The 56,891-nt window shown below is 68.2% G+C and carries 52 protein-coding genes (2 of these 52 running past the window's edge); 21 read left to right on the plus strand and 31 right to left on the minus strand.

The window, feature by feature from the left end; translation table 11 throughout:
• Positions 1-81: the 5' portion of an SLC13 family permease gene (locus tag ACFQQD_RS00560; RefSeq protein WP_378085116.1), read on the minus strand. Its footprint begins 1,476 nt before the window's first position; the window shows 81 of its 1,557 coding nt (coding positions 1-81); the start codon lies at positions 79-81; its stop codon lies beyond the left edge, outside the window.
• A gap of 198 nt (positions 82-279) precedes the next feature.
• Here ACFQQD_RS00560 and ACFQQD_RS00565 point away from each other — a divergent pair, with 198 nt between their 5' ends.
• On the plus strand, positions 280-1,608 hold the full coding sequence (locus ACFQQD_RS00565) for a DNA recombination protein RmuC (protein WP_378085118.1): 1,329 nt from the start codon (positions 280-282) through the stop codon (positions 1,606-1,608).
• Positions 1,609-1,781: 173 nt separating this feature from the next.
• Positions 1,782-3,497, plus strand: coding sequence for a DEAD/DEAH box helicase (locus ACFQQD_RS00570; RefSeq protein WP_378086062.1), 1,716 nt, complete (start codon positions 1,782-1,784; stop codon positions 3,495-3,497).
• A gap of 83 nt (positions 3,498-3,580) precedes the next feature.
• Here ACFQQD_RS00570 and ACFQQD_RS00575 read toward each other — a convergent pair whose 3' ends face one another.
• Both ACFQQD_RS00575 and ACFQQD_RS00580 read right to left on the minus strand, forming a co-directional pair.
• Complete coding sequence (locus ACFQQD_RS00575; RefSeq protein ID WP_378085120.1) at positions 3,581-4,678, minus strand: 4-hydroxy-3-methylbut-2-enyl diphosphate reductase; 1,098 nt, start codon at positions 4,676-4,678, stop codon at positions 3,581-3,583.
• A 122-nt stretch (positions 4,679-4,800) separates the two neighbouring features.
• Positions 4,801-5,829, minus strand: a complete 1,029-nt coding sequence (locus ACFQQD_RS00580) for a hypothetical protein (RefSeq protein ID WP_378085122.1) — start codon at positions 5,827-5,829, stop codon at positions 4,801-4,803.
• A gap of 150 nt (positions 5,830-5,979) precedes the next feature.
• Between ACFQQD_RS00580 and xseA the strand changes: the two genes are divergently transcribed.
• Both xseA and ACFQQD_RS00590 read left to right on the plus strand, forming a co-directional pair.
• On the plus strand, positions 5,980-7,278 hold the full coding sequence (gene xseA, locus ACFQQD_RS00585) for an exodeoxyribonuclease VII large subunit (protein WP_378085124.1): 1,299 nt from the start codon (positions 5,980-5,982) through the stop codon (positions 7,276-7,278).
• Positions 7,275-7,658 carry an exodeoxyribonuclease VII small subunit gene (locus ACFQQD_RS00590; RefSeq protein WP_378085127.1) on the plus strand — a complete coding sequence of 128 codons (384 nt, stop codon included), beginning with the start codon at positions 7,275-7,277 and terminating at the stop codon, positions 7,656-7,658. Before xseA ends, ACFQQD_RS00590 begins: the two co-directional genes overlap by 4 nt.
• Positions 7,659-7,715: 57 nt before the next feature.
• Here ACFQQD_RS00590 and ACFQQD_RS00595 read toward each other — a convergent pair whose 3' ends face one another.
• A complete protein-coding gene (locus tag ACFQQD_RS00595) occupies positions 7,716-8,285 on the minus strand; it encodes a type 1 glutamine amidotransferase domain-containing protein (RefSeq protein WP_378085129.1) in 570 nt (189 codons plus the stop codon).
• 251 nt (positions 8,286-8,536) lie between these two features.
• Here ACFQQD_RS00595 and ACFQQD_RS00600 point away from each other — a divergent pair, with 251 nt between their 5' ends.
• Both ACFQQD_RS00600 and ACFQQD_RS00605 read left to right on the plus strand, forming a co-directional pair.
• Positions 8,537-9,898 (plus strand): OFA family MFS transporter, encoded by a 1,362-nt coding sequence (locus ACFQQD_RS00600; RefSeq protein WP_378085131.1) that lies wholly within the window; start codon positions 8,537-8,539, stop codon positions 9,896-9,898.
• On the plus strand, positions 9,895-10,092 hold the full coding sequence (locus ACFQQD_RS00605; protein WP_378085133.1) for a hypothetical protein: 198 nt from the start codon (positions 9,895-9,897) through the stop codon (positions 10,090-10,092). Before ACFQQD_RS00600 ends, ACFQQD_RS00605 begins: the two co-directional genes overlap by 4 nt.
• 21 nt (positions 10,093-10,113) lie before the next feature.
• On the opposite strand, the gene ACFQQD_RS00610 is transcribed toward ACFQQD_RS00605, so the two are convergent.
• Genes ACFQQD_RS00610 through ACFQQD_RS00620 form a run of 3 tightly spaced genes read right to left on the minus strand, consistent with a single transcriptional unit; the run spans position 10,114 to position 13,447 of the window.
• The gene (locus ACFQQD_RS00610; protein ID WP_378086064.1) at positions 10,114-10,971 is read right to left on the minus strand and encodes a PPK2 family polyphosphate kinase; all 858 of its coding nucleotides are present in this window, start codon (positions 10,969-10,971) and stop codon (positions 10,114-10,116) included.
• A 10-nt stretch (positions 10,972-10,981) separates the two neighbouring features.
• Positions 10,982-12,214 (minus strand): pyridoxal phosphate-dependent aminotransferase, encoded by a 1,233-nt coding sequence (locus ACFQQD_RS00615; RefSeq protein WP_378085135.1) that lies wholly within the window; start codon positions 12,212-12,214, stop codon positions 10,982-10,984.
• 24 nt (positions 12,215-12,238) lie between these two features.
• A complete protein-coding gene (locus tag ACFQQD_RS00620) occupies positions 12,239-13,447 on the minus strand; it encodes a hypothetical protein (protein ID WP_378085137.1) in 1,209 nt (402 codons plus the stop codon).
• Between the two features lie 117 nt (positions 13,448-13,564).
• On the opposite strand from ACFQQD_RS00620, the gene ACFQQD_RS00625 reads away from it, so the two are divergent.
• The 4 genes from ACFQQD_RS00625 to ACFQQD_RS00640 all read left to right on the plus strand — a co-directional run bounded on the left by ACFQQD_RS00625 (position 13,565) and on the right by ACFQQD_RS00640 (position 18,474).
• Positions 13,565-15,496, plus strand: a complete 1,932-nt coding sequence (locus ACFQQD_RS00625; RefSeq protein WP_378085139.1) for a hypothetical protein — start codon at positions 13,565-13,567, stop codon at positions 15,494-15,496.
• 75 nt (positions 15,497-15,571) lie between these two features.
• Positions 15,572-16,159, plus strand: coding sequence for a hypothetical protein (locus ACFQQD_RS00630; RefSeq protein WP_378085140.1), 588 nt, complete (start codon positions 15,572-15,574; stop codon positions 16,157-16,159).
• A 27-nt stretch (positions 16,160-16,186) separates the two neighbouring features.
• Positions 16,187-17,782, plus strand: coding sequence for an ATP-binding protein (locus ACFQQD_RS00635; RefSeq protein ID WP_378085142.1), 1,596 nt, complete (start codon positions 16,187-16,189; stop codon positions 17,780-17,782).
• Positions 17,779-18,474, plus strand: coding sequence for a response regulator transcription factor (locus tag ACFQQD_RS00640; protein WP_378085144.1), 696 nt, complete (start codon positions 17,779-17,781; stop codon positions 18,472-18,474). Before ACFQQD_RS00635 ends, ACFQQD_RS00640 begins: the two co-directional genes overlap by 4 nt.
• Here the strand turns inward: ACFQQD_RS00640 and ACFQQD_RS00645 are convergent.
• The 3 genes from ACFQQD_RS00645 to ACFQQD_RS00655 all read right to left on the minus strand — a co-directional run bounded on the left by ACFQQD_RS00645 (position 18,453) and on the right by ACFQQD_RS00655 (position 21,442).
• Entirely contained in the window at positions 18,453-19,730 is a 1,278-nt protein-coding gene (locus tag ACFQQD_RS00645) for a phosphotransferase (RefSeq protein WP_378085146.1), read from the minus strand. The two genes, ACFQQD_RS00640 and ACFQQD_RS00645, sit on opposite strands and share 22 nt — an antisense overlap.
• A 17-nt stretch (positions 19,731-19,747) precedes the next feature.
• Complete coding sequence (locus ACFQQD_RS00650) at positions 19,748-20,584, minus strand: hypothetical protein (RefSeq protein ID WP_378085148.1); 837 nt, start codon at positions 20,582-20,584, stop codon at positions 19,748-19,750.
• A 213-nt stretch (positions 20,585-20,797) separates the two neighbouring features.
• Positions 20,798-21,442 carry a GNAT family N-acetyltransferase gene (locus ACFQQD_RS00655; RefSeq protein ID WP_378085150.1) on the minus strand — a complete coding sequence of 215 codons (645 nt, stop codon included), beginning with the start codon at positions 21,440-21,442 and terminating at the stop codon, positions 20,798-20,800.
• 103 nt (positions 21,443-21,545) lie between these two features.
• On the opposite strand from ACFQQD_RS00655, the gene ACFQQD_RS00660 reads away from it, so the two are divergent.
• The 3 genes from ACFQQD_RS00660 to ACFQQD_RS00670 all read left to right on the plus strand — a co-directional run bounded on the left by ACFQQD_RS00660 (position 21,546) and on the right by ACFQQD_RS00670 (position 23,500).
• Entirely contained in the window at positions 21,546-22,253 is a 708-nt protein-coding gene (locus ACFQQD_RS00660; RefSeq protein ID WP_378085152.1) for a 5-formyltetrahydrofolate cyclo-ligase, read from the plus strand.
• A gap of 91 nt (positions 22,254-22,344) precedes the next feature.
• Positions 22,345-22,731 (plus strand): FmdB family zinc ribbon protein, encoded by a 387-nt coding sequence (locus tag ACFQQD_RS00665; protein ID WP_378085154.1) that lies wholly within the window; start codon positions 22,345-22,347, stop codon positions 22,729-22,731.
• 94 nt (positions 22,732-22,825) lie between these two features.
• Positions 22,826-23,500 (plus strand): hypothetical protein, encoded by a 675-nt coding sequence (locus tag ACFQQD_RS00670; RefSeq protein ID WP_378085156.1) that lies wholly within the window; start codon positions 22,826-22,828, stop codon positions 23,498-23,500.
• A gap of 4 nt (positions 23,501-23,504) precedes the next feature.
• Here the strand turns inward: ACFQQD_RS00670 and ACFQQD_RS00675 are convergent, their stop codons facing one another.
• The 8 genes from ACFQQD_RS00675 to ACFQQD_RS00710 form a co-directional block, all read right to left on the minus strand.
• Positions 23,505-23,843 (minus strand): hypothetical protein, encoded by a 339-nt coding sequence (locus ACFQQD_RS00675; protein ID WP_378085158.1) that lies wholly within the window; start codon positions 23,841-23,843, stop codon positions 23,505-23,507.
• Positions 23,827-27,654, minus strand: a complete 3,828-nt coding sequence (locus ACFQQD_RS00680; protein WP_378085160.1) for an AAA family ATPase — start codon at positions 27,652-27,654, stop codon at positions 23,827-23,829. The genes ACFQQD_RS00675 and ACFQQD_RS00680 overlap by 17 nt, the downstream gene beginning before the upstream one ends.
• A 163-nt stretch (positions 27,655-27,817) precedes the next feature.
• A complete protein-coding gene (guaA, locus tag ACFQQD_RS00685; RefSeq protein ID WP_378085162.1) occupies positions 27,818-29,428 on the minus strand; it encodes a glutamine-hydrolyzing GMP synthase in 1,611 nt (536 codons plus the stop codon).
• A 30-nt stretch (positions 29,429-29,458) separates the two neighbouring features.
• Complete coding sequence (locus ACFQQD_RS00690) at positions 29,459-30,400, minus strand: AEC family transporter (RefSeq protein WP_378085164.1); 942 nt, start codon at positions 30,398-30,400, stop codon at positions 29,459-29,461.
• A gap of 11 nt (positions 30,401-30,411) precedes the next feature.
• A complete protein-coding gene (locus ACFQQD_RS00695) occupies positions 30,412-31,740 on the minus strand; it encodes an enolase C-terminal domain-like protein (RefSeq protein WP_378085166.1) in 1,329 nt (442 codons plus the stop codon).
• Complete coding sequence (locus ACFQQD_RS00700; protein ID WP_378085168.1) at positions 31,737-33,380, minus strand: aldehyde dehydrogenase (NADP(+)); 1,644 nt, start codon at positions 33,378-33,380, stop codon at positions 31,737-31,739. Before ACFQQD_RS00700 ends, ACFQQD_RS00695 begins: the two co-directional genes overlap by 4 nt.
• A 37-nt stretch (positions 33,381-33,417) precedes the next feature.
• On the minus strand, positions 33,418-34,371 hold the full coding sequence (locus tag ACFQQD_RS00705; protein ID WP_378085170.1) for a 5-dehydro-4-deoxyglucarate dehydratase: 954 nt from the start codon (positions 34,369-34,371) through the stop codon (positions 33,418-33,420).
• A 140-nt stretch (positions 34,372-34,511) separates the two neighbouring features.
• Positions 34,512-35,396, minus strand: coding sequence for a LysR family transcriptional regulator (locus ACFQQD_RS00710; RefSeq protein ID WP_378085172.1), 885 nt, complete (start codon positions 35,394-35,396; stop codon positions 34,512-34,514).
• A gap of 174 nt (positions 35,397-35,570) precedes the next feature.
• Here ACFQQD_RS00710 and ACFQQD_RS00715 point away from each other — a divergent pair, with 174 nt between their 5' ends.
• The 4 genes from ACFQQD_RS00715 to ACFQQD_RS00730 are packed head-to-tail and all read left to right on the plus strand — an operon-like array spanning position 35,571 to position 39,167.
• Positions 35,571-36,572, plus strand: coding sequence for a Bug family tripartite tricarboxylate transporter substrate binding protein (locus ACFQQD_RS00715; RefSeq protein WP_378085175.1), 1,002 nt, complete (start codon positions 35,571-35,573; stop codon positions 36,570-36,572).
• Between the two features lie 46 nt (positions 36,573-36,618).
• The gene (locus ACFQQD_RS00720; protein ID WP_378085177.1) at positions 36,619-37,167 is read left to right on the plus strand and encodes a tripartite tricarboxylate transporter TctB family protein; all 549 of its coding nucleotides are present in this window, start codon (positions 36,619-36,621) and stop codon (positions 37,165-37,167) included.
• Positions 37,168-37,191: 24 nt separating this feature from the next.
• On the plus strand, positions 37,192-38,775 hold the full coding sequence (locus ACFQQD_RS00725; RefSeq protein ID WP_378085179.1) for a tripartite tricarboxylate transporter permease: 1,584 nt from the start codon (positions 37,192-37,194) through the stop codon (positions 38,773-38,775).
• Positions 38,772-39,167: a universal stress protein gene (locus ACFQQD_RS00730; RefSeq protein WP_378085181.1), complete on the plus strand. Its 396-nt coding sequence runs from the start codon at positions 38,772-38,774 to the stop codon at positions 39,165-39,167. Before ACFQQD_RS00725 ends, ACFQQD_RS00730 begins: the two co-directional genes overlap by 4 nt.
• Before the next feature lie 24 nt (positions 39,168-39,191).
• Here the strand turns inward: ACFQQD_RS00730 and ACFQQD_RS00735 are convergent, their stop codons facing one another.
• Entirely contained in the window at positions 39,192-39,893 is a 702-nt protein-coding gene (locus tag ACFQQD_RS00735; RefSeq protein WP_378085183.1) for a GntR family transcriptional regulator, read from the minus strand.
• Between the two features lie 238 nt (positions 39,894-40,131).
• On the opposite strand from ACFQQD_RS00735, the gene ACFQQD_RS00740 reads away from it, so the two are divergent.
• A complete protein-coding gene (locus ACFQQD_RS00740) occupies positions 40,132-41,697 on the plus strand; it encodes an ABC transporter substrate-binding protein (RefSeq protein ID WP_378085185.1) in 1,566 nt (521 codons plus the stop codon).
• A gap of 59 nt (positions 41,698-41,756) precedes the next feature.
• On the plus strand, positions 41,757-42,674 hold the full coding sequence (locus tag ACFQQD_RS00745) for a dihydrodipicolinate synthase family protein (protein ID WP_378085187.1): 918 nt from the start codon (positions 41,757-41,759) through the stop codon (positions 42,672-42,674).
• Between the two features lie 7 nt (positions 42,675-42,681).
• Here the strand turns inward: ACFQQD_RS00745 and ACFQQD_RS00750 are convergent, their stop codons facing one another.
• From ACFQQD_RS00750 to ACFQQD_RS00780, 7 genes are all read right to left on the minus strand, one after another.
• Positions 42,682-43,455, minus strand: coding sequence for a FadR/GntR family transcriptional regulator (locus ACFQQD_RS00750; RefSeq protein ID WP_378085189.1), 774 nt, complete (start codon positions 43,453-43,455; stop codon positions 42,682-42,684).
• A gap of 33 nt (positions 43,456-43,488) precedes the next feature.
• The gene (locus ACFQQD_RS00755; protein WP_378085191.1) at positions 43,489-44,631 is read right to left on the minus strand and encodes a mandelate racemase/muconate lactonizing enzyme family protein; all 1,143 of its coding nucleotides are present in this window, start codon (positions 44,629-44,631) and stop codon (positions 43,489-43,491) included.
• 65 nt (positions 44,632-44,696) lie between these two features.
• Positions 44,697-45,245 (minus strand): DUF3817 domain-containing protein, encoded by a 549-nt coding sequence (locus tag ACFQQD_RS00760; RefSeq protein ID WP_378085193.1) that lies wholly within the window; start codon positions 45,243-45,245, stop codon positions 44,697-44,699.
• Positions 45,242-46,198 (minus strand): SURF1 family protein, encoded by a 957-nt coding sequence (locus tag ACFQQD_RS00765; protein WP_378085195.1) that lies wholly within the window; start codon positions 46,196-46,198, stop codon positions 45,242-45,244. The genes ACFQQD_RS00760 and ACFQQD_RS00765 overlap by 4 nt, the downstream gene beginning before the upstream one ends.
• Before the next feature lie 22 nt (positions 46,199-46,220).
• Positions 46,221-48,179 (minus strand): glycerol-3-phosphate dehydrogenase/oxidase, encoded by a 1,959-nt coding sequence (locus ACFQQD_RS00770; RefSeq protein WP_378085196.1) that lies wholly within the window; start codon positions 48,177-48,179, stop codon positions 46,221-46,223.
• Between the two features lie 4 nt (positions 48,180-48,183).
• Positions 48,184-49,320: a GuaB3 family IMP dehydrogenase-related protein gene (locus tag ACFQQD_RS00775; RefSeq protein WP_378085198.1), complete on the minus strand. Its 1,137-nt coding sequence runs from the start codon at positions 49,318-49,320 to the stop codon at positions 48,184-48,186.
• Positions 49,321-49,330: 10 nt separating this feature from the next.
• On the minus strand, positions 49,331-50,296 hold the full coding sequence (locus ACFQQD_RS00780; RefSeq protein ID WP_378085200.1) for a LysR family transcriptional regulator: 966 nt from the start codon (positions 50,294-50,296) through the stop codon (positions 49,331-49,333).
• Between the two features lie 74 nt (positions 50,297-50,370).
• Between ACFQQD_RS00780 and ACFQQD_RS00785 the strand changes: the two genes are divergently transcribed.
• Together ACFQQD_RS00785 and ACFQQD_RS00790 are read left to right on the plus strand one after the other, a co-directional pair.
• A complete protein-coding gene (locus tag ACFQQD_RS00785) occupies positions 50,371-51,708 on the plus strand; it encodes a glucarate dehydratase family protein (protein WP_378085202.1) in 1,338 nt (445 codons plus the stop codon).
• 2 nt (positions 51,709-51,710) lie between these two features.
• Positions 51,711-52,733 (plus strand): NAD(P)-dependent oxidoreductase, encoded by a 1,023-nt coding sequence (locus ACFQQD_RS00790; RefSeq protein ID WP_378085204.1) that lies wholly within the window; start codon positions 51,711-51,713, stop codon positions 52,731-52,733.
• On the opposite strand, the gene ACFQQD_RS00795 is transcribed toward ACFQQD_RS00790, so the two are convergent.
• The 5 genes in view from ACFQQD_RS00795 to ACFQQD_RS00815 are tightly spaced (at most 9 nt apart) and all read right to left on the minus strand, a layout consistent with a single transcriptional unit that may run on beyond the window.
• On the minus strand, positions 52,730-53,452 hold the full coding sequence (locus tag ACFQQD_RS00795; RefSeq protein WP_378085206.1) for a sulfite exporter TauE/SafE family protein: 723 nt from the start codon (positions 53,450-53,452) through the stop codon (positions 52,730-52,732). The two genes, ACFQQD_RS00790 and ACFQQD_RS00795, sit on opposite strands and share 4 nt — an antisense overlap.
• Positions 53,453-54,568, minus strand: a complete 1,116-nt coding sequence (locus ACFQQD_RS00800) for an ABC transporter ATP-binding protein (protein WP_378085208.1) — start codon at positions 54,566-54,568, stop codon at positions 53,453-53,455.
• Positions 54,565-55,668: an ABC transporter ATP-binding protein gene (locus tag ACFQQD_RS00805; RefSeq protein WP_378085210.1), complete on the minus strand. Its 1,104-nt coding sequence runs from the start codon at positions 55,666-55,668 to the stop codon at positions 54,565-54,567. Before ACFQQD_RS00805 ends, ACFQQD_RS00800 begins: the two co-directional genes overlap by 4 nt.
• On the minus strand, positions 55,665-56,714 hold the full coding sequence (locus ACFQQD_RS00810) for an ABC transporter permease (RefSeq protein WP_378085212.1): 1,050 nt from the start codon (positions 56,712-56,714) through the stop codon (positions 55,665-55,667). Before ACFQQD_RS00810 ends, ACFQQD_RS00805 begins: the two co-directional genes overlap by 4 nt.
• A gap of 9 nt (positions 56,715-56,723) precedes the next feature.
• Positions 56,724-56,891 carry the end of an ABC transporter permease gene (locus ACFQQD_RS00815; protein WP_378085214.1) on the minus strand. Its footprint extends 864 nt past the window's final position, so only the last 168 of its 1,032 coding nucleotides appear in the window; its start codon lies beyond the right edge, outside the window — the gene reads right to left on this strand; it ends in the stop codon at positions 56,724-56,726.

The following is a 56,891-nucleotide window of genomic DNA, read 5'->3' on the forward strand; positions in this document are numbered from 1 at the left end:
CTGGCTCTGGTCCTCGGCCTCGGCGCGTTCTCCGGGCGACCGGTGATCGACCTGTCCCGCTCGGGCTGCTGTGTCCGGCATCGTGTCCCGTCCTTCCGCCAGCTGTAGCCAGCTTCTCGTGACTTCCCCTGCTTCCCCCGGCCGGTGGACCGGCGAGTATGGCAAGTATCACGTTAAGCGTTCTGACCTCGGAAAATCGACGGTTGGCCAGCGAGTCGGCGTGCCCTGGATTCGAGCGAGGTCCGTTAACGTGTCCGCCAGCTCTGGGAAGCTGGTGCCATGGAGACATCTGCAGTGCTGTTGACCGGTGTGGCGTGCGTGCTCGCGGGACTGGTGGTGGGGGCCGCCCTCGGCGCCTGGCTGGTGTTCGCGCGTCTTCGGGCCACATGGCAGGAGTCGGCCGAGCGGGCCCGGGAGGAGGCACAGTCGGCGCGGAGCGAGTTGGCCGAGGTGCAGGCCGCGCTGGCTGCGGCAGAGGCTGAGAGCCGCGTACTGACGGCGGAGCGCTCGGCTGACCGGGACCGTACCGAAGCTGAGTCGAAGGTGCTGACGGCGTTGGCGCCGGTGGATCAGCGGCTGCAGACCCTGCAACGTCAGGTCGGCATGCTCGAACGGGACCGGGTGGAGCAGTACGGGCAGTTGTCCGAACAGCTCAAGACCGCCGCCGCCACGGATTCAGCGCTCTTGGTCAACACCCGCTCCCTCGTGGCCACGCTGAAGTCCACGTCCGCCCGCGGCCACTGGGGTGAGGTCCAGTTGCGCCGAGTCGTGGAGGCGGCCGGCATGTTGCCCCACACCGACTTCGACGAGCAACAGGTCCTGCGCGGTGATGAGGAGCAGATCCTCCGCCCCGACCTGGTGGTGCGGCTCCCCGGCGGCAAGTCGCTCGCGGTGGACGCCAAGGCTCCCCTGGCCGCCGTTCTGGAGGCCGAGGAGCTGGCCGGTGACGTCAGCGCCGAGGCAGCGAGCCGGCGTCGTGAGTTGCAGGCGGCCCATGCCAAGGCCGTCCGGGCGCATGTGGATGCACTCTCCGCCAAGGAGTACTGGCAGGGACTGCCGGACTCGCCCGAGATGGTGCTCTGCTTCCTGCCCGCCGAGTCCTTCCTGGCCTCCGCTCTGGAGGCCGATCCCGGACTGCTGGATCATGCGTTCTCGCGGAACGTGGCCCTGGTGGCGCCGGTGTCCCTGCTGGCAGCCCTGAAGTCGGTCGCCTACGCGTGGCGCCAGGAGACACTGACGGACAATGCCCGTGAACTCTTCGAGGCCTCCCGGCAGCTCTACCAGCGGCTCGGGACTCTGGGCGGTCACGTCAGCAAACTTGGCGGCTCCCTGAGGTCCGCGGTGGAGAAGTACAACTCGCTGGTCGGCACCCTGGAGTCACGGGTGCTGCCCTCGGCGCGGCGGATCGGCGATCTGGATCCCTCGAACGGCTCCGAGCTGGAGCCGCTCAAACCCGTGGAATCCAATCCCCGGGTCCTGTCTGCAGCAGAACTGCTGGACGAAGACTGGGCGGCCGGCGTCGAGACTGACGGGGCGGCTGACGGAGTGGCTGACGGTGGGACGAAAAGGAGCGCTGGTCTGGGACGTCAGGGCCATGCCGTAGACTGAGGGACAGCCAGCCGGGTAGGACCCTTCCTCTCCGGTGCCGGCCAGCACCGCGTTGAGTGGCTTTTGTCATGCCGCAGCCGCCCGTGCTAGGGCCGGGTCTTTCTTCCACCCGGACGGATTCCTTCTTCGTGACTTCTCTTCAGCATGCCGCCACTACTGGCGGCTCCACCACCCTGCCCTCCTCCGCGGAGACCTCCGGCCAGGCCGGGGACTTCGCCGAACTGGGTGTCGCCGCCGGCCTGGCCGCAGCGTTGGCACCGCAGGGTATCTCCACCCCGACTCCCATCCAGAAGGCCACCCTTCCGGATTCCCTGACCGGTCGTGACGTCCTCGGCCGTGGCCGGACCGGATCCGGCAAAACCTACGCCTTCCTCTTGCCGCTGGCCTCTCGTCTTCAGGGCGGGCGTCACGCCACGGCGCGCCGTCCGCGGTCGCTGATCCTGGCGCCGACGCGTGAACTGGCCCTACAGATCGAAGAGTCGTTCGCCCCGCTGTCCGCGGCCACCGGGCTGTCCTCGCAGACGGTGTTCGGCGGTGTCGGTCAGAACCCGCAGGTGAAGGCCCTGGCGCGCGGTGTCGATGTGCTCGTCGCGTGCCCCGGTCGCCTGCTCGACCTCATGGGCCAGGGCCACGTCGACCTGTCCGCCGTGGAAGTGCTCGTCATCGACGAGGCCGACCACATGGCCGACATGGGGTTCCTGCCCATGGTCCGCCGCATCCTGGACAAGGTGTCGACGACGGCGCAGAAGATGCTCTTCTCCGCGACCCTGGACGAGGGCGTCGGCGTCCTCGTCCAGAAGTACCTCAAGAACCCGGTGGTGCACGAAGCCGATTCGGCCGTCTCCCCCGTGTCCAAGATGGACCACCATGTGGTCTCCGTGGATGGCGAGGACAAACTGGTCACCCTGGCGAACCTGTGCGCGGCTCCGGGCCGGACCATCGTGTTCACCCGCACCAAGTACGGCGCCAAGAAGGCGGCCAAGCAGTTGCGCCAGCGTGGTGTCTCGGCGCTCGAGCTGCACGGCAACCTATCCCAGAACGCCCGCACGCGGAACTTGGACGCCTTCCACAACGGCACGGCGGGAACCCTCGTCGCCACGGACATCGCCGCTCGCGGCATCCACGTGGACGATGTCTCCCTGGTGATCCACTCGGATCCGCCGACCGAGCACAAGGCCTATCTGCACCGCTCCGGCCGTACCGCTCGCGCGGGTCAGGCCGGCACCGTGGTGACCTTGGCGAGTCGGGATCAGCGCAATGAGGTCCGCACCCTGATGCGCGCCGCCAAGATCAGTCCGACCGTCCACGCCGATGGCGCGGACAACGCTCTGCTGGAGACGCTGGCCCCCGGCGAACGCACCTTCCTGGAGACAGCCGAGCTCGAGAAGCTGCTCGCCGTGTCCACCCCGAGTGCTCAGAGCAACCAGGGCGGACAGGGCAACCAGGGCGGCCGTAACGGCCGTCAGGGCCAGCAGCGCGGTCAGCAACGTGGTCAGCAACAAAGCCGCCAGCGCGGACAGGGCGGAGGCCAGGCAAGCCAGGGTGGTGGCCAGCGTGGTCAGCACCGTGGCCAGTCAGGTCAGGGTGAGCAGGGCGGCGCCACCAATGGCGGTGCCCATGGCAACCGCGGTGCCGGTTCCGGTGGCAACGGTGCGGGTCGCAGTGGTGCCGGCCGTCCCGGGAACCGGCGCGCGGGCTCGTCAGCCGGCGCGCCGACGTCGGGAGGACGGGTCTACACCTCCGAGACCGGTCAGCGCCCGAGTGACAACCAGTCCGGCCGTGACGACGTCAGCGCTTCGCGCGGCGGCGAGTCCGGTCGCGCGGGCGGCTCCGGCCGTTCCCGTGGCGGACGTGGACGCCGTCAGCCTTCGCGCTCAACCCGCAGCTGACGCCACTGCCGCTTCCGGCGGTTCCATCGCTCCTGCCGCTCAGACCGGCACAATGGCAGCCACGCGTCTGACGACTCCGGTCGTCAGCGCTGGTGGCCGCCGAGGGAGCGGTCGACGTCGCCGGCCTTCTTCATCTCGGCCCGCAGTTCCTTGGGCAGGGAGAAGATGATGTCCTCCTCGGCCGTGACGACCTCGTTCACGGACGCGTAGCCGTAGTCGGCCAGCAGTTCCAGCACCTCTTGGACGAGGACCTCCGGAACAGACGCGCCCGAGGACAGTCCGACCGTGGCCACTCCTTCGAACCAGGACTCGTCGACTTGATTGGCGAAGTCCACTCGCTCGGCCTGCCGCGCGCCGTACTCCAGCGCGACTTCCTTGAGGCGCACGGAGTTCGAAGAGTTGGCCGAGCCGACGATGATGACCAGATCGCAGTCCGGTGAGATCTTCTTGATCGCCGCCTGGCGATTCGAGGTGGCATAGCAGATGTCATCCGAGGGCGGGTCCTGCAAGTGCGGGAACCTTTCGCGCAGAATGGCCACGATCTCCAGCGTCTCGTCCACGCTCAGGGTGGTCTGAGACAGCCAGATCAGGTCGTCAGTCTCCTCGACCTGTACCGTCCGGGCCTCATCAGGATTGTTGATGATGGTGGTGTTCTCGGGAGCCTCACCGTAGGTGCCCTCGACCTCTTCGTGACCTTCGTGGCCGATCAGCAAGATGCGGCGGTTCTGCTTGGCGAAGCGCACGGCCTCGCGGTGAACCTTGGTCACTAGCGGGCAGGTCGCGTCAATCGTCCGCAGATTCCGCTCGGCGGCCTCGTTGACCACAGCCGGAGACACACCATGCGCCGAGAACACGGTCAGCGAGCCCTCGGGGACCTCGCTGAGCTCGTTCACGAACCTCACGCCCTGCGACTCCAGCGTGTCCACGACGTGCCGGTTGTGCACGATCTCCTTGCGCACATAGACGGGCGCCCCGTGGTGCTCCAGGGCCTTCTCCACGGCGACGACGGCCCGGTCCACGCCGGCGCAGTACCCGCGCGGCGCAGCCAGCAGAACCTTCTTCTCCCCGTTCACGACGGCGGCGGCCTCCACCTCCTCACGAGTGCGGCGGACGCGGGGCACCTGGGGCATCCCGACGGCGATCGGCGAGCCGGAGGCAGGGGCGACAGTGGGGGTGGACATATGTTCCATTCTACCGGCCACCCGGTCCCTGGCCACCCGTGGCGATGACCACTCATCAGTTGTCGGATCCCACCCCAGTGGTGGAGGTCAACACTGGGGCCACCTCCGACAACTGATGCGGGCTAGCTGATGGCGCGGCGGCGACGATGGGAGACCATGGTGGTCACCGCCCCCATGGCTAAGGCCAGGCCACCGCATCCGAGGAGGATCGCCGTGTCCGGCATCCAGTAGTCCCGGATCCCGTCCAACAACGACGCCGACGCGGCCCGGGCGATCCCGTCCACCCCCGCGGCCGGCGCCATCTCCTCCAGCCCCCATCGGCACACCACTCCCACGGCGAGGATCGTCATCCCGAGTACGACCAGCGGGACACCCCTGCGCCGACGAGGTGCCACCAGCAGGGCGACCAGCGCCAGGACTGCCGACGCACCGGCCAGCCACGGCCATCGGTGCAGGTTGTCCACGGTCATCACCATGGCGTCTCGGGGAACGGCATCCGGATCGGGCACGGACAGATCCACGGACGTCAGCGAGTCCTCCGAGGCGTCGGCAAGCCCGTTCTCCAAGGTCTCGGCGATCGATTCACCGCCGGGCACTCCGGACACCGCATCCGCGAGTCGGTCGACCCCGAGGTCCATCAGCGGGGCGATCTGCAGGTGCACGGTCGCCGCGTCGTCGGCCGGGGAGGATTCTGACGGGGAGGATTCTGACGGGGAGGCGGCATCCCAGGAGGCGGCTTCCCGGGCGGCGTCGGCCGGCGTCGGGAGGTCCTCAGCGAGGCGATCGATCCGCGCCACCCAATCGGTCCGGGTCTGCTCGATGACCTCGGACCAGGCGGCCGGGAAGCGCTCATCCGTGACCAGGCCCTCGGCCGAGCGCTGCACCAGTTGGACGAGGCCGGTCTGCAGCAGCCCCGCGAACCCGTCCCACGAGCCGCCGGAGTCTCCCGCGTCCGGCAGCTGCTCCTCGACCAGGCGGCCCAGCTCCTCGGGCACCGCTTCCCGCAGTCGCTGGTCCTGTGACATCGACCCGGCGATCTGCTGCAGGGGCTCCGGGGTGTGGACGAGGTCATCGGCCCGCGCGGCCACGAAGGACAGGGCCGCGAGCAGACCGGCCAGCGCGGCCAGCAGGATCGACAGCGGCGTGCGCATGGTGGCTCCCTTCGTGCTGGCCTCGTGCTGGCTTCGTGCTGGCCAGGCGGGGTTCGAGCGGATTTCGCGCGGGTCAGTTCACGGCACCGCGAGATCCCCGCCTAGCCTATGGGGAGAACAGTCGAACACCTCGAGAGGACTCACCCGCGCATGGACGACCAGCAGGCATCGGGACCTCCGGCGACCGCCGCCGGCACCGGCCCGGACGCTCCCTGGCCCTTGCGAGTGCTCTCGGAGAACCTCAAACAGTACTTCGAACGGGCCCCCGCGGCCTGGATCGAGGGCCAGCTCATCGAGTTCAAGGTGATCCGGGGCAACGCCTGGATGACCCTGCGCGACCTCGACGGGGACTACTCCCTGCCCGTGACCGCCTGGCGTGCCGTGGCCTCCACACTGGAGGGAACGGTCGAGCCGGGTTCTCGGGTGGTGGCCCGCGTGAAGCCGAGTTTCTACACCAAGACGGGCCGGCTCACCATGGTCGCCTCGGCGATGCGGCCGGTGGGCCTCGGCGATCTGCTGGCACGAGTGGAGAACCTCCGCCGCACCCTGGAGGCCGAGGGCCTGACGTCCCCGGCGCTCAAGAAGTCCCTGCCCGTCCTGCCGAACCTGATCGGTTTGGTCACCGGCAAGAACTCTGACGCCATGAAGGACGTTATTCGCAACACCCACTTGCGGTGGCCCCAGGCGCGGTTCGAGGTGAGAGAGGTGGCGGTCCAGGGAGCCTCCGCACCGCGCGAGGTGATGACCGCGCTGGCCGAACTGGACGCTCATCCGGAGGTGGACGTCATCGTCGTCGCTCGTGGCGGCGGTGCGTTGGAAGAGGTCGTGCTGCCGTTCTCCGACGAAACACTGGTGCGGGCCGTGGCCCAGGTGCAGACTCCCGTGGTCTCGGCCATCGGTCACGAGGCGGACCATCCCGTGCTCGACGACGTCGCCGACCTCCGCGCCTCCACGCCCACCGATGCCGCCAAGCACATCGTCCCCGACGCCGCCGCGGAGCGCGACGCCGTCGCGGGGGCACGATTGCGCCTGGCCGCCGGAGTGGAACGGCTGGTCCAGCACGAGGCCGAACGGCTGGCGAATCTGCGGTCCCGGCCCGTCATGGCCCAGCCGGAGCGGTGGGTCGACGAACGAGCGCAAGACCTCGAGCGAATCCGGGAGCGCGCCCGTACATCCTTGGCCGGCCGGCTGGATCGTGAGCACGACGCCGTCGGACACCTGCGTGCCCGGGTGCGCTCACTTTCCCCCCAAAAGACACTGAACCGCGGTTACGCGGTGGTCCGGCATGCGGACGAGGTGATCCGCAGTGCCGAGCAGGTCGACGTCGGCGACTCACTGGATGTTCTGGTGGCGGCCGGGCGCCTCGGAGCCGCCGTCACGAGCATTCACCCGCTAGCCCCCTCACCCAGCGACAGCCCCAGCGACAGCCCCGAGCAGGAGAACGCATGAACGCCGAAGTCCCTGAAGCCTCCGACCAGACCGCAGCACCGGCGGATGAGTCGTCGGACACGACATCCGGTCGTGGACCGGCACCTCACGAGGCAGTGGCCGTGGACGGCTTCTCCGCCGCCGACACCTCGGACATCGCCACGATGAACTACGAGCAGGCGAGGGCGGAACTCGTCGAGACGGTCACGCGCCTGGAAACGGGCGGAGCCGGGCTCGAGGAATCCCTGGCGTTGTGGGAACGCGGCGAGGCGCTGGCCGATCGGTGCGAATCGTGGCTGGACGGTGCTCGGCTCAAGCTCGAGGAGGTCCGGGCCAAGACGGCACAGTCGATGCAGGCCACAGAGACGGCCCGGGGCGGAGAATCAGCCCCATCGGACTGACCTGAGGCCCGGGGCCGTCGTCGTCGCCGCGCTCCTCGGTGGGCGAGAAGGTGATCGTCAGGCGGTCTGGCCGGAGTGCTTGCCCTCGGCGAACTCCTCGACGAGCTTGGCGTTGAAGGCGTCCAGATCGTTCGGGTTGCGGCTGGTCGTCAGACCCTGATCCACCACGACCTCCTCGTCCACCCAAGTGGCCCCGGCGTTCTTGAGGTCCTCGGACAGCGAGTGATAGCTGGTCAGCTTGCGGCCCTGAATCACTCCCGCGTTGATCAGCGTCCACGGCGCGTGGCAGATGGCCGCAACCGGCTTGTGCTGTTCGAAGAAGCCACGCACGAAGTCCTGCACAGCGCTGTCCACGCGGAGGGTGTCAGCATTCACGGTGCCGCCGGGCATCACCAGGGCGTCGAAGTCGGAGGCGGACACGGTACCGGTCTGGTGGTCGACGGGGAAGGAGTCGCCGTGCTCCCAGTCGCCCTTCATGGCGGTGATGCTCTCCGCCTCCGGTGACACGAGCTTCGGCTCCCCTCCAGCGGCTTTGACGGCGTCCCAGGGAGAAGTGAGTTCGGCCTGTTCCACACCGCGGGTGGCGAGGAAGGCAATGGTCTGTCCTTGAAGCTGCTGTGTAGTCATACTCGGCACCTTAGACACGGCCCCACGAGACTGTGAAGGGCTGTATGACGAACACCACGACCTCGCCGCGCGAGGGACATCAATTCAGGGATCCCATGGTTCCGGAAAGCCTTCATTGACCCCGCGTAAAAGCCCAGTTAGTGTCAGCACCGAATCTCATATTCACTACTGTCACCGCCTGTTGTGATCATCGCTTGCCGACCAGCCTGCACACTCGCTGAACGCCCGAAAGGGCAAAGAAGGACACTGTGATGCCCCACATTCTGGAACGAGAGGCCATCGTCGCTCCTCGAGACTTCAATCGGTGGCTGATACCAGCTGCCGCCCTGGCCATTCATCTGTGTATCGGTCAGGTCTACGCCTTCAGTGTCTTCAAGAATCCGCTCATGGGCCACTTCGGCACCGGAGAGGTCGCCGTCGGGTGGATCTTCTCGGTGGCCATCGCCATGCTGGGGCTGTCCGCGGCCTTCGGCGGGACCTGGGTGGAGAAGTCCGGACCGCGCAAATCGATGGTGGTGGCCGGCTCGTTCTGGGTCGCCGGCTTCCTGGTGGCCACCCTGGGCATCGCGACGGGTCAGCTCTGGCTGGTCTACCTCGGGTACGGCGGGATCGGCGGCATCGGCCTGGGCATCGGCTACATCTCCCCCGTCTCGACCCTGATGAAGTGGTTCCCGGACCGCCCCGGGCTGGCCACCGGCCTGGCGATCATGGGGTTCGGCGGCGGTGCGCTCATCGCCAGCCCGATGTCCAACGGCCTGATGTCCTTCTACGGCGGCGGCACGGAGCCGGAGCAGTTGCAGTCGGGTCTGATGCAGACGTTCCTGACGCTGGGCGTGGTCTACGCCGTCATCATCACGCTGGGCGCCATCGTGATCCGCGTTCCCCATCCCGAGTGGAAGCCCACCGGCTGGGATCCGGAGCAGGTGGAGAACAAGCCGATGCAGACGAAGGGCAACGTCTCCGCCAACTCCGCCATCAAGACCTACCAATTCTGGCTGTTGTGGATCGTGCTGTTCTGCAACGTCACCGCGGGCATCGGCATTCTGGAGAACGCCGCACCCATGATCCGCGACTACTTCGACACGATCACCCCGGCGGCCGCCGCCGGTTTCGTGGGACTGTTGTCGATCGCCAATATGGCCGGGCGGTTCATCTGGTCCACCACCTCGGACTACCTGGGGCGCAAGAACAACTACATGATCTACCTGGGCGTCGGGCTGGCGATGTATCTGCTCATCGCTCTCACCAGCGGCGCGAACCTGGTGCTGTTCATCATCGCCACCATGGTCATCATCTCCTTCTACGGCGGTGGCTTCGCCACGATTCCCGCCTACCTCAAGGACATGTTCGGCGTGTATCAGGTGGGAGCCATCCACGGCCGTCTGCTGACCGCCTGGTCTGCCGCCGGCATCGCCGGACCACTGATCGTCAACAGCGTGCTGGAGGCCCAGGCCGATGCCGGGCTGACCGGCGCGGAGCTCTACACGCTCTCACTGTTCATCATGGTCGGCCTGCTGGCCGTGGGCTTCGTGGCCAACCTGCTGGTGCGGCCGGTCGATGAAAAGCACCACATCTCCGAGACAGAAATCCGGGAACAGGAGCACGCCTCATGAGCAACAGCGCGGGCGAGACCCCGAACACCAGCCCACACGAACAGCAGCCCGACGGCGGCGCCGCGCCTGAGCCTGCCGCCTCCGGCGGCGCGTACCGCATCGTGGCGCTCATCCTCGCCGTGATCGTCGTCGCCGCCCTGGCCTACGGCCTGATCGACACCGGCATCAAGGCCTCGGCGCTGTTCACCCTGTAGGCCAGCGACTCGGGACGTCCGTCAGCTGGCAGCCAGCCGCCGCTTCTCGCGCTCGACGTCGAAATCTGCGGGCGGCCACTCGAGCTCCATCGACTCGAGGGCGGAAATCAGCAGTTCCTGCACGGCGATCCGCGAGTACCACTTGCGATTTGCCGGCACGATGAACCACGGAGCCGCCTCCGTGTCCGTCTCTGCGATCGCGATCCGGTAGGCGTCCATGTAGTCGTCCCAGTACGCGCGCTCGTCCACGTCACCGGGGCTGTACTTCCAGAACTTGTCCGGGCGGTCCAAGCGCTCGGCCAGTCGTTCCCGCTGCTCATCCTTGGACAGGTGCAGCATGACCTTGACGATCCGGGTGCCGTCGTCCACGAGTTCCTGTTCGAAGGCGCGGATCTCGGCATAGCGCTCCTGCACCTCGGGAAGCGGCGTGAGCTCGCGGACGCGGTGAATGAGCACGTCCTCGTAGTGGGACCGGTCCCAGACCCCGACGAACCCGTTGCGGGGCACGTGCGGGCGGACGCGCCAGAGAAAGTGGTGCCGCTTCTCTTCGTCGGTCGGCGCGATGAAGGACGCGGTGCTCACGCCTTGAGGGTCCATCGATCCCACCACGTGACGCATGATCCCGCCCTTGCCGGCGGTGTCCATGGCCTGAACGACCAGCAGCAGGGACGGTCCTTGCCGGGAGCCGTTGGCGTACAGCAGTTCCTGCAGTTCGGACAGTCGCTCGGCGCGGGAGGCGAGCGTCGCCAGCCCCTCGGCTTTGCCACCGAGGTAGCCGGGCTTGGACTCTGGGTCCACGTCAGCGGGCGCCACGAGGGAGCCGCTTCGGTCACCGTGACGGGCACGCAAGAGGTCCCACGGGCTCTCGTGAAACCCCATCACGTGCTTCTTAGCGCTCACGGTAGTTCTCCAGGAAGTCGGCGATGCGGCCGATGGCTTCCTCCAGATCGCGCACGCTGGGCAGGGTGACCAGCCGGAGGTGGTCGGTGTCAGGCCAGTTGAACGCCCGACCGTGCGAGACCAGGATCTTCTGGGCCCGCAGCAGTTCGATCACGAACTTCTCGTCGTCCTCGATCCGGTAGACCTCCGGATCCAGCTTGGGGAACAGGTACAGCGCGCCCTGGGCGGGCTGTACGGTCACCCCGGGGATCTCCGAGAGCAGCCGTTGAGCGACGTTGCGCTGCTCGAGCAGTCGTCCGCCCGGCAGGATCAGATCGTTGACGGACTGATAGCCACCCAGCGCGGTCTGAATGGCATGCTGCGCCGGAACGTTGGCGCACATGCGCATGTTGGCCAGCAGCGTCAGTCCTTCGAGGAAGTCGCTGGCCCGGTGCTTCGGTCCGGAGATCGCCACCCAGCCGGAACGGAAACCGGCCACTCGATAGGCCTTGGACAGTCCGGAGAAGGTCAGCGTCACCACGTCGTCGGACAGTCCGGCCGCGTTGATGTGCCGGGCGCCGTCGTACAGGATCTTCTCGTAGATCTCGTCGCTCATCAGGACGAGGTTGTGCTTCCGCGCGATCTCGACGATGCCGGAGAGCACTTGGCGTGAGTAGACGGCGCCGGTGGGGTTGTTCGGGTTGATGACGACGATGGCCTTGGTCCGGGGGGTCACCTTCGATTCGACGTCCTCCAGGTCCGGCGCCCAGCCTTCCTCCTCCACACAGCGGTAGTGCACGGCGCGGCCGCCGGACAGGGTGGTGGCGCCGGTCCACAGCGGGTAGTCCGGGGACGGGATGAGGACTTCGTCCCCGTTGTCCACCAGCGCCTGCAGCACCATGGAGATCAGCTCGGAGACGCCGTTGCCGATGAACACGTCTTCCACGTCGATGCTCATGATCCCGCGCGACTGGTAGTACTGGCTCACCGCGGTCCGCGCCGAGTAGATGCCCTGCGAATCCGAATAGCCCTGGGCATGCGGCAGGTGGGAGACCATGTCCTTGAGGATGGCGTCCGGGGCCTCGAAACCGAAGGGCGCGGGGTTGCCGATGTTCAGCCGCATGATGCGATGACCGGCCGCTTCCATCTTCTGGGCCTCTTCCAGAATCGGTCCGCGCACGTCATAGCGCACATTGAGAAGCTTGGAAGACTGCTTGATCTGACCGGTCCGTGACGTTGCCATGCGTTACATCCTAGAACCAGCGCGCTAGAACCAGCCCTCAGGTGTCTGTTCGAGTCCGGCCGTCACGAGCCAGAACTGGGCGGCCTCGTCCGCGGGCAGCGCGTCCGGGCCGCTCGCCAGCCGCTGCAGTTCGGAGAGCATCTCGGCGTCCAGCCGCTGAGCGACCTCGTTGAGGGCGTCGGCCGTGCCGCCGGGCAGGTCCCCCGGCTCGGCGAGGACGAGCATCCGTCCCTCGGGCAGCACCCGCCCCGGATCGGCCAGGGGCTCCAGCGCGTTGTCGGCAATGGCGGGGTCCGTCCCGTACAGCAGCCCGACGTCGGCCCGTCCAGTCACCAGGTCCATGGCGGGTCCCTCGTCGCCGGGGTGGGCCCATTCGGCCGGCTCGCATCCGGCCAGCGCGGCGAGCCGGTCGGCGTGCACGGCCCCCGTTGCGGAGGGGGTGAACACCATCCGGTCGCACAGGCCGTTGAGGTCGGTCAGGTCGTCCAGGTCGTACAACCCGGCGAGCGCCGACGTCGTGACCGCCTCGAGCCGCACCGCGCCCCCGGACGAGCCGACGATCTCGGCACCGTCCGGGAAGAACTCCGTGACCAGGGCGGTGGTGGCCTGCGCGTCCGGCGCCGGGCGCCCCTCGGGCAGCGGTGTGGCCGAACCGGTCGCCGTCGGATGTCCGGTGGGAGACACCGGCGCGGGATCCGACGGTGAAGGTGACGGCGCTGAGCCTGACGGCGAGTCGATCGAGGACGCGGAGGGCGACGCACCCCCGGAAGCAGTCGGTCCGAGGCTAGCAGACGAACCAGACGCTGAAGGAGAGGCGGAAGGTGAGGCGGACGGCGTCGGGACCTGTCCGGCGAGAGTCTCCGGGGCGACCTGAGCTGCCATGGCGAGGGTGTCCACCACGGCCACCTGGGAATTGCCGGCCGCCTCCCACGGCTGGCCGGACGCGTCGCCGAGTGTGGCGTGAATGCCACGGTTCTCCAGGTGGCGCACCATGACCTGTGCCAGCAGATGTTCCTCCGGGGTGGTCCCGCCGACCACGATGACCGGGTCCTGCGCCGCCTCCGTCTCGGAAGCGGAGGCTTCCGGCGCCGTGGGGTCGTCGTGGCCCGGAGCGGGCGTGCACCCGGCCAGCACGCTCACGGGAACGCTCACCGCCAGCACCACGACGGCGGCCCGGTGCAGTAGCGCTGCCGCACGCGGGGTGCGCCGGCGAGGCCGGGTGTCGAGGACCATGCAGGCCAGTCTAATGATGCGGGCCGCCCTCCTGACCACGACCCCGCGGGCGGACGACCCGTCTGGAATACTGGGTGGGTTGAACTGTTGGACGAGTGGAACTGAGGAGGAACTGCCATGACGGACCCGGGCCAGCACGACGGCGAGGACTTCCCTGGCGACTCCTCCGAACCCACTGATCCCCTTGATCCCACTGATCCCACGGACCCCACGGATGCGGCTGATCACCTGGAGCCCGGCGATGCCGCTGAGGGTGTCGACGGCGCCACTCCAGAAGGTCCGATGGTGCCCGACGACGTCAAGCCGCGGCTGCAGGCCGTGCTGACCCGTCGCTCACTGACCGGCGGCGGGTCGGCCGATCCGGAAACCGCCCGTGGCTGGCTGGATATCTCCTATGAGGCCGCCTACGCCGAGGACCTTCCGCGCGCAGCCCGTGCCGCCCGCTCTGGACTCGACGCCCCGGGTGGCCAGGACCCGATTCACCGCGCGGGCCTGTTGCGGGCGCTGGCCTCGGTGGCGGAGATGACCGGCGATCACGCGGCGGCCACCCGTCACATCGCTGATCGTGCACGCGTGCTCACCGAGGCCGGGTACCCCCATCAGGCCCGGATGGAGATGGAGCTCGGGGCGATGCTGCTGCGCGAACCGGAATCGTTCGAGGCGACCGTGCTGGAAGGCGTGCTGGACTCCGAGCGGACGCGGTCGGCGCACTCCGTGGACACCGTCCTGCCGGATGTGCTCGTGGCTCTGGCCGTGCGCCGCGTCGAGGACGGAGATCTGGATCCGGCCGTGGATCTGCTGGATGAATGCCTCGAGATCCTGGATGCGCGGGTGGCGGCCGGTATCTCGGTGCCGGCCGAGACACTCGCCTCCACGCGAATGTTTCTCGCCCATGTGCATCTGATGAGCCACGAGTCCGAGATGTCCGCAGGGGTGGCCGACGAGGTGCTGTCCCGCGAGGCCAATCGTGCCGTGCGGGCCGCGATGTGGATGCTCAAGGCCGTCGTCGCCCATGAACACGAGGACACCACCACCGCCATCCGGAACGCTCTGCGCTCCGTGGAATTGCATGCCACTGCCGGCGTCCGCAAAGGGGCCGCCTCCGCCGCAGCGCTGCTCGCCGGGCTCGCCGACGACGCCGGTGATCAGCAGGCCTCCATTCTCGCCTGGAAAGTCGCGGTCGCTCAGGCTGAACAGGGCGAGGTCCCGGAGGCCTCGGACCTCACCCTGGCTCTGGGACATCAACTGCTCGAGGCGGAGGAGCATGCGCTGGCCGAGCGGGTGCTGGCCGGATTGGTGCGCCGTGAAGAGGCCGCCCGTCGACTGCCGGGATTGGCCCGCGCCCTGGTCGATCTGGGCCATGCGGCACGTCACCAGTCTCGCCCCGAGGAAGCATTGGACCATTGGGCACGGGCGTCCGCGCTGTTCGAGGAGGCCGGGTCCATCGACGAGGCCGCCCGGATGTATCTGGCCTCCGGAGCCCTGCTAAACCGTCAGGAGAAGGCCGAGGAGGCTGCGGAGAAGTTCTCCCGAGCCGTGGAGTTGGCGCGCAGTGCTCCGGGTGAGGATCCAGTGGTGCTGCCACAAGCCCTCCATGCTCTCGGACATGTGCTGTGTGAGCTGGGCCAGGAACGCGGGGTCGCCCTCCTGGATGAGGCGATCGCCCTCGCCCAGGATTCGGCCGCCTCCTGGTACGAGGCCGATTTCACCGATACCCGGGCTCGCGGCCTGTGGGCTCTGCGCCAAGGCCCGGCCGCGGTGTCCTCGGCCCTGACCGCAGCCGATCTCTTCGCGGCCTCGGAAGATGCCACCGCGGCCTCGAATGCCGAGCTGTTCGCCGCCTACGTTCTGTTGGAACAGGAGCGCGCCGAGGAGGCCGCCACCCTGTTCCGGATGATCACCGAGCAGCCGGATACGGCCCGGTACCTGCGGATGGCCGCCTGGTTGGGTCTGGCCCAGTCACTGGATCTGTCCGGGGACGAGGCCGGCGCCACGGCCGCTCGCCTCGAAGCCGACGCCGCCGCGGCGAACGAGGACCCGGACGAGTAACCGAATGCCGGGCCACATGGGCAGTCTGGCCCGTTTCTCATCTTCACCTCATGATCGCGCGAGATCATCGGTGACATGAAGAACGCCGGGAACGGACTGAAGGCCACTGTCGCGTTGATGGTGGTGGCGGTGCTGGCTGCCATGGGCATTGCCGTGGCCTCTGCTCAGACGAGGCCAGTGGATCTGGGGGCGATGATCGCCGTGAGCGATGCCCCGTCCGCGAGTGGGCGCAACGCCCCGTCGTCGGCCGGTGAGGCGTCGGCCCAGGCCGCGTCCCCGTCAGCCGGGTCTGAGTCTTCCTCTTCGTCCTCCTCACCAGACGCGTCGACGTCCTCGGATGGCTCCACCGAACCGCCGTCCTCCCGGATCAAGATCTCGTCCAAGCCGGGCCCCGAGACCACGGCACCGCCATCCGGTGGCACTGGTGGCTCCAGTTCGGGTGGCTCCAGCTCCGGAGGATCGGGGACCGGCGGCTCCGGCACGGGTACCAGTTCCGGCGGTTCCGGCACGGACACCCCTCCCCCGGCGCCCACCGCACCTCAGACGGTCCCGAACCCTGCCCCCCAGCAGCCCTCGTACAACGATGATGATGACTGGGACGACGATGATGACGGTGATGACGACTCGGATGACGACGCAGATGATGTGGACGATGACGACTGATCGTCACTGCCGTCCCGGGACGTCGTGATGGCCACTGCCCCGAAACCACATCCAGCGTCGCCGGCCCGGGAGGAGTCCCGGCCCGGCGACCGTTTGCGGACCCTCCGGTCTCTGGCCACCAACTGGAACGCCCTGCCCGTGCGGACCAGGGTGGTGGGGTTGCTGGTGGCGTTGACCGCGGTGGCCCTGTTGTTGTCCGGGGCCACGGCCTACGCCCTGCAGCGCAGCGCGACCGCGAGTCAGGTCGACGACTCCCTGTCGAGGGCCGTCCAGGAGTTCCGCATCCTCGCGCAGGAAGGCATCGACCCGGACACCGGCGAGCGGTTCTCCGCCTCCGACCAGTTGGTGTTCACGGCCATGCAGCGCACCCTTCCGGCAGAACACGAGGGCATGCTCGGTTTCCGCAACGGCGAGATCAGCTGGACGGCGTCCTCGGCCGTGGAACTCCGCCTCGAGTCGGATCCGGAACTCGTGCAGTGGGCGGCGGACCAGTTCGGCACTCAAGGGGTCGCCATCCAGACGGTCAGCACGGCCCAGACCACCTACCGGGCAGTGGCCGTGCCGATCCATTTCGACAATGACACCGCGCCGTCCATGATGCTGCTCGCCTACGACTTCTCGGCGGAGCTCGGCGACCTGGACAGCACGTTCCTGACCTATGGTCTGGTGGGCTGCGGCGTCCTGATCGTGGTCGGCGTGGCCGGATGGCTCCTGGTGGGCCGGTTGCTCCACCCCCTGCGGACTCTGCAGTCCACGGCAGCGGAGATCTCGGGCACCGATCTGCGTCGTCGCGTGCCGGTCTCCGGCCAGGACGACGTGGCCGAGCTGGCGAAGACGTTCAACGAGATGCTGGACCGCCTCCAGGGCGCCTTCTCCTCCCAGCGGCAGTTGCTGGACGACGTCGGTCACGAGCTGCGGACCCCGATCACCATCATCCAAGGCCACCTGGAACTACAGGACGCCGAGGACGCCGAGGACGTCCTCGAGGTCCGTGACGTGGCCCTCGACGAGCTGGACCGGATGCGGCTGCTCGTGGACGACCTCGTCACCCTGGCGAAATCCGGCCGGCCGGACTTCATCACCGCCGAACCGGCCGACGTCGGGCATCTCACGCGCGAGGTGCTGGGCAAGGCCTCCGGCCTGGGACCGCGGAACTGGACTCTGGACCACGCTGCCGAGGTGACGGTGCCGCTGGACGTCCAGCGCATCACCCAGGCGTGGCTGCAGTTGGCGTCCAACGCGGTGAAGTACTCGGACGAGGGCTCGACGGTCTCCATCGGTTCGCAGGCGCTGTCCGGCACCCTGCGCCTGTGGGTCCGCGATCAGGGCATCGGCATCCGCCCCGAGGACCGGGAGGGCATCTTCGAGCGCTTCGGGCGCGGGTCCAACAGCACTCGCGCGGAAGGATCGGGGTTGGGCCTGAACATCGTCACCGCCATCGTCCGCGCCCACGGCGGCAGCGTGGACGTCCAGTCTGCCCCCGGGGTCGGCTCGACGTTCTACCTCGATCTGCCCCTGACGGCGCGACAACAACCTGATCGCGACCCGTCGGACGGACGGACGGCCGGGCAGGTAGGTTCAGAGGTGAGCACGACCATTCACTCCGAGGACGGTGCGCCGTGAGCCAAATCCTGATGATCGAAGACGAGCCGCGGATCAGTTCGTTCGTGGCCAAGGGCCTCAAGGCCGAGGGCCTAGGCACCACCGTGGCCCCCACCGGACGTGAGGGCCTGATGTTGGCCCTGACCGGTGGTTTCGAGCTCGTCATCCTCGACCTGGGACTGCCGGACATCGACGGATTCACGGTGCTGGAGAAGATTCGGGCCCAGGACTCCGCGTTGCCGATCATCATCCTCACGGCGCGGGCGTCCGGAGAGGACACGGTCACGGGACTGACCTCCGGGGCGGACGACTACATGCCCAAGCCGTTCCGCTTCGCCGAGTTGGTGGCCCGGGTGCGGCTGCGCTTGCGTCCAGAGGCAGGCTCGGCTCCGGCTCCGGACCCCGTGCTCCGCCATGCCGACCTCGAACTGGACCCGCTGCGTCATGTGGTCACCGTCGGCGGGGTGGAGGTGGATCTGTCCGCCCGCGAGTTCGCCCTGGCCGAGACGTTCCTGCGCCACCCGGGGCAGGTGCTCAGCCGTGAGCAGTTGTTGTCCCGGGTGTGGGGCTACGATTTCGACCCCGGATCCAATGTGGTGGACGTGTACGTGCGCTACCTGCGCAACAAGCTGGGGGTGGCCCGATTCACCACCGTGAGGGGCGTCGGGTACCGCTTGGTGGACGAGAAGGACTACCAGCCCGCCGCTGACTGAGGCAGCTGCAGCAGCGACTCGGCGATCTCCAGCCGCTGCCGGGCCGAGGACTGCCAGTCGGACCGTCCGGAGTCGCGCGCGCCGGCCACCAGGGACAGCGCCACGGCGGCCGATCGGCACGCCAGTGCTTTCGGGTCCACGGTCTCCACGAAATGGGAGTGGAATCGCCGCAGTGCCTGCCACACGAACACGTAACCGGAGTCCACGGCCGGCAGGACGGCCAGATGGCCGAGGAAACAGGCCAGGTCGTCCACACGGTGTCCCGGACCGGCCCCGTCGATGTCCAGCACACCCGTGATGCGGTGATCGCGGACCAGCAGATTGGCCTCGTAGAAGTCACCATGGGCCGGCACCACGGGTCCGCGATCGGTGGAGTCGAGTTGGCGCTGCACATGTTCCACCAGCGATTGGATTCGCCGTGCCTGATGCGGCAGCGCGGTGGCAGCGGCGTGGCCGTAGGCGGCGACACGGTCAGCCCAGGCATCGCGGCGCGGCAGGTCCAATAGTTCGCTCGGCATCCGGTCCAGCACGTCGACGATCTCTGCCGGATCCAGGTGGCGGCCACCGTCGGCCATGATGGAGTTGGCCAGGACTTCCCCGTCGCCTTGGCTCAACGCGAGCACGTCGGCCACGGGCGGGCCCAGGACGGTCGGCACGGGGATCCCGGCCGCAGCCAGCAACACGTGGCGGTGGTGCAATGGCGTGGCCAGCCCGTCTCTCATCACTTTGAGGAAGACGGTGTGGCGCTCGGTTCCCTCGGACAGCACCGCGCGGAGCACGGCGCGCCGCAAGGGCCGGTAGCTCACGGTCTGCAATTCGCTGATGGAGGCGCCACGTCCCCACAGCGCGGCCACGGACTCCGGGTCGCAGGCCAGCGCCAGTCCGGTGAGCAGGGGATCGTGAGGATGGAACCACCCCGACCAGCGCGTGTCGGCGCCCATACCGGCGTCGACAACGGCCTCAGGTGGCGTCTTCTCGGCGGTCAGCGCCAGATACAGTTCAGCGGGCTCGGCCGGTGAGACCGATGGAAGCGATGAGGCTGAGCCGGTGTGATTCGCTCCGGTGGCATGGACCCGAAACACTCCGGTGGCCCCAGCCCCCGGCCGGTGCTGAAGATCGACGAGTTCGGCCCGTTCCAGCCGCAGACCCCGCTGCTCCAGCACCACCTGCAGGGGCTGGTGCACGGCCGGTGACGAGAGGAACCTGACCTGAGCGTTCTCGGCGCTGTCCCGGTCCTCGTGCGCGACGCTGCGCAAACGTGGTCGTCCGGGTCTCAGACGGCCCGGCGGCGTTCCAGGACCTTGTCCAAGTCCAGCGTCCGGTTCGCGGTGGCCTCGACCTTGGCGCGGTACTCAGCCGACACCCCGGATTTCAGCTTGGTGCCGGGGCTGGCCAGCGGGGGCTCGGGAATGGTCAACGGCTCGGGATGAGCGCGGTGGGTCTCCGGGGCGTCCAGGTACGTCGGACGTGGAACGGACGGCACGGTGGAGGCCGGCGCACCCTGCTCGGTGGCCGACGTCTGTGCTCCCTCATGTCCGGCGCCCTCGTGTCCGGCCTCGTGTCCGGCGCCTTCGGCGACGTGCTGCCGGCCGGTCGCATTCTCGGTGTGCTCGGTGTGCTCGGCGGCACCCCGGTCTGATGCGACCCCCGCTGACGTGGCGGCGCCGTTCGACGTTGCGGACGGACGCGCCGTGGATGGCCTGGCGGCGTCGAAGGGACGGGCCGGGCCAGTGGCACCGGCGGCCCCCGCAGTACCGTGGGGTCCGAATGGGGGTTCTCCGGTGACCTGCTGGGACGAATTCATGGCTTCGTCAAAAGCCTGGTCGATGCGCTGATTCGCCCGCTTTTTGCGGTCCCGTACCGCCAAGAAACGCAGACCGACGACGGCGGCCACAGCCACGAGGGCCGCCACACCCGCCACGAGGCCGAGTCCAGCGCCCAGGGCGGTAGCGATGCCGGTGCCCACGGCGGAGATCACGGCGAGCAGGGCCACGAGCGCGATGGCCGTGCGGTCCCATTTCACGCGGAAGCCGGTGGACGGCATGGTGCCGGACGAGGTGAACGGGCGGTGGCCAGCGTCCTGTGCCGTGGACTGGGCGGTGCGCGTCATGGTCTTCCTCCGGTGGCTCCTGGACAGGGGCTGGGTGTTTGCCCTCCGGTGGACAGCTATCAGCCACGCCACCACCAGCGCGCAAAGCACCAATGATCCGTGCAGGCGGATGTCCGGAAGGTAGCCCAGTGCAAGACTGAGCGACTCCTCAAGACTACCCGTGCTTGCATCCACCCTTCAAACGGTACCGGGCGATAACTACACCGTTGTGATTCACTTCGGTGTGTCTGCCGTGTCGTGTCTTTCACCCTCGAAACGGGCGAGGAGACCGTGGGAAACCTCGGGCGCGGTGAGTGCGTAGGAATCGTGGTCCCGCCAGTCACCGTCGATGTGCAAATACGCTTTCCGCCGGCCTTCATACCGGAAACCCAGTTTCTCGACGACGCGGCGGCTGGCGGCATTCTCGGGGCGCAGATTGATCTCCACGCGGTGCAGACTCAATTGAGTGAAGCAGTGGTCGGTGGCCAACGCCACGGCGGTCGGCACAATCCCCTGGCCCGCATGTGATTGGTCGATCCAGTACCCCATCGCCGCCGAGTGCGCCGAGCCCCGCATGATGGGCGAGACGCTCAGTTGTCCGGCGATCACGGGAGTGCCGTCTGCCCCGGTCCGCAGACAGATCACCCAGGGCAGGGAGGTGCCGTCCTTGGCCGAGCGATTCAGGTTCTTGACCATCTCCGCGAAGGTCCGGACCCCGGAACCGGGCACGGGATTCGTCGCCTCCCACCGCCGCAGCCATTCCCGATTGCGTGCCCGCAGTGACCACCACTCCTCCTGGTCCGAGCGGCGGAACGGCCGCAGCAGAAGATCTCCGTGTTCCAGCGTCACGGGCCAGGTGTGAGTGGCGGCAGGGGGCATGAGGCCGATACTAGGCATCCTTGGTCACCCGGAGACAGCCCGTGACGGCTTTCGTGCGTGCCGGGGCGACCAACAGGCGCCAACGGCAGGCACAATAGGGGGCGTGTCCGACCGTCAGTCAGCCGAAAACCAGCCCCCTCGAGAATTGTCCCCCGAGCCTGCGCCGGCCGGGCCACCTCCCCCGCCCGCAGCGGGCAAGGACGAGCTGCGGTCGTGGTGGCGGGCTCGGCGTCGGGCGCTCAGCCCCCACGAGCGGACCACGCAATCCGCCGACCTCACCGAGCACGTGCTGGGCTGGTACCTGCCGCGGGCGCGTCACCGGCGGGTCGCCGTCGTGCTGTCTTACGGAACCGAGCCGGACACCGACCCGCTGCGCGAAGCGCTTCATCAGGCCGGCGTGGAGGTCCTGGCGCCGGTCACCGAACCCGGGCGGCAGATGTCGTGGTCGGTGTGGCACCCCGGCGTCGACGTGGAGCGCAGCTCGGTGGCACCCATCGACGAACCCGTGGGCGAACGGCTGGGCGTGGAGACCATGGCCGCGGTCGACCTGGTGCTGGTCCCGGCGCAAGCAGTGGACCGGAGGGGCTACCGGATGGGTCAGGGCGGTGGCTACTACGACCGCTTCCTCGCAGCCCTGCGGCAGGAGGTCGATCAGCAGGACGACTTCCCGATGCCCGTGACCGTAGCCATGGTGTTCCGGCATGAGCTGTTGGCCGACGGCGACGAGCTGCCTGCCTCTGAGCATGACGAGCCCGTGGACGGCGCGGTCACCGCGGACGGGTTCACGTGGTTCGGTCCCGCGCCCTCCTGAGCCCCGTGCCCACTAGAGCCCCTGGCTCGGCGTCGGCGGTGTAGACTTGGCACTCGAAACGTGAGAGTGCCAAAACGAGAGGACCGTTCCGGTGCCCACCTATGCTTACGCGTGCCGCGACTGCGGACATGAGTTCGACATCGTCCAGTCGTTCACCGAGGACTCGCTGACCACGTGCCCTGAGTGTGAGGGCCGCCTGCGGAAGAAGTTCAACTCCGTGGGCGTGGTGTTCAAGGGTTCCGGCTTCTACCGCAACGATTCCCGCGCGGAGGGCAGCTCCTCCCAGGCCGCTCAGTCGACTTCGGCCAGCGCGTCGGGCGGGTCTTCGGAATCTTCCACCAGCACGTCCTCCGACTCCTCCTCAGGATCTTCCGCAAGTTCCTCCTCCGACGCCGGCAAGGGCGCCTCGACCTCCGGGGCGGGCACTTCGTCGTCGGCGGCGTCTCCGGCACCGTCCCCGGCCGGCTCTGCGGCGTGAGCGCACTCCTCCACTGCTGACCGATTCCGGTGGGGCGTCCACCGTGGGCGTCGTGCGGCTGGCTCCGGGGCACTGAGCCTGATGGAGTCGTGGCATGCCATCACACGTGACCACGCCTCGGCGAGATCGGCGAGCGCACCGCCGGCGACTGGCGCAACAACAGCACGAGATTCGCCGCCGCCTCCACGCGGCTCCGCCGAAGTACCTGATGGACTCCGGTGGCACTGCCGACGAATCCGATCAGGACCCTGACTCGCACGCACCGCAGACCGGACGACGGCGGACCTCCCTCAAACTGATGCTGGCCGCCACGCCCGTAGCGCTGGCCATCGTCCTTTTCTCGGTCCAGGCGCTGGACGGTTCCGGCGACCCGGTGGCCTCTCCATCCGAGAAGTCACCCAGTGGACCGGCCGTCGCCGACGTCCTCACCGAGCAGCACCAGGCAATGACGCCTCATCCCGGCTCCGGCGCTTCATCGGCACCGGTGGCACCGGCACCACTCCCCCGGGCGCCGACGGGTCATCGACCGGTGGCCGTGCGCATCGCCGATCCGGCGGCCCTGTCCTTGGTCGCACCGGACGACCGGGTCGATGTGGTGGGACAGGACGGGAGCGTGCTGGCCGCAGACGTCGCCGTACTGCAGGATCGCTCCGCCGAACAGGCCGCCGTCGTGGTGCTGGCCCTCCCCCGGGATCGTGCTCCCGAGGTGGCCGCGGCGGCCATGGCCCAGGACCTCACCGTGGTGCTGGCGTCCGACGGCGCGAGATGAGGACTCAGTCCCAGTGCGGCGGCCGCTGTTCCAGCAACCACCTTTCCCGCTCGGAGAGTGTGCGGTCGTCCGTGGAGCGGGAGCGCGGGCGGGAAGTCCTGACGGGACCGGAGGACGTGGAGGCGTCAGAGGAGACGACCGGGTCAGGCTCCGGAGCCACGTCGCGGGTTTCCAGAGTGGGCTCGGGACCATCCGCGGCCGCCGGACCCGTTCCCGGGGCGTCGGCCCGGCGGGGCCGGCCCCGGGGCTGGGCGTCTCGGCGCGGGGTGTCTCGAGGCTGTGTGTCTCGAGGCTGTGTGTCTCGAGGCTGGCGGGGGCGGTCCAGGTCAGCGGTTCCCATCATCCTGCGTGAGAGTCTCGGGCCGCGGGGCGACCGGGCCGTCATCGGGCAGTTCTGTGGGGCCGTCCTCGGCCGCGGGGAGCCCGAGAAAATCGGAGATCGTCCGAGAACAGCCCTCGGGATCGGCGAAGACGTCAATGGTCCACAGCGCGTGATACCGCCAGCCACTGCGTTCGAGTTGCTGCGGTTGCTGCCGGGACCGTTCCCGCACGCTCATCTGCCGGTACTCCTCGGAGCCATCGGAGATCAGCGCCACCGGCACCGCCTGCTCGGCGGAGGCCTGACCGTCCCAGGACGGCAGCCCCAGCGGATTCCACACGGCCAGATCGATGTTGCCGGCGAAGTTCGGGACCACGGTCGCATGCCGCTGGGCGAGCCGGTCCGCCAGGTCGGCCACCAGGGGGTCGCGCGGACCGGCGGGCGCGGTGGGACCGGCGTCGTTGAGATAGGCCGAGAGCAGGGCGTAGAAGTCGGCGGCGCCGTTGCCGAGCCGGTCCGGGTCCAGGTCATTCGGATGAACACACGTCAGCACATGCAGACGCTTCCGTGCCCGGGTCATGGCCGTGGCGTACAGTTCCCGACCGCCGGCTTCGGAGAAGGGGCCGAAGTGGTGCACCACCCGTCCGTGCGGCGTGCGGCCGTAGCCCAGGGTGAAGATGATGTGGTCCCGCACCATGCCCTGAGCACGGGCCATCGGGGCCACCACAAACGGTTCGTCGTCACGGTTGAAGAAGGCCGAGGCCGCGGGATTGTTGGGCAGGTTGAGCCGGATGGCCTCGGCGACCCGGCGAGCATGCAAGGGGCTGGCCGTGATGACGGCCAGCGAGGAATCCGGACGGGTGCGGATGTGGTCGAAGACCAGGTCCATGGTCCGATTGACCTCGGCCACGGTGGATTCCACCCCCTCGTCACCGGCTCCGGGCATCCCGGTTCCCCCGGGCAGGAACTCCACTCGGACAGGGTGTTCCGAACCGGTGAGTTCCGAGGCTCCGGGGAGCATGTCCAGTGTGCCGTCGTACAGCTGCTCGCCCAGCAACCGGGTGAACTTACGTTCCAGGCCCCGGTGCATGGTGGTCAGTTCCACGCTCGGCAGCACACGGGTCAACGCGGAGAACGCGGAGTCGACGTCGCGCGGCACCTCCATCGACGCGGTCGGGTCCACCGAGACGTTGAAGGGCTTCGGGGAGCCCGAGGTGCCGTCACCGAACGCCACCACCTGTTTTCCGCGACTGATCGCTCCCAGAGCAGTGCTCAGGGCAAGCGACTCTGCATCGAGCAGAATGACCGTGTCGAAGCCCATGTCGGCTGGGAACTCGGCCAAAGCCAGCGGCGACGTCGTCCAGACCGGCACCAAGGACTGCAGCATCTCCGGCTCCAGCCCGGACAGCGACTCCGGGTCGGGATGGCCGTCCTTGAGTAACGAGCGCAGCACGCGGGCCGACGCCCGGTGATACGACGAGGTCTTCTTCCACTGCTGCGCCATCTTCCAGTTCAGTCGCTGGCTGCCGGCCTCCAGATGGGCGGTGTCCGCGAGACGGTATTCGGCCTCGATCTTGCGCAGCGACTCCGCGTCCATCATGGCGAGGTAGTCGTCTCCGGAGATCATGGCCTCCAGGGCGGACTGCCACCAGGCCAGTTCCAGTTCGGAGCGCAACTGCTCCGTGGGGACCTCGCGCTTCTGCAGGTCGGTCATCAGCTCCCGCAGACCGTGTTCGCGCAACTGATCGGCGACCAGTGTCCGCTCCGGCAGCGTCTTGAGGGTCTCCTGGTCGGCCACCAGCCGGTCCAGGATTCGCCCGAGCTCGTCCACCGGCAGGTTCTCGAGCCGTTCGGCCTCCGAGCGTGGTTCGGCGAGGACCCGCTGCAACCGGGCCAGCTGACCGGCCACTTCGGCGCCCTTGGCGCTCAGGGCCTCGAGCCCCACGGGGACCGAGGGGTGTCGCTTGCTCGTGGCCCACCGCGTCCACTCGGCGCGCTGGTTCTGCACGTCCACCAGGGACTCGTGCAGGTCGGACACGTGCACGCCCGGCCGGATGTACTCCTTGGCCACGCGGCGCAACCGCGACCGCGTCATCGAGGACATCTCCACACCGTGCTGCTTGCGCCACTGACCGGAGGCGGTGGCGGAGATCAGGTCCGTGACGGGTCGGTCGAAGATGTCCGGCGTGAACTGGTCCAGCGACGAGCGAACGGCCGAGAGCAGCTGAATCTGGCGGACCCACTCGGCGAAGGTGTCACCGGTGGCCAGCTGGGCCTGCTCCGTGGCCTGGTCGAGTTGTTCGCGCAACACGGGCAGCGCGGCGGCCAGGTCCTCGGCCAGGCCGTAGGCGTCCTCGGTCTCCTGCACATTCCGCAGTCGCGCCCCGTACCAGGGGCTCTCCGTCGAGGACCGAGAGAAGGCACCCAGCTCTCCGGCGCGGACCAGCTGTGCGGCAGTCTCCTCGCGATTGACCGTCGCGTCCAGCACCGACCGCTTGAGCCGCACCGTGGTGGACGGAGCCGGATCCAGGGCCGTCAGCGCCGCCAAGGACTGCATGGCTTGGAAGGGCGAGCAGCCCCAACGCTCACGTACGTTGTGCAGACTGCTCAAGTGGTCATTGAGCTGATGACGGCGCTCCACCAGGGTGGCGTTGAGCCGGTTCACGGCCGGTTCTTGAGCGCGTTCGACGCGCAGCAGCGCCTCGATCAACTGGCGGCGCATCACCTCCGCCGTGGCCGCAGCCGGAATGTCCAGTACCAGAGAGTCCAGATTGACCGAACCCAGCCGACGGCGGAAATCCGCCAGGGTGGCGGTTCGTTCCGCCACCACGAGCACCCGCTTGCCGGCAGCGGCGCACTGCGCCACAGCGTTGGCGGCCGTCTGCGTCTGACCGGTCCCGGGCGGGGCGACCACCACCAGGTCTTGACCGGCGGAAATATGGTCCAGGGCGCGTTGCTGGGACGGATCGGCGTCCAGGATGAGCGTTTCGTCCTTGGGGTCGCGTTCGTCCAGGGGCGGCAGACCCGGATCTCGCAGCTCCGCCTGCCGCGGGACCATGCCGGTCCCGGCGTCGTACAGGGCGGAGACCACGGGATGAGTGGAGTCCACCACGTCCACGGACGCGGTATCGGCCAGATCGGCGAACGTGGAGACGAGCAGGCGGTGCTCCACCACGAGCCCGCGCACATCCCGGCCTTGGGAGCGCAGCAGTTCCATCGCCGGCATGGGTTCGAACTTCGCGGTGGCATAGGCCGCCCGCTGGTAGTCATCCGGGTCCAGGACCACGCCGAAGTGGTCGCGGAAGTACCGGGACAGCGCGGGATTCAGCCGACCCGGCTCGGTGATCTGCAGTTCGTAGTCGTCCTGCTCGGCCCGCAGGGTCAGGGTCAGCCTCGCCAGCATGACCGGGGCGGACATCTGGGTGGACCGGCCGTCCTCGATGACGCGCCAGGTGGCCAGCCCCGCGGCCAGATACCCGACGTCGACGCCACGATCCTCGGCCAGCTCCTGGATCTTGCCCCGCAGCTGACGGGCCGCCCCGCGGGCGTGGGTGAAGGCGTCCTGGTCACGCAGCAGCGTGGACAGGCGCGTGCGGCGTCCGGACATGAACTGAGACAGCCCCGAGGGGTGGGAGTGCGAGATGTCGATGCTGTTGGCGCCCGACGGGGCGAACCGCAGCATCGTGTCATTCTCCGTGCCCGAGCCCAGCGAGGACAACCACGCCGGGAAGGTGAGACGGGAGTCGGACTCGACGGCGCCGTCGTCGGGCAGGCCTGCGTCTGCCTCGTTGAGATGAGGTGCCGCGGGGCTCTGCGTGGGGTCCTGCTCAGTCACAGTTGTCCTTCCTGCCGCCGGCCGCTGGTCCGGCCCACCCACGGCGACGGCGGGCACGGGCGGGCCGCGAGGCGCCAATGCTTGGTTCCACGGTACACAGGGGTACGGCGGATTCCGTCGAGGGAAACGGGCCGGTTCTCGCGGTGCCCGTCTCCCGGACGGCTCATTCCCACTCGATGGTGCCCGGAGGCTTGCTGGTCACGTCCAGCACCACGCGGTTCACGCCGTCCACTTCGTTGGTGATCCGATTCGAGATCCGTGAGAGCAGCTCGTACGGGAGGTGAGCCCAATCCGCGGTCATGGCGTCTTCGGAGGTGACCGGGCGCAGCACCACGGGATGACCGTACGTCCGGCCATCGCCCTGGACCCCAACGGAGCGGACATCGGCGAGCAGCACCACCGGGCACTGCCAGATGTGGCGGTCCAGTCCGGCCGCGGTGAGCTCGGCACGCACGATCGCGTCCGCCGAGCGCAACAGGTCCAGGCGCTCACGGGTCACCTCGCCGATGATGCGGATGCCCAGTCCGGGACCGGGGAACGGCTGGCGCCAGACGATCTCGTCCGGCAGCCCGAGCTCGGAACCGACAGCGCGCACCTCGTCCTTGAACAGCGCCCGCAGCGGCTCCACCAGTTCGAACTCGATGTCCTCGGGCAGACCTCCGACGTTGTGGTGGCTCTTGATGTTGGCGGTGCCCTCCCCGCCGCCGGACTCGACCACATCCGGGTACAGCGTGCCCTGGACCAGGAACTTCACATCCTGGGCATTCGGGTCGTGGCGCGACTCTTCGATGATGTCGGCCTGGGCCTTCTCGAAGGTCCGAATGAACTTCTCACCGATGATCTTGCGCTTGGCCTCCGGGTCGCTGACGCCGGCGAGGGCCTCCAGGAAGACGTCTTCGGCATCGACCATGACCAGCTTGGCACCGCCGCTGGAGCGACCGAAGGCCTTCTCGATCTCCTCGGATTCGTCCTGACGCATCAATCCGTGGTTGACGTAGACACAGGTCAGCTGGTCCCCCACCGCGCGCTGCACCAGGGCCGCGGCCACGGCGGAGTCAACCCCGCCGGACAGCCCGCAGATGGCGCGGTGCTCCCCGATCTGTTCACGGATCAGTTCCACCTGTTCGTCGATCACGGACGTGGTGGTCCAGGATTCCTTGAGGCCGGCGCCGTGGTACAGGAAGTTCTCCAGCACCTCCTGCCCGTGCTCGGTGTGGCCGACCTCGGGGTGCCACTGCACGCCGTAGATCTTCTTCTCCGGATTCTCGAAGGCGGCCACCGGTGATCCCGGGGTGCGGGCGGTCACGGAGAACCCGGCCGGAGCCTCGGAGACCGCGTCCGCGTGGCTCATCCACACGACCTGATCGACGTCCTGCCGCCCCAGCAGTTCCGAGGACGGGTTGATCGCCTCGAGGCGCGTGGAACCGTACTCCCGGGTGTCCGTCTTGGACACGGTGCCGCCGAGTTCTTGCGCGATGGCCTGGAAGCCGTAGCACAGTCCGAGCACGGGAACGCCGGCCGTGAGCAACTCCGGATCCAGCGCCGGAGCTCCCTCGGCATAGACGGAGGACGGGCCACCGGAGAGGATCAGCGCGGCCGGATTGCGCGCCAGGATCTCCTCGGACGACAGCGTGTGCGGGACGACCTCCGAGTAGATGTTGGCCTCGCGGACGCGGCGGGCGATCAACTGAGCGTACTGAGCCCCGTTGTCCACCACGAGAACGGTCGGGAAGTCTGCGGCGATTTCTGGGTTGTCCGGCTGCGTCGAAGTCACCTGCCAAGGATAGTGCAGATGTCGGTGGGTTCACGGCCCGAGCAGCACGGCCACCACCAGGATGACCGGCAACGAGAGCACCGCGCTGGTGAACACGATGTCCCGGACCAAGAGGTTGGGCAGTTTGAACTGGCTGGAGAACAGGTAGACGTTCTGAGCGGTGGGCAGGGCGGCCATCGCCACCACGCCGAACAGCTCGGCCCCGCTCAGCCCGAAGACGAATCGGCCGATGGCCCACGCGGCGGCCGGCATGACGGCGAGCTTGACCACTGAGCCCCACACGATGTCCGGAACCAGCGCGCGGTCCTGCAAGGGCCGCTGGCCATAGAGGGACATGCCGAACAGCAGCAGCAACAACGGGATGGAGGCATGGCCGAGCATGTCCACCGGGGTCCACAGGATCTCCGGAGGCGTCCAGTCGATGAGGGCCATCGCCACCCCGACGACGGCGCCCACCGTCACGGGGTTGGCCACCGACCGGATGATCGTGCGCCACAGTCGCGGCTGGGCGGAGCCCGCCTGACGTGAACACCAGCCGAAGAGCGTGAGGTACAGCGGGGCGACCACCAGCAACTGGGCCATCAACACGGCCACGGCCGGTGCCGGGGTGCCCACGGCGTAGATCGCGATGGGCAGCCCGATGTTGCCGGCGTTGAGATACGTCGAGGCCATGGAGCCGACGGCGGTCTGGGCCAGCGGTCTGTGCAGGACCAACCAGGACACGACGGCGTATGCCGCGGCCCCGACGCCGGCCACCACGAGGGCCACCGGCACGAACGTCCCCACCAGCACCGCCAGATCGGCCTCGGCGAGGAGCACCACCATGAGCAGCGGGTTGGTGACGTAGTAGATGGCGGGAGTCAGGCCCCGCTGCATCTGCACCGCGGTGTCCCGCGGAAGGAGCGCAGCGCTCAGCAGCCCGACCCCGATGATGACCAGGACGATGCCGAACCCGAGGAGAACTCCTTCCACGGGTTGTGACGCTAGCGCACGAGGCAGGGACGGTTGGCGTCGAAGGTCCAACCCGGCACGAGGTACTGCATGGAGATGGCGTCGTCACGGGCCCCGAGCCCATGGTCGAGATACAGCTGGTGGGCCTCGGCCAATCGATCGCGGTCGAGTTCCACGCCCAGCCCGGGAGCGTCCGGCACCCGGATCTGCCCGTCCCGGATCTGCAACGGGTCACGAGTGATGTTCTGGCCGTCCTGCCAGATCCAATGCGTGTCCAGCGCGGTGATCGCCCCCGGAGCGGCGGCGCCCGCGTGGGTGAACATCGCCAGAGAGATGTCGAAGTGGTTGTTCGAGTGCGAACCCCACGTCAGACCGAACTCGTGGCAGAGCTGGGCCACCCGGACCGAACCGGACATGGTCCAGAAATGCGGATCCGCCAAGGGGATGTCAACGGCGTTGGTGCGGATGGCGTGGGCCATCTCCCGCCAGTCGGTCGCGATCATGTTGGTCGCGATCGGCAATCCGGTGGCACGTCGGAACTCGGCCATGATCTCGCGGCCGGAGAACCGGCCCTCGGCGCCACAGGGATCTTCGGCGTAGGCGACGACACCCCGCATCCGGTGCCCCAGGCGAATGGCGTCCTTCAGGAGCCAGCCTCCGTTGGGGTCCAAGGTGATGCGGGCCTGGGGAAAGCGCTCCTTCAGAGCCGTGACGGCATCCACCTCGAGGTCGCCCTGCTGGACGCCGCCCTTCAGCTTGAAGTCCTGGAAGCCGTAGCGTTCCTGCGCCGCTTCGGCCAATCGCACCACGGCCTCCGGGGTCATGGCTTCCTCACGGCGGAGCCGCTCCCACTGATCGGCTCCGTCCGGTTCCCGCAGGTAGGGCAGGTCCGTACAGTCCGGATCGCCGATATAGAAGAGGTAGCCGAGCATGGGGACGGAGGCACGCTGTTGTCCGTCCCCGAGCAACTCGGCCACCGGCACGCCGAGGCACTGTCCCTGCAAGTCCAGCAGGGCCGATTCGAGGACCGTCACCGCGTGCACCGTGGTCCGCAGATCGAAGGTCTGCAGTCCGCGACCGCCGGCGTCGCGGCTCGCGAACGCCTCGGTGACGGCACGCAGCAGACTGCGATACCGGGCCACGGGTTGACCGGCGAGCATGGGGGCGGCTTCTTGAACGGTCGTCCGGATCCCCTCCCCGCCGGGCACCTCGCCCAATCCGGTGCGCCCGTCGGAATCGGTGACGATGACGACGTTGCGCGTGAAGAAGGGCCCATGCGCGCCGGAGAGATTCAGCAGCATCGAGTCATACCCGGCGACGGGGACGACCTCGACGGCGGCGACGGTCGGTGCGGAGGTCATCTGGAGTTGCCCTCATCCAGGCGCAGCTCGCCGTCCACTCGTCGGTTCAGATGCCACGGATTGGACTCCTGCACCGCAGGGGGAAGCAGGGCGTCCGGCAGGTCCTGGTAGGCCACCGGACGCAGGAAACGCTCGATGGCCAGGGTGCCGACCGACGTGGTGCGGGAATCGGAGGTGGCCGGGAAGGGTCCCCCGTGGACCATGGCGTGCCCCACCTCGACGCCGGTCGGCCACGCGTTGGCGAGGATCCGCCCGACCTTCCGCTCCAGCTCCGGGATCAAGGGCCCGGCGGTGGCGTAGTCGGCGTCGGTGACGTGGAGCGTGGCGGTGAGCTGGCCCTCCATGTGACGGGTGGCCTCGATCAGGTCTTCCGCGGAGGTGTACCGGATGAACAGAGAGGCGGCGCCGAAGATCTCCTCGTGCAGCAGCCGGTTCGACCGGAAGGTGTCCACATCCGTGCCGTAGACGACCGGGGCGGGCGCGTTCTCGGTGGGACCGTCCTGGCCCTGACCCACCACCTCGACGCCGTCCTGCGACGACAACTGGTCGACGCCGTCCGTCCAGGACTTCGCGATACCGGCGGTGAGCATCGTCTGCCCGGACTGGCCGGCCAGGGCGCGGGAGACGGCCGCGGCGAATCGGTCTCCGGTCTCGCCGGCTGGGACGAAGACCAGGCCCGGCGTGGTGCACAATTGTCCGGACGATCCCGTCACAGACCCGACGTAGGCGGTGGCCAGCGCGTCCAGAGCCTCGTCATCGACGCCGAGGGCACCCTCGAAGAAGTAGACGGGATTGATGGAACTCATCTCGGCGTAGACCGGGATGGGCTCGGTCCGTCCGGCGGCGGTGGCCATGAGCGAGGTGCCGGCGGCCCTGGATCCGGTGAAGCCGATCGCCTTGATCTTCGGATCGGCGGCGAGCGCCTGGCCGATGGAGGCGCCGGGGCCGTAGACCAGGGAGAAGATGCCGGGGTGCAGGTCGAGCTCACGCACGGCGTCGGCGATGGCCCGGCCCACCATTTCACCGGTTCCGGGGTGGGCGTTGTGTGCCTTGAAGACGACCGGACAGCCGGCGGCCAGAGCCGAGGCGGTGTCTCCGCCCGCCGTCGAGAAGGCCAACGGGAAGTTGCTCGCGCCGAAGACGACCACCGGACCCAACGGCACCTTGCGCTGGCGGATGTCGGCCCGGGACATGGGAGTGCGTTCCGTCATCGCCGGATCCACTCGCACGCCGCGGTGATCGCCTTGGCGCACCACCCGGGCGAACAATCGCAGCTGACCGGTGGTTCGGCCGGTCTCGCCGAGCAGACGTGCCTCCGGCAATCCGGTCTCGGCCATGGCGCGAGCCACGAGGTCGCCCTTGACCGCGTCAATGTTGTCGGCGATCCGCTCCAGGAACGCGGCGTGGGTCTCGGGGTCGAGGGCGCTGAAGGACGCGAACGCCTCTTCAGCCGCGTCCGTGGCCTGGGCCAGCTGGTCCTTCTCCAACAGCGAGTAGCCCGGCTCCAGGGCCTCGTTGGTGGCTGGATTGTGGCCGTGAACGCTTCCGCCGGTACCGGGTACGGAGGTTCCGGCGATGATCGAGTGGCCGGTCAGTTCCGTCGGGGTGGAGTTCTGCGTGGACGTCTGTGTGGAAGTCATCGGGCGTTCCTTCGGGGTCGGAAGATCGGTGGGGTCCTCAGGCTGCGGGGACTGGAGCGGTGCGAATGACGGGACGGATCCCGGCGTGGTCGATCAGGGCGGCCAGATCGGCGTGGTCCTGCTCGGAGAGATCATGCAGGGGCGGTCGCACGCTTCCGGCGTTGCGTCCGATGGCCTGGATGCCGGCCTTGACGATGGACACGCCGAAACCCTTGCCGCGGTCTCGGATCTCGAGGTAGGGCAAGACGAACCGATTGAGCTTCTCGGTGACGGCATCCCGGTCCTGGCGCCGCACGTCACCGTAGAACTCGAGCGCGAACTCGGGCACGAAGTTGAACATGGCCGAGGAGTAGGTGCTCATGCCCAGCTGCAGCAGCGGCAAGGCGTATGTCTCGGCCGTGGGCAGGCCGCCGAGGTAGAACATCCGGTCGCCGTTGCGCGCATAGACCTTGGCGAGGTGCTCGATGTCCCCGATGGCGTCCTTGAAGCCGATGAAGTTCTCATGGCGTCGGGCCAGCTCGGCGACCGTCTCAGCCGAGTAGATCGCGTTGCCGCGGTTGTAGACGATGACGGCCAATCGAGTGGAGGCCATGATGGTGGAGGCATGCTCGAGCAGTCCCGGCTGATCGCATTCGGTGAGGTATGGCGGCAGCAGCAGGACACCCTCGGCGCCCGCGGCCTCGCAGGCCTGGGCCTGCCCGATGGCCTGGCGGGTGGACCCACCAGCTGAACCCAGCACCGGCACCTCCGGTCGGGAGGACTCGACGGCGGCCCGGATCACCTGGGCGTGCTCGTCCGGCGCGAGCGAGAACCCCTCGCCGGTGCCTCCGGCGGCGAACAGGCCGGCAATATCGAAGCCGGACTGCCATGTCACGTGTTCGCGCAGGACGTCTTCATCCACAGACAGGTCCGCGGCGAAGGCGGTGGCGGGGAACGAGAGCAGGCCGTCCTTGAGACGGGCGGCGAGTTCCTGCGGGGTGTACTGGGCCACGAAGACCATCCTCCTAGTCGGCAACGCGGGTCTCCGCGTTGAGCTGGACGGCTTCCTCGCCGTTCACACACCACCGTAGGAACGGCTCTTCATTCCTGTCCAAGGCATAGTTTGTATCCTTGGATACCCTGAGGGCATCGTCATTCGAGTCCGGCGTCCAACAGCTCCAACACTCGGTCCAGCGCGGGATTGGCATGATGCTGATGCCAGATGGCGTGGAGTTGGACGGCATCTCGCGCCACCGGCCCCAAGTCCAGATACTCGACCCCGTCGATGCCCAGCAGTCGCGCGCTGGCGGGCACGAACGCCACCCCCCGACGAGCGCGCACCAGGGCCACCATGGTGGTGATCTGTCCGACCGTGTGCACCACCTGCCCGTGGTCGATGGGCAGCATCCGGACGATCAGATCGTAGAAATACCTCGCCGTGAGCGGTGAATGCATGATGAGTTTCACGCCGCGCAGGTCGCTTTCCTGCACGGCGCCCCGGATTCCGGTCAGGCGATGACCGGACGGAACCGCAAGCACCAGGTCCTCGGCCAGCAGCAGGTGGGATTCGAACGTCTCGGCGTCGAAGGGCGGCCGGGCCAGACCCAGATCCAGAGAGCCCTCCATGAGCGCTGCGGCCTGCTGGCGGGTGACCAGTTCGGACAGTTCGAGTGACACCTTGGGCAGAGTCTCGGCGATGGAGGCCAGCAACTCCCCGAGAACGCCGAACCCGGCCGCTGCCGTAAAACCGATGCGAACCACACCCTCCTGCCCGGAGGCGATCGACCGAGCAGTGGCGGGGGCGCGCTCAGCGGCCGCCAACAGCTCGCGCGATTCGGTCAGGAAGGCGTGTCCCGCAGCGGTCAGTTCGACGTTGCGGTGGTCGCGATTGAGCAGGCTGACCTGCAGTGACCGCTCCAGCTTCTGGATCTGGCGACTCAGGGGCGGCTGAGTCATCTGCAGTCGTTCTGCGGCCCGGCCGAAGTGGAGCTCCTCCGCCACGGCGACGAAACAGCGGATCTGGTCGAGCGTAAACATGATGCCTTCCGGGAATCACAACATGCACTTAAGGGCTTGGACATGCATCCTACGGCCTCCCTAGGCTCAAAGCTCAGTCGGCACGTGAGCCACTTCACACCCATCGGACACCCGTGGCGGCCGACCGAGCCGACCACCGCAGACCCGCGCTGAACCCTCGAGGAGCGACCGGACATGACGTTCACCATCACTCGCCGCACTGCCCTATCCGCCGCAGCCGTCACCGTCCTGCTGTCTGCCACCGCCTGCGGTGGAAACGTCAGCGGAGGAGGTGGGGACGAATCGGCCTCGTTCCCCCAGAAAGCCCTCACGCTGACGGTGGGTCAGGCCGCCGGCGGGTCCACCGATCTCATCGCGCGGGCTGTGGGCGAAGGGATGTCCGAGGACCTCGGTCAGCCCGTCAGCGTCGTCAACCAGCCGGGCGCCAATGGTGCCGTGGCCACCAAAGAGGTCGCCGGCAAGGAGGCCGACGGCCACGAGCTGGTGCTGCTCAATGCCTCGCTCATCACCATCACCCCGCTGGCCGTTCCGGATCAGGAGGCGGTGGAACTCGAGGATCTGGACGTCATCAAGGGCCTCTCGCAGGATGATTACGTGCTGGTGGCCTCGGAAGAGTCGGGGCTGGAGTCCATGGAGGACATCCAATCCGCCGAGAATCTGTCATATGGAACCACCGGTGTGGGCACCGGATCGCAATTGGCGCAGGCCATCCTGTTCGCCGAGGCGGAGGTGGAGGGAACCGAGGTGCCCTTCGACTCCGGCTCGCCCGCGCTGACCGCCGTCATGGGCAATCAGGTGCAGGTCGCCACCATCCAGCTCGGCGAGGCCAAACCCCAGATCGACGCTGGCACCGTCACCCCGATCATGACGTTCTCGGAAGAACGCAACGACTTCCTGCCCGATACCCCGACCGCCACGGAATCCGGCTACGACATTCCCGTCTCCCAGTACCGCGCTCTGGCAGCGCCGAAGGGCCTGCCCGAAGAGACCAAGAGCCGACTGGTGGAGGCCGTCGATGCGGCCCTGGCCACGGACTCCTACCAGTCCTTCAACGAGGAGAATCTCCTCACCCCGCACGAGATCTCCGGCGAAGAGGTCACGGCCGAGTGGAACGATCTCCGGGACCGCTATGCCGAGTTGGTGGAGGAATACGACATCTCCCTGACCGGCGAGTAAACGGTGCGCCCCTGCTCGACCACCAGCACAGGAACGGAGAGACACGATGCCCGCTACCACCCCGGAGAGTGACGAACGTCCGGTCGCCAACCAGGATCCGGCCGATCTCACTCCGGAAGAGCTGGCCGAGGCGTGGGCCGCCGAGGGCCCGGAGGCGGCAGGACCGGTGGCGAACCTCGCGGCATCGCTGGTGGTGCTGGCGCTGGGCATTCTGGGCGTCGTGATCTCGATCGGCCTCGGCCCCGGCAGCGCCGTCAATCCGGATTCCGGCACCTGGCCCCTGGCGGTCAGCGTGCTGATCTGCACCCTGGCCCTGGCTCAACTGGTCATCGGCCGACGCGGCGGGTCGGACGGGGAGAAGTTCAACCGGTACTCGCTCATCACTCTCGTCGGATTTCTCACGCTCATCGGCATGGCCGTGCTCGTCCCGGTCATCGGTTTCGAGATTCCGTCTCTGGCCTTATGCATCGTCTGGATGAAGTTCCTCGGCGGGGAAGGCTGGCGGGCCGCGCTGGTGTACTCCGTCATCGTCGTCGCGGCCTTCTACGCCATCTTCATCGCAGCCCTGGGGACGACCATTCCCCACCTGCTCTGATCCCGAAGACCCCTAAGGACCACCATGGATTTCCTCCAGCCCGTCCTGGACGGCTTCGGCGTCGTCCTCGATCCCGGCAACCTCTTGTACTGCCTGCTGGGTGTCACCGTCGGCATGCTGATCGGCGTGCTGCCCGGTCTCGGCCCGGCGGCCACCATCGCCATCCTGTTGCCGCTGACGTACGGCGTCGAGCCGGTGACCGCCATCATCATGCTGGCGGGCATCTTCTACGGCGCCCAGTACGGCGGCACCATCACCTCCGTGCTGTTGCGCCTGCCGGGCGAGGCTTCCACCGTGGTCACCGTGTTCGACGGGTATCAGCTCGCCAAACAGGGCAAGGCCGGTACGGCTCTCGGTATCGCCGCCGTCGGCTCGTTCGTCGGTGGCACCGTGGCCATCGTCGGGCTGACGTTCCTGGCTCCGGTGGTGGCCGGTTTCGCCCTGGACTTCGGCCCGCCGGAGTACACCGCCCTGGCGCTGCTGGGCATCCTGCTCGTGGCCACCATCAGCAGCGGCGCCAAGATCAAGGCACTGATCGCGGCCGGATTCGGTCTGCTGCTGGCCACCGTCGGGCGGGACACGTTCACCGGCGCCGAACGGTTCACCTTCGACAACCTCTCACTGGCCGACGGCATCGACTTCGTCCCGGTGGCCATGGGTCTGTTCGGCATCGGTGAGATCCTCTACAACCTCGAGGAGCGCCACCGCGCGGCGAAGGCCCCCGACTCGGTCAAGAACGTGTGGCCCAGCCGCGCTGAGCTCAAGACCTCGGCGCCGGCGATCGGACGCGGATCGGTCCTGGGCTTCTTCCTCGGGATTCTGCCCGGCGGGGGCGCCACCATCTCCTCACTGGCCGCCTATGCCATGGAGAAGCGTTCGGCCAAGGATCCCTCCCGCTTCGGCAAGGGTGCCATCGAGGGGGTGGCCGGACCGGAGACGGCCAACAACGCGGCCGCCACCAGTTCGTTCATTCCCCTGCTCACCCTGGGCATCCCGGCCAACGCCACCATGGCGATCATCTTCGGCGCCCTGCTCGTTCAAGGTGTCACCCCCGGTCCGGACCTGATCAATTCGGATCCGGAGCTGTTCTGGGGCGTGGTGAACTCCATGTACATCGGCAACATCCTGTTGCTGATCATGGCCATCCCCCTGATCGGGGTGTTCGTCCGGGTTCTGCGGGTGCGCGGGGCGATTCTGGCCCCGATCACCGCGCTGATCACCCTGCTGGGCGCGTACACCATTCGCAACTCGATGTTCGACGTCGTGCTGGTGGTGGTTTTCGGAGCCGTCGGCTACCTGATGAAGAAGTTCGGTTTCGAGCCCGGACCGCTCGTCTTGGCCTTCGTGCTCGGCACGCTGCTCGAGTCGAACCTGCGTCGATCACTGCTGGTCTTCGAGGGTGATCTCTTCGGATTCGCCACCCGTCCGATCTCCGGCACCCTCCTGGTGCTGTTCGTGGCCGTGGCCGTCTGGCCGATCATCACCTCCGCTCGGAACAGGCGCCGGCAGAGTCAGCGGGTGGGCGCCAATTCCTCCTCCCCCGCAACCGACGACGCCGGATCATCGGACGCCAGCGAGTCCAGCACCCAGAAGAAGGAGAACGTATGAGCATCCTGGTCGGATACGTCCCCACACCCGTCGGAGAGACGGCCGTGGCAGCCGCCATCGAAGAGGCCCGGCTCCGGGATCAGGAGCTGTTGATCGTCAACTCACAGCGCGAAGGCGCGCTCGCCGACGCCTCCGTCGCCTCGGAGTCGGACCTGGACCGCGTGATGGCCGAGGCTCAGGCGGCCGGCGTCAGCGCCTTGATCCTCCGGCCGACCCACCGTGACGATCTGGCTGAGGCGATTCTCGAGCTGGCCGAAGAGCACGACGTCGCGCTCATCGTCATCGGGTTGCGCCAGCGAACCCAGGTGGGCAAGTTCATCATGGGCTCGCACGCTCAGCGGATACTCCTCCAGGCCGAGCGTCCGGTGCTGGCCGTCAAGGCGCAGCGCTAACCTCCGGAGTCGCTGCGGGGCAGCTCAGTCGCGCTGGTCTCCCGGGGTCGAGCCCTCGTGCGAGTCGGTCAGCACCCGGTCGAAGAACCTGCCGATGTGGCCTTGCGTCAGACTCGCGGCTCGTTCGGCATCGCCGGCCTGGGCCGCCTCGAGGATCTCGCGGTGCTCGTCCCACTCGAACTCCGAGGGGTGCTGGCTGCGCCCCTCGGCCTCGTGCCACGCCACCACGCTGATGAGCGCGGTCCGATCCCGCAGGTTGTCCATGACCTCCTTCATCAGGGGGTTACCGCAACCGGCGTACACCAGGGCATGGAAATCGCGGTTCACCAGGCTCAGACTCGCCCGGTCGCCGCCGTCGTCGATCGTCTGCCGGGCCGTTTCCAGGACCCGGCCGGCCTCATCGAACAACTCCGCCGACCCCTCCGCGACGGCCCGGCGCACCGCCTCGGGCTCGATCAGCAGCCTCAGATCGCGGACGGAACGGATCAAGTCCCCATCCACGGTCTGGACCCTCATGCCCTTGTAGGCGACGGACTGCACCAGCCCGGAATGGGACAGGATCTTCAGGGCCTCCCGCACCGGAGTCTTGGACACCCCGAACCGGGCTGCCAATTCCGCCTCGACCAGGGGCTCGCCGGGGCGAAGCTCGTGCGTCAGGATGCCCCGTCGAATGGCCTCCAACACCACCTCGATCCGCGATTGCGGCAGGTCCAATTTGATGGTCACGCGTGCACCTCTCCCACTTCTCCGGCGTCCGCCGGGGACGAGAAGACCCCAGCCACCGAGTGTGACTCTTGACACATCAGGCGGGCCTGGTTAATCTTCATACATCGTATATTAGATATCGGACATTTTCCGTCTGCTCTCATTATGCGCCGTCCGAGCAGTCATCGAACCCCTTGACGCACCGGTGGGGAATGCACCGGGACGCGTCCCCACCGGTCCATTTTCCTGGAGGACAGCCATGGCAGGATCAACGCCCCATGTCATTCGCACTCGTCGCATCGCCGGCGCCACCTTGGCGCTGGCCGCGCTGATCGGCACGCAGGCCTGCGCCATGGACACGCAGTCAGCGGGTTCCTCGGCGTCCACGGACACCATCCGGATCGTGCTCAAAGAAGAACCTCCCACGCTGGAGACCTGTCAGGGATCCCAGAACTCCACCGGTCTGGTCACCAGGGCCAACATCGCCGAGGGTCTCACCTCCCGCGATGCGGACACCGGAAAGCTGGACCCGGCGCTCGCCACCGAGTGGGAACAGACCACGGACACGACGTGGACCTTCACCCTGCGCGAGGGAGTGACGTTCCACGACGGCAGCGAATTCGACGCCGAGGCCGCGGCGTACTCCATCGAACGGGCCCTGCTGCCCGAGATGGCCTGTGACGTCGCGGGGCAGTTCTTCGGTGATCAAGAGCTCACCACCACGGTGGTCGACGACAGCACGCTCGAGGTGACGACCGCCACGCCGGATCCGATCCTCCCGCTGCGCCTCGCATTCGTGGGAATCGTCCCGACCACCACGGACAACACGGAGAAGGTCCGCGAACCCATCGGCACCGGTCCCTACCAGTTCACCGAGTGGCAGTCGGGCACCAAGATCTCCCTCGAGCGCTTCGACGACTACTGGGGAGAGGCCCCCGACTTCGCCTCCGTCGAGTACCTCTGGCGCTCCGAGGGCTCGATCCGTGCCGCCATGGTGACCAACAACGAGGCGGACGTCGCGATCACGCTGGCGCCCGAAGACGGCGCCGGGGACGCCGCGGTCCAGTACAACACCAATGAGGTCACCTACATGCGCATGGATGCCGGCATCCCGCCGCTCGACGACCGCCGGGTGCGCGAGGCCGTGAACTTCGCCTTGGACAAGGAGGGCCTGTTGAACTCGGTCTTCGCCGGCCACGGCCAGCTGGCGACGCAGCTGGTTCCCGAGGGCGTCGTCGGACACAACCCGGACATCGAGCCGTGGCCGTTCGACATGGAGAAGGCCAAGGAGCTCATCGCGGAGGCCAAGGCCGACGGCGTCCCGGTTGACGAGAAGATCACCATCATCGGGCGCTCCGGCTTCTACCCCAAGGCCGATGAGGCCATGGAGATCGTTCAAAACTCGCTGAAGGAGGCCGGGCTGAACGTCGAGATCCAAATGGGAGACGTCAACACCTGGCTGCAGCACCTGCTCCGCCCCGTGCCGACCGACTTCGGGCCCCGTCTCCTGATGGGCATGCACGGCAACCAGGCCGGTGACGCATCCTTCACCATGGCCAACAACCTCGGCAGCGAAGGCTCTCAGAGCAGCTATGGAACGGCCGAGCTGGACGAGCTGATCGCCGCCGCCGAAGTGGCGTCCGGTGAGGAACGGGAGGAACTCTTCGCCGAGGCCCTCGCCTACCAGAACGACGAGATCGTCCGCGACGCCATGATGGTGCAGGTCGGCGCCATTCTGGCCCTCTCTCCCAAAGTCGAGTACGAACCGACTACCGCCACCGGTGACGAGATGCGCGTCGCCGACATGCACCAGGCCACCCCGTGACCGGCTGGCCTGAGCCACGACATCAACCAGCAGGTTCAACGACTGACGGGACAGCACCTATGACCTCTGAACTCCTCCGGGAACGGCTGGCCGGAGTCGTCGCCATTCCGGTGACGCCTTTCGACCACGACGGCGCGCTCGACGGCGCAGCCTTCACCAGGGTGGTGAGCCGCATGATCGACGCCGGGATCCAGGTGGTCACGCCCAACGGCAACACCAGCGAGTACTACTCGATCACCGCCGCTGAGCGAAGGCGCTGCGTGGAGCTCACCGTCGAGGCCGCCGGTGAGGCGTGCTCAACCCTGGTCGGTGTGGGTGGTTCGGTACCGGAGGCCGTCGAAGCCGCGCTCCACGCCCGGTCCGCGGGAGCCCAGGCGATCATGATCCATCAACCCCCACATCCGTTCATGTCTGCGGAGGGATGGTTCCAGTACCACCGGGACATCGCTCAGGCCGTGCCCGAGCTGGGCGTGGTTCTTTACGTGCGCAACCCGCGCATCAACGGAGCCACGGTGGCCCGACTGGCCGATGCCGCGCCCAACCTGGCAGCCGTCAAGTATGCCGTTCCGGACCCGGTGCGGATGGCCACGGTCTCCCGGGACTGCGATCGCCCGGCACTGGTCTGGATCGCCGGGCTGGCCGAACTGTCCGCCCCCGGTTACTGGGCCGTGGGGGCGACCGGATTCACCTCCGGGTTCGCCAACGTCGAGCCGGCTCTCTCGCTACGGCTGCTCGACGCCCTCCGGGCCTCCGACACCGAAGAGGCCTTGCAGATCTGGGAGCTCATTCGCCCGTTCGAGGAGCTGCGCGCACGGAATGATTCCGAACACAACGTGACGGTCGTCAAGGAATCCCTGGCTCAGATGGGCCTGTGCCAACGGGAGGTCAGGCCGCCCATCAGCACCCTCACAGAACCGGACCGGCTCCTGGTCGAGAAGATGATGCTGCAGTGGACCGGAGCGCTGCAGGCGGGGTAGCCCTCGGCTACCAGCCGCCCGTCGATTCCTCCTGGAATCGGCGGGCCGAGTTGCGCAGGTGAGTGCGCATGGCCGCAGCCGCCGCCGCGGCATCACCGGTCACGACGGCGGCCGCCACCGCCGCGTGCTCGGCCGCCACCACCGTGGCGCGACGCCGCTCCCCCGCCGGCTCGGTGCCGGCAGTCCCGGCCAGCCGGGCGCGGGGCATGGCGATCATCGCCGGTCCGAGGGCATCCAGGGCCTGGAGTAGCAACGCATTGCCGGAGACCTCTGCGACGCAGCGGTGAAACGCGAAGTCGAGGCCGAGCAGTTCAGCCGGTTGCCCGGGTGCCTCGGCCTCGGCCCGATCGGCGAAGTCCCGCTCGGCCCGCTGCACGGCGTTGCCCTGGGACTCGGTCCGGCGGGCCGCCGCCAGCGCGGCGGCCTCGGTTTCGATGGCGACGCGGTAGTCGATGAGGTCCATCCTCCCAGCCACTGTTGAGGCCGCGGCCGACGGGGGAACCGGAGGGCCGGCGTCGTGGTCCGGGGGTGGAGTGAGCACGAAGCTGCCGCTGCCCCGCCGCGTATGGACCAGACCTTCGGCCTGCAGACGCAGGATGGCCTCACGGACCACCGTGCGGCTGACTCCATGCTCCGTGACGAGCCGGTTCTCGCTGGGCAGCTTCTGACCCGGCGCCAGTTCACCACCGACGATCCGGCGCCGCAGATGGTCCACGAGTGCCTCGGTGCGGGAGGGACCGGAAGAACCGGAAGGGCCGGAGAGGGCGGACGCGGGAGTCATGAGCTCATTCTGGCAGGCAGCGTGAGGGCCCGATCAGTTCCGGCCGAACTCTGCGCTCTCGAGGGTCCACGCGCGCGCCTGGTCGCTGAGGGTCACGCCGAGACCGGGCCGTTGGGGCACGAGCATGCGCCCGTCGCGCGTCTCGAGGCGCTCGTTGAACAGCGGATCGAGCCAGTCGAAGTGCTCGACCCACGGCTCACGGGGATAGGTCGCGGCCAGGTGGAGGTGAATCTCCATGGCGAAGTGCGGAGCGAGGTCTAGACCGGCTTGGTCGGCCAGGGTGGCCAGGCGCTGGAACTGGGTGATACCGCCCACTCGCGGGGCGTCCGGCTGGATGATGTCGCACGCGCGGGCGTCGATGAGCCGTTCATGCTCGGCTACGGAGGCGAGCATCTCCCCCGTGGCGATCGGCGTGTCTAGTGCCGCAGCGAGGTCCGCGTGCCCCTGGACGTCGTACGCGTCCAGCGGCTCCTCGATCCAGACCAGATCGAACTCCTCCAAGCGGCGGCCCATCCGCAGAGCGGTGGCCCGGTCCCATTGCTGATTGGCGTCCACCATCAGGGGGACATCCGGGCCGATGTGCTCCCGTACCGCGCTGACCCGACGCAGGTCCTCAGTGGAGTCGGGCAGGCCCACCTTGATCTTGATGCCGCCGATGCCTTCCTCGATCGACCGGGTGGCTCGCTCCTTGACCTCCTCGATGCTGGCGCTGAGAAAACCGCCAGAGGTGTTGTAGGTCCGCACGGAGTCTCGGTGGGAACCGAGGAACTTCGCCAAGGGCAATCCGGCGCGCTTGGACTTGAGGTCGTACAGGGCGATGTCCAGCGCAGCGAGCGCCTGAGTGGCGACCCCGGAGCGGCCCACGGAGGCACCGGCCCACAGCAGTTTGGTGTACAGCTTGGCGATGTCATTCGGATCTTCGCCGATCACGGTCTCGGCGACCTCTCGCGCGTGCGCGTACTGAGCCGGCCCGCCGGCGCGTTTGGAATAGGAGAATCCCAGCCCTTCGTGACCCTGCTCCGTGGTGATCTCGGCGAAGAGGAACGCTACTTCGGTCATCGGCTTCTGGCGGCCGGTGAACACTTTGGCGTCGGAGATCGGCGTTGCCAAGGGCAGACGCGCGGTGGAGAGTCGGACGTGCCGGATCGCGTCGGCGGTGTACGGAGCAGTGGACATGAAACTCATCATACAAGTTCACCACTTGTATGACTAGATGGGGGGGTCGTCTGCTCGTCGTGAGGTCAGTACCGCCGCAGCGCCTCGGGGTGTTCTTCGAGCTCCTGCAACGTCTCGCGGTGGACGCGGGCTTCCACGATGAAGGAGAGGAACGGCACCACACCGCCGCCGGCGATCACCAACAGTCGCATGCCGTGCCAGCGCATCAGCGACCACAGACGGAAGGCCGCCACGAGGTACACGACGTAGAGCCAGCCGTGGGCGATGAGCACGGCGATCGAGATGTTGAACCCGCCGGTGACGGAGTCCTCGGGCTGCAGAGACAGGCCGTTGGCCGAGCCGTCCACCAACGTGCCGCCCGCGTAGAGCTCCGTGCCGAATCCGTACTTGAAGATCATCTCGAACACGAGCAGCAGCAGCATGATGCCGGTGATCCAGGCACAGATCTTGTACATGGTCAGGGCGGACTTGATCTGCTGATGCGTGCCGCCGAAGCGTCGCGGAGCGTCCTTGCCAGGCCGCGGTGGCGGCGCAGGCAGGTCTGCCTCGGTGATGTCCTCCGGGTCCGGCAAGGTGTTCGGGTCTACCGGGGGCTGCTGGTCCGGGCTGGTCACTGGTCCTCCTGGGATGACTGATCTGATGAGAATTGCTGATATCGCTCGTAGTCCTCGATGGCGCGGCGCTTGGCCTCACGCGCCTGCTCACGGCGGCGCTCGAGCTCGGCGGCCTTCCACTCCTGCGCCCACTGGCGATCCAGGGCTTCCTCGGCCTGATCGCGTTGGTAGTCGTCACGCAGGAAGCGCCACCAGAGGAAGATGGCGAAGCCGGCGAACACGACCCATTCGATGGCATAGAAGATGTTCATCCAGCTGTAGCTGATCTGCTGCGGCTGCGGCCCGACGACGACCGGCTCCAGCACACCTCCGGGGGCCTTGGCCCCGACTTCCTCGCCCGCTGGCTCGGCCACCACGTCGAACGCGGCCACATAGCCGGCGTAGGAGCGCACGTCCCAGAGGTTCACGAGTTCGGCCGAGGACAGGCTCGCCACCACGGTGCCCGCATCCCTTCGTTCCAACCCCTCCGGCTGCGGGCCCTCTGTGGGCAGGAGGCGGCCCGTGATGTGCAGTTGGCCTTCGGGCGCCGGATCCGTCGACGACGGCGTGGGCGTCCAGCCACGGACGACCGGGATGACCTCACCGCGGGGAGCGCCATCCACGCGGAAGGCCGTGACCACCCAGTAGCCCACCTCGTCCTCGTCGCTCTCCTGGCCCTCCTGGCCGTCCTGGCCCTCCTGGCCGTCCTGGACCCGCGGATACACGAACACGTCGGTGCCCTGCCGGAAGGAACCGGTCATCGTCACCACCTGGTCCGCCTCCGTGCCGTACATCTGCCGACCGGGGGCATAGTGCTCAGTCAGCGGCACGGGGGTCTCGGTGCGGGTCAGCGGAGGCGGCGCCGAGGCGGCATTGTCGATCTGCCATTTGCCGAGCAAGACGAAGATTCCGGACACCACGAGCGCCAACAACAGTCCGGCGATCCACTGCGGCTTCAGGGCGGTTCTCAGCACCTGACAAGCCTACGCGGTTTCTCTACCGCGTGTAGAAATCTCTGGTGACGGGCAGGCCCCCGCGAGACGGGTCTCGGGCCGAGTCCTGAGCCGCTTCGGCGAGCAGGCCGTGTGCCTCGGCGTCCGAGCCGGCCTCCTGCGTGGCCCGTTGGGCACGGATCCACTGACGATAGCGCTCGGCCTCGGCGGACGCCCGCTCAGCGTCCCATCCCAACTGGGGAGCCACCAACTCAGCCACCGTCCCGGCCGCGGCCGCACCGGCGTCGTCCGCTTCGAACACCGCGCGGATGCGCCGTGCCAGCACGTCCTGTACCGACCACGCGCCCTCATGGGTCACCGCGTGCACGGCCTCGGCCGCGAGGTGGCCGGGCAGGCCTGGGAGTTCCTGGGCCAGCTCGGGGTGGGACACGGCCAGCTCGATAACCTCGGGAGCACCGGAACCGTACCGATGCAGCAGGGACTCGACGATCGGCGCCGGCAACCCCGATTCGGCGGTCAGCAGAGCCCGACGGTTCCACGCCGGTGTCCAGCCCCGCGCACCGAGCAGGGGCATGTCCTGGGTGCAGGATTCTGGCACCCCCTCGCCGGAGCCGCTCCCGTCCTGACCGGTGAGCGGGCCGGTCCCGGGGGCTCCGGCGGCCGAGACGGCCGTGTCCACGGCGTCAGCGGCCATGGTCCGGTAGGTCGTGAGCTTGCCGCCGGCCACCACGGTCAGTCCCGGCAACGGGGTGGCCACGACGTGTTCGCGGGAGACCCGGGCGGTCGAGGGAGCATTCGTGGGAGCAGTGGAGGGGCCAGTCGAGCGAACCCTCTCCTCACCCGCCTCGTCACCCGTCTCGTCGCCGGTCTCGTCGCCCGCGGGGACCACGAGGGGACGAAGCCCGGCGAAGACCCCAACGACGTCGGCGCGCTCCAGCGGCGTGGCCAGCACGACATTGGCGCGCTGCAGGACGTAGTCGATGTCCTCACTGGTGGCCGCGGGCTGCTCGACGTCGAGCTCCCACGGGGTGTCCGTGGTGCCGATGATCCAATGCCGGCCCCACGGGATGACGAACAGCACCGACTTCTCGGTGCGCAGGATCAGCCCCGAGGTCGAGGTGAAGCGGTCCCGCGGGACCACGAGGTGAACACCCTTCGCGGCGGTGACCCGCGGCATTCCACCGTGCAGGGTCTCTTCGCGGCCGTCGGGGTGGCGCAGCGGGATCGAGCCCGTCCAGACCCCGGTGGCGTTGATCGTCCGGCGGGCATGGACGGTAAACCGCTCGCCACTCTCCCGGTCCAGGACCTCGACGCCGGTAACGCCGGCCTGCGGTGATGCGCTCGTGGCCGGGGCCGACGTCGGGCTGGGGCTCCCGGAGCCGAGATACGCGGTGGCCTCGAGGCGAGAGGCGCAGTGCGCCCCGTGCGCGGCGGCGGTGCGAACCAGCTCGATCACCAGTCGGGCGTCGTCCACCTGGGCGTCGTAATAGCGGATGGCGCCGACGTAGGCGCCCGGCTTCAGGCCCGGAGCGATGCGGGCCACGGCGGAACGGCCCAAGTGCTTGTGCACGGGAAGGTGGCCGGTGCGTCCGGCGGCCATCCCGTCATAGAGGGCGAGACCCGCTCCCACATACGGGCGTTCCCACGGCTTGGCCAGCGGGTACAGGAACGGCACCGGCCGCACCAGGTGAGGGGCGACGTCTTCGATGAGCCGTCCGCGTTCCCGCAGAGCCTCATGCACCAACGGGAAGTCGAGCATCTCCAGGTAGCGCAAGCCGCCATGGACCAGTTTCGACGATCGTGAGGAGGTTCCCCAGCCGTAGTCGGTCGCTTCCACGAGAGCGGTGGACAGCCCCCGAGAGGCCGCGTCGAGAGCGGTTCCGGCGCCGACCACTCCCCCGCCGATGACGAGCACATCCAGTGGACGTTCGGGGCTCGTGGCACGCAGTACACCCAGCGCAGCGGCTCTGCTCGCGGGTCCCAGGGCGCCAGTCGTGTTCATGGGCTCAGCGTTCGCGGGCCGGTGCCACGAGGACCTCGACCTTCTGGAACTCCTTGACGTCCGAATAGCCGGAGGTGGCCATGGCTCCCTTGAGCGCTCCCATGAGGTTCGAGGTGCCGTTCGTGTGGTGGCTCGGGCCCCACAGCACTTCCCTGAACGGGCCGACGGTGCCGACCCAGGTGCGGTCACCCCGGGGCATCTGCGCGTGAGCGGCCTCTCCGCCCCAGTGCCAACCCCGGCCGGGGGCCTCCTCCGCCCGTGCCAGGGCGGCCCCGAGCATGACGGCGTCGGCGCCCATGGCCAGGGCCTTGACCATGTCACCGGAGGTGCCCACGCCGCCGTCGGCGATCACGTGGACGTAGCGTCCACCGGACTCATCCATGTAGTCACGGCGAGCCTCGGCGATGTCCGAGATGGCGGTGGCCATCGGCACCCGGACGCCCAGGGCGCGGCGCGTGGTCGAGGAGGCACCGCCGCCGAAGCCCACGAGCACGCCGGCGGCACCGGTGCGCATCAGGTGCAGGGCCGGGGTGTAACCCGCCGCCCCGCCGACGATCACCGGCACGTCGAGCTCGTAGATGAACTTCTTCAGATCCAGCGGCTCCCGGTTCTGGGAGACGTGTTCTGCCGAGACGGTGGTGCCGCGGATGACGAACATGTCCACGCCGGCGGCCAGCACCGTCTCGTAGTACTCCTGGGTGTGCTGAGGGGTGAGCGAGCCGGCGACCACCACACCCGCCTCACGGATCTGCGCCAGGCGCTCGGTGATCAGCTCGGGCTGGATCGGCCGGGAGTAGATCTCCTGCAGCCGACGGGTGTTCGAGGGTGAGTAATCCTGGGCCTCGAAGGAGGAGATCTCCTCGAGCACCGGGCTCGGGTCTTCGTAGCGGGTCCACAGGCCTTCGAGGTTCAGCACGCCCATTCCGCCGAGTTGGCCGAGAGCGATGGCCGTGTCCGGGCTCATGACCGAGTCCATCGGGGCGCCGATCACCGGCATGTCAAACGTGAAGGCGTCGATCTGCCAGTTGATGGAGACGTCCTCGGGATCTCTCGTCCGGCGGGTGGGTACCACCGCGATGTCGTCCAGTGCGTACGCTTGACGTCCGCGCTTGCCGCGGCCGATTTCGATCTCGTGGGTCACGGTGGCCAGCCTAGTGCAGGTGGCGGGCCGGATGGACGTGTGCCGGCAGCGAACCCTTGGCCTCGGGGATGTCCTCCGAGGCGATGTGCTCGAGGATGAGGTCGCGGAGACGGTCGGCGGCCGGGTTGTCGCCGTTCTCGTTCCACGCCAGGTGCAGGTCGGCACGATTGAGGTCCGCGAGTCCGGCCGGGCCGAGGAGTTCTTCGGCCACCACCCCGGACGGCGCGAAGTCCATGGCCGAGGCCGGAACCAGTGTGATGCCCAGCCCCGCCGCCGCAAAGGCCAACAACGCCGGAACCTGACTGGCCAACTGCGTCACCGTCGGGGTGACTCCGGCGCTCTCATAGAGCCGCATCACCAGATCGTAGAAGTAGCGCGCCTCGGACGTGGAGTACATCATCAAGGGCAACCCCTCGAGGTCCTTCACGCGGACGCCCCGGCCCGTGGCCAGTGCGTGCCCCTCGGGCAGAGCTGCGACCAGTCGGTCCTTGAAGATCAGCTCGGTGCGCACGCCGGGGCGGGAGACGATCGGCCGGAGCAACCCGAGATCGACCGCCCCACGGGACAGCGCCTCGAATTGGTCCGCGGAGACGGCCTCCCGCAAGACCAGCGAGACTCCGGGCATGTGCTCGCGCGCCAGACGCAGCAGCCAGGGTAGGGCCGCCTGGCCCGCGATGGCGGTGTATCCCAGGACGATGGAGCCGGCATCCCCCGTGGAGACCCTCCGGACATCCAGTTCCGTCTTGGTGCACAGATCCAGTATCCGGCGAGCGCTGGGCAACAGCGTCTGCCCGGCGGCCGTGAGCTCGACCTTCCGACTGCTGCGGATGAACAGTTGGGCGTCCAGTTCCTTCTCCAGTAATTGGATCTGGCGACTCAGAGGAGGCTGCGTCATGTTCAGGCGCACGGCAGCCGCCCCGAAGTGCAGCTCCTCGGCCACGGCGACGAAGGACTCCAGCTGAATGAGCGAGAACATCAATCCACTCCTTGAATGATTGTGTCCACATATTAGCTTGGACGCGCATCAATCGATCGCCCTAGGTTGAAGACGTGAACGCACAGAACTCCACCCTCACCGGCTCAGCCACTACGGGCCCAGCCACCGCCGGCTCAGCCACCGCCGGCCCGGCCATCACCGGTGCCACCATCACGCCGGTGGCTTTTGCCGATCCGCCCCTGCTCAACACGGTGGGGGTGCACGAGCCTTTCGTCCTCCGGGCAATCGTCCAGGTCCACACCGACGCCGGCGTGACGGGCCTGGGCGAGACCTACGGGGATGCCGCCCACCTGGTCCGACTCGATATGGCCGCTCAGGCCGTCATCGGCGCCGATGCCTTCAACACGAACGACCTGCGCCGCCGCATCGTCCGAGCTCTGGAACGCGACACCAGCACGGGCGGTCATGGCATGAGCGGAATGGTTACGGGTTCGGCCACGGCTGACCGGGTCCTCTCCCCCTTCGATGTGGCCTCGCTGGACATTCAGGGCAAGATCCTGGGCCTGCCGGTCAGCACCCTGCTGGGCGGAGCGCTCCGGGACTCCGTCGACTTCAGCGGGTACCTGTTCTACAAGTGGGCAGGCCACCCCGGTGTGGAGCCGGACCGTCACGGCGAGGCTCTCGATCCGGCCGGCATCGTGGCTCAGGCGCGAGCCCTCGTGGACGACTATGGATTCACGGCGCTCAAGCTCAAGGGCGGTGTCTTCGCCCCCGAGGCCGAGTGCGAGGCCATCGAGGCCCTCCGGGCCGAGTTCCCGGAGCTGCCGCTGCGCATCGATCCCAACGGCGCTTGGACCGTGGAGACCTCCGTGGCCGTGGCCGAGCGCCTGGGAGACACCCTGGAGTATCTCGAGGATCCCACTCCCGGCCTTGAGGGCATGGCCGAGGTTCGCCGCCGCACGGGCATGTCACTGGCAACCAATATGTGCGTGGTGGGATTCACCGACGTCCCACCCGCCGTCGCGGCCGAGTCCGTGGACGTTGTCCTGTCCGACCACCATTTCTGGGGTGGCCTGCGCCGCAGCCAGATGCTGAGCGGGGTGGCCGAGACCTTCGGTTGGGGACTGTCCATGCACTCCAACTCGCACCTGGGCATCAGCTTGGCCGCCATGGTGCACCTGGCCGCGGCCACGCCGAATGTGGACTACGCCTGCGACACCCACACGCCCTGGAAGGATCCGGCCGACGACGTCGTGGTCCCCGGTGTCTTGACGATCCAGGACGGCTCGGTCGCCGTGCCCACCGCTCCTGGACTGGGCGTCGAGCTCGACGAGGACGCCCTGGCCCGGCTGCACGAGCAGTACCTGCGCGCAGGACTGACGGACCGGGATGACACCAGTTACATGCGTCGCTTCGAACCGGACTTCGATCCGTCCCCGGCCCGGTGGTGAGGGTGGAGGAGGAGACGACACCGGCCCGACGCCTGACCGTGCTCGTCACCGACCCGATCATCACCCGATGGTCCGAGGTGCTCGTCTCAGCGGCCCCGGACCACGAATGGGCCTTCCTCACGGACGCCGACGAGCCGACACAATGCAGCGCGGTCGCCGAGTGCGACGTGCTCATCTGCTCCCGTCTGAGCCCGGACGTCGCTCGGGCCTGCCGGGCCGAACTCGTCCAGGTCACCGGAGCCGGGCTGGACCGGGTGGCGGTCAGCGCCCTGCCGGCCGACACGGAGGTCACCACCACGGCGCACCACGAGCGCTCGATCGCCGAGCACGTGCTGCTGTCGGTGATGGCGCTGGAACGTCGGCTGCTCGGCCGGGACCGGTCGCTGCGGGCTGGATCCTGGCGGACGCTGGCCACGGAACCGACCATGCCGGCCTTTCGCACCCTGGACACGATGGTGCTCGGCGCGGTCGGCCTCGGCGGCATCGGCGCGGAGACGCTCCGGCTCGCCACCGCGTGGGGCATGCAGACGATCGCCATCCGGGGCAATCCGGCCGGTCCCCTGCCGCAGGGCCTCTCTCCGCACTGGGTCGGCGGGCCCGGCGACCTGACTCGACTACTCCGTGAGGCCGACGTCGTCGTGGTGTCCGTGCCGTTGTCCGCCGCCACACAGGGCCTGCTCGGTGCGGCCGAGCTCACGGCCATGAAGCCGGACGCGTACCTCGTGAACGTGGCGCGCGGGCCGGTGGTCGACCAGCACGCGCTGTATGCCGCCTTGACGGCGCCCGCGGGCTCGGCCGCGGCGATCGGCGGCGCCGCCCTCGACGTCTGGTGGGGAGCTCCGGTTCCCGGCCGCACTCCCCCGGCGGATGAGGATTTCGCCGCCCTCGACAACGTGGTGCTGTCTCCGCACAGTTCGGGCCACGCGGAGTCCACCTTCGTCGGTCGCGCCGCCGATCTCGGCGCCAATGTGGATCGTCTGGCCAGCGGATCGGAGCGGCTGGGCGTCGTCCAGCGCCGCGACTAGATCCCCACGAGCAGCCGGATGGCCAACAGCACTCCCCCGCCGGTGGCGAGGATGAGTCCGCACACGCGCAGTCGTTCGGTGTTCATCCAGTGGTTGAGCCGCCGGGACAGCAGGAATCCGACGGCCACGGCCGGAATGAGCCCGAGGAAGACGTGCACCGCGTACCAGGTCACGGCACCGACGAGGGCCAGCATCACCACGGAGACGATGGAGCCGACGAGGAAGAACGCGCTCATGGTCCCGCGCGTGCGGGCCGGTTCCTGACCCTGCCAGACGATGGCCATGGGCGCTCCGCCAACGGACGTCGAGGTGCCCATGATCCCGGAGAGCGCGCCGGCCGTGACCAGGACCCCACGGGTGGGTGCCGGGCGCCAGCCGAGGAAAGCCGAGCCGGTTCCGGCGAGCACGGAGACGGCCACCACCCAGGACAGCGCCGTGACGGGCAGCACCACCACCATGAACGCCCCGATGACGCTGCCGGGCAAGCGTCCCAGGAGCGCCCAGCCCGCGCCCGCGAGGTCCAGGTGCGCTCGCTCGCGGATGGTCACCATCAGCGTGAGCAGGCAGGCGAACATCACCACGAGTGCCGGCAACAGTTCCGGCGCCACCAGCGCAATGGCCGGGGCGGCCACCATGCCCGCGCCGAATCCGATCGACCCCTGCAGAGACGACGCCACCACCACGATGGCGACCAGACATCCGAAGGTCCAGGGGTCCACCTAGCCCACCGCGGTGAGTTGGTCCCCGTAGTCCGGTTCCTCCATGGGGAAGTGGCACTCGGCCATCTGGGTGAAGTCCTGGCTCCCGACGGCGGCGTCGCGCACCGTGGGAGCGGGCAGGGCCGTCGTCGCGCGTCCGGCTTCGGCCGCGGTGCGAGCGGCGGGCCGCTCGGTGGCGCAGCGCTCCTGCGCTTTCCAGCACCGGGTCCGGAATCGGCATCCCGACGGCGGGTCCAGCGGGGAGGGCAGCTCCCCGCGCAGCACGATCCGCTCCTCCGGGCGGGCGGAGGGGTCGAGCTTGGGGGACGCGGACATGAGGGCCGCCGTGTAGGGATGCAGCGGCCGGTCGAAGACGTCCTCCGTGCTGCCGGTCTCGATGATCCGGCCGAGGTACATCACGGCCACGCGGTCGGTGACGTGCCGGACCACGGAGAGATCGTGGGAGATGAACAGGTAGCTCACGCCCAGCTTCTGCTGCAGCTCGTTGAGCAGGTTCAGCACCTGGGCCTGCACGGAGAGGTCCAAGGCGGAGACCGGTTCGTCCAGGATGATGAGGTCCGGGTTCAGCGCCAGGGCGCGGGCGATGCCGATGCGCTGGCGCTGCCCGCCGGAGAACTCCTGGGGGGACTTCTTCATGTCCGAGGGACGCAGTCCGACCAGTTGCAGCAGCTCGCGAAGCCGGGCGTCCCGCTCGCGTGAGGTGCGGTACAGGCTGCGGTGGGTGGCCCACGGCTCGGAGATGATCTCCCCCGCCGTCATCCGGGAGTTGAGCGAGGCGAAGGGGTCCTGGAAGACCATCTGGACTCGCCGTCGCCACGCCAAGAGCTCTTTGCCGCGCAGCGAGAACGGGTTCTGCCCCTCGAAGGTGATGGAGCCGGAATCCGGCGTTTCCAGCAGCATCAGAGTGCGGGCCAGGGTGGACTTGCCGCAGCCCGATTCCCCGACGAGTCCCACGGTCTCGCCGCGGCCGATGGACAGGCTCACGCCGTCCAGGGCCGTTAGCCGGTCGTTGCCCGAGGCGCTGCGCTGGACCTGGAAGGTCTTCGTGACGTTCTGGACGTCGAGGGCGGTGCCGGCCACCGGAGTGGGCGTGTCTGCGGTCAGGGTGGCGGTCATGCGCGAACCTCCGGCTCGGTCGGATGGACGGGGGCAGTAGATGAAGCCAGGGCAGCGGATGCGGCCAGCAACTCCTCGGAGAAGTGGCAGGCGGCATACTGGCCGGAGACGGTCTCGCGAAGCTGAGGACGTTCGAGCCGGCACAGCTCACGGGCCAACGGGCAGCGGTCTTGGTAGACGCAACCCGGCGGGATGTCCTTGAGCTCGGGCGGGCTGCCCGGGATCGAGTTCAGGTCTCCTCCACGCTCGGCCCCCGTGGGAACCGAATCGAGCAGACCCTTCGTGTAGGGATGGGTCGGCAGGGCGAAGACCTGCTCCACGGGGCCCTGCTCCACCACGGTCCCGGCGTACATCACGCACACCGTGTCCGCCTCTTCGGCCACCACGGCCAAGTCATGGGTGATCAGGACGACGGCCATGTTCTCCTCGGCGCGCAGCCGGCGCAGCAGTTCCATGATCTGCGCTTGGACCGTCACGTCGAGGGCCGTTGTCGGCTCGTCCGCGATCAGCAGCCGCGGGCCCAGGGCCACGGCCATGGCGATGAGAATGCGCTGACGCATGCCACCCGAGAACTGGTGCGGATAGGCGTCCACCCGAGACTCGGCCTCTGGAATCCCCACGCGGCGCATCAGCTCGATGGCCTCCGCCTTGGCCTGTTTGGCCTTCATGCCACGGTGGATCCGGAAGGCCTCGCCGATCTGGGTGCCCACCGTGTACACCGGGTTCAACGCTGTCAGGGCGTCCTGGAACACGATGCCCAGCTCCTCGCCCGAGATCTCCCGGTGGCGCCGGGAACTGATCTTCGTGAGGTCCTCTCCGTTGAGCATGACGGTGCCGCTCTCCACATGGGCAACGGCGTCCAGCTGTCCGGCGACGGCCTTGGCCGTCATGGACTTGCCACAACCCGACTCGCCCAACAGGGCGAGGGTCCGACCGGCAAAGGCGGTGAATCCCACGTCACTGACGGCGCGGATGGTCCCGAGCGGAGTGCGGATGTCCACGTTCAGGCCAGTCACCTCCAAGACGGCCCCTGCGGTCGCGCCGGTGGTATCGGTGGTGGCGGTGGTGGCCGTGGAATGTTCGCGGGTTCGAGTCTTCACTTCTTCTCCTTCTGCCCAGCGCGGTCCTGCCCGGAGCCTGCCCGGCTGGCCGTGGCGGGAACACGGCGGATCAACCTGGCGCGTCGGGGTAGCGACAGGCGCCAGCGCTGAGCCGGGTCAGTGGCGATGCGGAGCCACGCCGCCAGCATGTTGGCGGCAATGGCGGTGATGACGATGGCCAGACCGGGCAAGACGGACAGCCACCATGCGGTCTGCAGGTACTGCCGGCCCTGGGCGACCATGAGTCCCCAGGAGACGTCCGGTGGCTGGATGCCGATGCCGAGGAAGCTCAGGGACGACTCGGCCAGCATCACGTAGCAAAACTCCAGGGTGGCCAGCGTCAGGATGGTCGGCGTGACCACGGGAATGACATGCCGGACGATGATGGCGTTCGGCCGGGTGCCGAAGGTCCGGGCGGCGTCCACGAACGTCCGGCTCTGCAGCTCCGCGGACTCGGCGCGAGCGGTACGCAGATAGATCGGGATGCGCGTGATCGCCAGGATCAGCACGATGTTCGCGATCGAGGGGTTGAAGACGTACAGCACCACCACGGCCAGCAAGAGGGACGGGAAGGACATGATGACGTCCGCGATGCGCATGGAGATGTTCTCCCGCACGCCTCGGTGATAACCGGCCCAGACACCCCACAGCGACCCGATGACCATGGCGATGAGCACCGCCGGCACGGCCACCATCAAGGTGGTGCGGGTCGCGACCACGAGCCGCGCCAGCATGGAACGGCCCAGGGAGTCCGAACCCAGGATGTACTCCCAGCCGTTGGCCGGATTGAAGGGGGCCTGGTTGGCGAACATCAGGTCCTGCCGCGTCGCCAGGTCCCCGACGAGCATGGGCCCGACGATGGCGGTGGCCCCGACCAGCAGCAGGATGAGCGCACCGGCGGTGGCGAAGGGGTCCCGCAGCAGCATGAGCAGCTTCCCGGGACGACCCGAGCCCTTCGACTCCCTGCCGGTGTTGTGGTCGCCGGTGGTCCCCTTCGCGGTGGAATCCGACGGTGCCTCGGGGGCGGTATCAGCGTTGGTACTCATGTGGATCTCCTAGGCCCCTGCGGTGGTGAGTTCGGTGGCCGGGGAACCGGGCCGGGCCGGCGTCGGGCCTGGAGGGGTTCCCTCGGCTGTGGTCTCGCGCTTCTTGGTGCGGCGACGGCCCGCGCTCGAGGGCCGCACGCGCGGATCGAGCAGTGCGTAGGCGAGGTCGATGAGGAT

Origin of the sequence: Citricoccus sp. GCM10030269, from assembly GCF_042665635.1 — a bacterium.
In the GTDB taxonomy this organism is placed as follows: Bacteria; Actinomycetota; Actinomycetes; order Actinomycetales; family Micrococcaceae; genus Citricoccus.

Bases quoted from the DNA above. Each gene is read 5' to 3' on its own strand.
- ACFQQD_RS00565 (WP_378085118.1), top strand. From the start codon at position 280: ATGGAGACATCTGCAGTGCTGTTGACCGGTGTGGCGTGCGTGCTCGCG.
- ACFQQD_RS00575 (WP_378085120.1), bottom strand. From the start codon at position 4,678: ATGTCCACCCCCACTGTCGCCCCTGCCTCCGGCTCGCCGATCGCCGTC.
- ACFQQD_RS00580 (WP_378085122.1), bottom strand. From the start codon at position 5,829: ATGCGCACGCCGCTGTCGATCCTGCTGGCCGCGCTGGCCGGTCTGCTC.
- xseA (WP_378085124.1), top strand. From the start codon at position 5,980: ATGGACGACCAGCAGGCATCGGGACCTCCGGCGACCGCCGCCGGCACC.
- ACFQQD_RS00590 (WP_378085127.1), top strand. From the start codon at position 7,275: ATGAACGCCGAAGTCCCTGAAGCCTCCGACCAGACCGCAGCACCGGCG.
- ACFQQD_RS00595 (WP_378085129.1), bottom strand. From the start codon at position 8,285: ATGACTACACAGCAGCTTCAAGGACAGACCATTGCCTTCCTCGCCACC.
- ACFQQD_RS00600 (WP_378085131.1), top strand. From the start codon at position 8,537: ATGCCCCACATTCTGGAACGAGAGGCCATCGTCGCTCCTCGAGACTTC.
- ACFQQD_RS00605 (WP_378085133.1), top strand. From the start codon at position 9,895: ATGAGCAACAGCGCGGGCGAGACCCCGAACACCAGCCCACACGAACAG.
- ACFQQD_RS00610 (WP_378086064.1), bottom strand. From the start codon at position 10,971: ATGGGGTTTCACGAGAGCCCGTGGGACCTCTTGCGTGCCCGTCACGGT.
- ACFQQD_RS00615 (WP_378085135.1), bottom strand. From the start codon at position 12,214: ATGGCAACGTCACGGACCGGTCAGATCAAGCAGTCTTCCAAGCTTCTC.
- ACFQQD_RS00620 (WP_378085137.1), bottom strand. From the start codon at position 13,447: ATGGTCCTCGACACCCGGCCTCGCCGGCGCACCCCGCGTGCGGCAGCG.
- ACFQQD_RS00625 (WP_378085139.1), top strand. From the start codon at position 13,565: ATGACGGACCCGGGCCAGCACGACGGCGAGGACTTCCCTGGCGACTCC.
- ACFQQD_RS00630 (WP_378085140.1), top strand. From the start codon at position 15,572: ATGAAGAACGCCGGGAACGGACTGAAGGCCACTGTCGCGTTGATGGTG.
- ACFQQD_RS00635 (WP_378085142.1), top strand. From the start codon at position 16,187: ATGGCCACTGCCCCGAAACCACATCCAGCGTCGCCGGCCCGGGAGGAG.
- ACFQQD_RS00650 (WP_378085148.1), bottom strand. From the start codon at position 20,584: ATGACGCGCACCGCCCAGTCCACGGCACAGGACGCTGGCCACCGCCCG.
- ACFQQD_RS00655 (WP_378085150.1), bottom strand. From the start codon at position 21,442: ATGCCCCCTGCCGCCACTCACACCTGGCCCGTGACGCTGGAACACGGA.
- ACFQQD_RS00670 (WP_378085156.1), top strand. From the start codon at position 22,826: ATGCCATCACACGTGACCACGCCTCGGCGAGATCGGCGAGCGCACCGC.
- ACFQQD_RS00675 (WP_378085158.1), bottom strand. From the start codon at position 23,843: ATGATGGGAACCGCTGACCTGGACCGCCCCCGCCAGCCTCGAGACACA.
- ACFQQD_RS00695 (WP_378085166.1), bottom strand. From the start codon at position 31,740: ATGACCTCCGCACCGACCGTCGCCGCCGTCGAGGTCGTCCCCGTCGCC.
- ACFQQD_RS00700 (WP_378085168.1), bottom strand. From the start codon at position 33,380: ATGACTTCCACACAGACGTCCACGCAGAACTCCACCCCGACGGAACTG.
- ACFQQD_RS00710 (WP_378085172.1), bottom strand. From the start codon at position 35,396: ATGTTTACGCTCGACCAGATCCGCTGTTTCGTCGCCGTGGCGGAGGAG.
- ACFQQD_RS00715 (WP_378085175.1), top strand. From the start codon at position 35,571: ATGACGTTCACCATCACTCGCCGCACTGCCCTATCCGCCGCAGCCGTC.
- ACFQQD_RS00720 (WP_378085177.1), top strand. From the start codon at position 36,619: ATGCCCGCTACCACCCCGGAGAGTGACGAACGTCCGGTCGCCAACCAG.
- ACFQQD_RS00725 (WP_378085179.1), top strand. From the start codon at position 37,192: ATGGATTTCCTCCAGCCCGTCCTGGACGGCTTCGGCGTCGTCCTCGAT.
- ACFQQD_RS00730 (WP_378085181.1), top strand. From the start codon at position 38,772: ATGAGCATCCTGGTCGGATACGTCCCCACACCCGTCGGAGAGACGGCC.
- ACFQQD_RS00740 (WP_378085185.1), top strand. From the start codon at position 40,132: ATGGCAGGATCAACGCCCCATGTCATTCGCACTCGTCGCATCGCCGGC.
- ACFQQD_RS00745 (WP_378085187.1), top strand. From the start codon at position 41,757: ATGACCTCTGAACTCCTCCGGGAACGGCTGGCCGGAGTCGTCGCCATT.
- ACFQQD_RS00750 (WP_378085189.1), bottom strand. From the start codon at position 43,455: ATGACTCCCGCGTCCGCCCTCTCCGGCCCTTCCGGTTCTTCCGGTCCC.
- ACFQQD_RS00755 (WP_378085191.1), bottom strand. From the start codon at position 44,631: ATGTCCACTGCTCCGTACACCGCCGACGCGATCCGGCACGTCCGACTC.
- ACFQQD_RS00770 (WP_378085196.1), bottom strand. From the start codon at position 48,179: ATGAACACGACTGGCGCCCTGGGACCCGCGAGCAGAGCCGCTGCGCTG.
- ACFQQD_RS00780 (WP_378085200.1), bottom strand. From the start codon at position 50,296: ATGTTCTCGCTCATTCAGCTGGAGTCCTTCGTCGCCGTGGCCGAGGAG.
- ACFQQD_RS00800 (WP_378085208.1), bottom strand. From the start codon at position 54,568: ATGACCGCCACCCTGACCGCAGACACGCCCACTCCGGTGGCCGGCACC.
- ACFQQD_RS00810 (WP_378085212.1), bottom strand. From the start codon at position 56,714: ATGAGTACCAACGCTGATACCGCCCCCGAGGCACCGTCGGATTCCACC.